A 57,671-nucleotide genomic window follows, 5' to 3' on the forward strand; every position below is an offset into this window, starting at 1 on the left:
GCTTGGTCGGTCAGTGAACCATCGGTAACGGTGTAAGTGATTTCAGCATCACCATGGAAGTTCTCAGTTGGCGTGAACACCAATTTGCCGTCAATAATTTCGACTGTACCTTGTGTTTCAGGCACAGACGCTGATTGGATAGACAGCGTATCACCATCAATATCGGTGTCGTTTGGCAGGACATCAATCGTGACTGGCGTGTCTTCGTCAGTAATCGCCGTGTCATTGGTCGCCACTGGCGCATCGTTCACTGGCGTGACATCGACGTTCACTGTGGTGGACTCCGATACCCCACCGGAGGTAACGATGTAGGTAAAGCTGTCTGTTCCGTGGTAGTTGTCGTTTGGCGTGTAAGTGACGCTGCCGTCCAGGTTGACCGAGACCGTGCCGTTAGCTGGTCCATTGTTGGTATCCAGCGACACCACTTTGTCGTCGCCTTCGAACGTGTCGTTACCTAAAACCTTAATGATGGTTGGTGTGTCTTCCACAACCGTCGCGCGGTCAGATTCAATATCTGCCACAGGCGCTACCGTGAAGTTCACCGTTTGGCTAACGCTTTCACCGCTTGGATCGGTGGCGGTAAAGGTTAGGGTTTCTGAGCCATTCCAGTCTGCGGTTGGAGTGAACGTAGCAATGCCATTGACGATCGCCACTTGAATGTTGCTGTTGCCAGAGACACTAAACGTTAACTCACCATCGGCGTTATCCACATCGCTGAAAGCGGTATTCAGATTGATGGTGTATGGCGTAAAATCTTCCGCCAAGGTTTGGTCTGCAATGTTGCTTTCAACCACAGGCGTGTCGTTCACCGCATTCACGGTGACGTTGACCGTCGCTTGGTCGGTCAGCGAACCATCGGTGACGGTGTAAGAGATTTCAGCGTCACCATGGAAGTTCTCAGCCGGTGTGAAGACCAACTTGCCGTCAACAATTTCAACTGTACCTTGGTCACTCGGCACAGATGCCGATTGGATAGACAGCGTATCACCATCAATGTCGGTGTCGTTTGGCAGGACATCAATCGTTACTGAGCTATCTTCCTCTGTAATTGTTGTATCATTAGAGGCAATAGGCGCATCGTTAACTGAGTTTACTGTTACCGAAACTTGGGCTTCATCCTCTAACTCACCATCTGAGATGGTGTAGCTAATCGTTGCATTACCGTTGAAATTTTCAGCCGGAGTGAAAACAAGCTTACCATCGATAATCTCAACGATACCTTGCTCTTCTGGTACAGAAGCAGAGGTAATGATTAAATCATCACCTTCAATATCACTGTCGTTAGCGAGCACATCAATTACAACCTGGGAATCCTCGTCAGTTTGAATCGCATCATTAGTTGCTATTGGCGCGTCATTAACAGGCGTAATATCTAAGTTAGCAGTGCCATTAATAACACCGCCATCGTTATCAATAATGTCATAGGAGAATGACACTTCAGTGTCATCATCAGCCTCTGGAATGTAAGTCCAAGATCCATCGCTGTTATCAATTAAGGTGCCATTCCCACTCTCAATAGTGACGTTTGTAATGACAAGAGTATCGGCATCATCAATATTGACATTAGATAGTAATTCTTCAGTAGTTATCGTGATTGGATCGCTATCTTCCTCAACAGCGCTTAATGTCACTGGAGAATTAGTAAGTGGCTTACTTGAGCCATCCCCACTTGTCTCGATACCTGTTGTGAAGAAGTCATTTAAGGTCAACGCTTGTGTTTCAGATAAGCCGAGGGATTCTAGGCCAATAGTTTCAAAGTTTGTTGAGGCTAGCACTTCAGTACCATCTCGTACAATCGTGGCACTATTTTGCAAACTGGAGCCACTATTTTCACCCGCTGCAGGTGCGAGTTCTTCATCAATAGCAGAAGGGTCTTGACCTTGCTCAATAGCACTAATAATCTGTGCTACATCGTCTGAAATATCTTTTAAACCTTGCTCTTGAGCAAGCTGAATTTTCAGGTCTTGAGGCGCAGCATCTGTCATTGCCACTATCACTTCACCTGGTAGAGGCTGCTGTCCTTCTGCAAGGACTCTCAGCTGCCCATCCAAACCTATTACGACGACTTGATTACCGAGTGGCACTAATGCTGTACGATCCATATAAACCTTAACCCTAAATAACTGTCAAGTTTTTGACTAACAATACTAATTTGCTATATATTGCCCGAATATATAGTGCAATAACAGCAATTTGATGCTCAATAAAGTAATTATGTGTCATACATCAATAAGAACCCAGATGCATAAGTGTTTTATTTTATTAAAATCTGGACACTCGTTTCTAGCCATTACCTCCATCTTTAATTTGAGATCTTAATTCAAGTTTTAGGCAGATTTAGTAGGTTGATTTATCAAAATTGAAACAAATGAACAGCGAATCAACAGGTTACTTCATCGCATATTAATGTTATTGTGCGCTAAATTATTGACGCCCTTATAAGTATTCCACTTATAAGCCCTATCACCTCGAGAATTTTTACCATTATCTAGGAGAATCACAGTGAAGTGGACTCGTGCCAACGCCTTTTGTATTGGTATGTTCACCGCTAGTCATGCTTTTGGGCAAACGCTAGAGCAAGCGGTTGAAAACACATTAAAAACCAATCCTGACATCAAAAGTGCGTTCAATGAATTCGTTAGCAAGCAGTATGTGAATGAAGCATCTGGTGGTGCTTACCTCCCATCCGTAGACTTAGATGCCGGTATCGGTTACGAAGGAATCAAACCTGCAGAGTCAGGGCGAGATTCAACCGATCTGACAAGAAAAGAAGCCACCGTGACACTAACCCAGCTAATATGGGATGGCTCAGCGACACTTAATGATATGGATCGAACAGCAGCTGATGCTGAATCGGTCCGTTATCAACTTCTAGCTGATGCCCAAGACACCGCTTTAGAGGTCGCGAAAGTTTATTTAGACTCAGTAAAAGCTTATGAAATTCTTACACTTTCCGAGAATAACTTGAAAGTGCATAAGAAGATCTATGAAGACATTAAAAAGCGAGTTAACTCAGGTATCGGTTCTACAGCAGACCTAACCCAGGTAGAGGCTCGTTTAGCAAAGGCTCACGGTAACTTGGTGGCAGCTCAGAACAACTTATATGACAGCCACACCACCTTTACACGCCTTGTCGGACAGTCACCACAAGGATTGATTTTCCCAAGAGCGGACCAAAACTTTATTCCCTACACCATCGATGAAGCGATTGACTTGGCATTCGAGTCACATCCAGTAATCAAAATTTCGGTAGCTGATGTGGACTCTGCAAAGTTCCAATACAAGCAATCTAAGGGAACTTACTACCCAACGATATCGGTAGAAGCGGCTCAAACATGGCGTGATGATGCAAGCGGTATCGAAGGAAGCAGCGAAGAGACAACAGCAATGTTACGTATGCGTTACAACCTCTTTAACGGTGGTAGTGACGTAGCCAACGCTGAAAGTTTTGCCTACCAACTAAATAAAGCAAAAGACCTAAGAGAACGTGCATACCGCCAAGTAGAAGAAGGTCTTCGTCTATCTTGGAGTGCGTTAGATTTAACACTTCAACAAAAAGAGTTCCTAGCGGATCACGTAGATTCGGCCTCTGAAACTGTCATCGCCTACGAAAAGCAGTATCGCATTGGAAAACGCACTCTGCTGGACTTGTTAAATACTGAAAACGAACTTTTCGAAGCGAGAAAGAACTACTTGGATGCTCGATACTCAGAGCAGTACGCCAAGTACCGCGTTATGAACGCGACTGGCCAATTGTTAAATGCCTTGCGTGTCGATGTACCTACAGAATGGAATGAAAAGGTGGAGTACTGATCATGAAACCAGTGAAGATTCTATTTGCATTGGGTATGCTCGCCATCACTCAACACGTTGTTGCTGAAGACGAATATGAGTATCGTCCTGTACCAAATGCAGAACAAATAGCAGATTTGCAAGATGACGACAACGATGGTGTCATCAATGCTCGAGATATGTGTCCAGGCACACCTGAAGGCTCAGAGGTCGACAACGACGGTTGTGGAGAATACATTAAAGCATCAGATAACATGCAAGTGCGGATACTTTTTGCTAACGACTCTGATGAGATCAATCCAGTCTTCAGAAGACAAGTTCGAGAGCTTTCCGACTTTTTAAAAGAGTACCCTACTACTTCGATAGAGCTGCACGGCTATGCTAGTAAAGTTGGTGGTTCAAAGCATAACCAAGATCTTTCTGAAAGACGAGCACGCAATGTCCGTGAAGCCCTACTAAGCTACGACATCGAACCGAGTAGAGTCCGCATTGTTGGTTTTGGTGACACTCACTTAGCACAGCAAGGGACCGATGAAGTCAGCCATGCTTTAAATCGTCGAGTAACCGCATCAGTCGTTGGTTACAAAGGCGAGATAAAAAGAGAGTGGACAATATTCACAACTCTTCCAGAAAGGTAAAGTACCTGTTTTTGTTTGCTCTGTGAGCATAAAGCAAACAAAAACGAGTGAATACTTAACCTCAGAAAAGGAGCTTCGGCTCCTTTATTTTTACTCATTTCGACAACCGTATTATGCTTTAGGAATCGGCACTTTAGTGTTACTCTAGCCACGTCATAACAACGAGAGTTTTGAAATGAGCAAACTTACATCAGATATCCAAGCGAACCTTGACCTTTTTGTTGCAGAAACGAAAGAAAACCAATTGGTTTGGGGTTTACGCAATGAAGAAGGTTGGCTATCTTGCGATTCAACTGAATTCGAAAACAGCGAAGTCATGCCTTTCTGGTCTTCTAAAGAAGATGCAGAAGCACATAATGTTGAAGAATGGGCAGATTTTACTGTACTAGAAATCCCATTAGATATCTTTGTTGAAGATTGGCTTTTGACTCTTGCTGAAGATGGTGTTCTTGTTGGAACTAACTGGAACGATCAGTTAGAAGGCAAAGAAATGGAGCCTCAAGATCTAGCAAAGCTTTACATTGATTAAAGATTTCTGACCTCAACTTTATGTTGAGGTCTTTCTTTTTATGCCTCTTCTTTCAATATCTCGACCAAGTGCATAGTTTCACTACTCTTTTTCTTAGTACACCCAACTTAATCACAACGCTGATGCGTTAAAAGCGCTATGATAACTCAACTTTAAAGGCACCTTAAATTAAAGGCTCGTTTAAACATGCGCGTGCTCTATCCCTTGCTTGCGTCACTTTTGCTCACTCCAGTATATGCAAGCGACACTCAAGATATTGAACCAAACCAAAATATCACACAGTGGCACTCTGTCTACCAAACCACACTACGAAGCAACCCTGAGTCGGCATTGAGCATGCTTCAAGATCGCTACCATACAGCGAAATCGGACAGCGAAAAGCTCTACGTAAGTGGATTGATTTATGAATATATGTCAAACATAAATCAGCCTTACTACGGCAGCAGTCAAGTCTTAGACAACCGTTTTTCTCAATTAGAATCAGAATATATTCTTGCCTTAAAGGAACGTAAGCATGGTAGTTACGAGGCCTCAGTAGATAGCTTTTCTTCTTTGCGACAGACAATGAAGAAAATATCCGATTCCGAAGGCAAGGCTCTGATGAACTATCAACTTTGTTATACGCTGAATCAACAAGGTCGTTATCACAAAGCAAACTTTTATTGCTCATCCTTAGAGAGCCACTTAAATCATAAGCATCAAGAAAACTTCCCTGTTGATCTTGCTTTGCGCGTAATAGCAAATAACTACAATTACCGCGGTGACTATGAAAAAGCCTTAAGTTTGTATCGACAGTTGATGGCCAACATGTCGACGCAAAGCGATCCTTCAGGGATTTACAATGACGTCGGCAATTTACTTGCAGAGCTGGGGCAATTTGAACAATCAGAGCAATATCTCATTCAAGCCCTACTGGTTCGCCAAGATGAAGGGACACCTCTTGAAGCTGCACAAGTCGAACATAGTCTAGGAGCGATGTACAGAAAATCCAAAGAACTCGATAAGTCCATCAGCCACTACAAAAATGCATTGACGATTCTCGAACAACTTCATTACCCATACGGGCAAGGGTTGACCTATTTAGGGTTATCTGCTGCTTTGGCCGATTCTGGGCAATTAGATACCGCGGTAGATTACATTGGAAGAGCATTAAACATTGCCCAAACTTATGAGAATACGCACCTTGAAACAGAGGGTCATTTGGCTGCTGGATTGGCATATTTAAAGAACCATACACCCGAAAAATCGATTGAACACAATACAATAGCGTTAAGATTAGCGGTAAAAAACGCTAGGCCCTTATTGCAAGCGCAAGCCCAATTACTCCTCTCAAAAGCATACCAAGCTCAAAATGATTACAAAAAGGCGCTGGAGCATCACAAGGCCTACTCGACGATTGAACTAACGAACCGAGACGCGAGTAATATCAAGGCGTTAGAGGCACTAGATCTCACTAAAAAAGAGTATGAATATGATCTACAAGTCGCGCAGTTGAACAACGAAACTCTTCTAAGTCAGTACCAGTTTGAAAAACTCACAGATCAACAACGCACTTATAATTTTGTTGTTTTCTGTTTATTGGTTCTCCTCGCTCTGGCATTGATGGTTCAGCGACAAACACGCTTAAAAGCCAAAATAGACAGCTTAACGTGTGCATTAAACAGAGCGGCAATTATAGAGACGATTAAAAGCCAAACCTCCAAAGCGGAAGGAGACTTCCGCTACGTTCTAGCATTAATCGATCTAGATGACTTTAAGGCGATTAATGATCAGTATGGTCATCCGACTGGCGACTTAGTACTACAACAGGTATGCAAAGCGCTTAAAGCTAAACTTAATAAGGGAGATTACTTGGGTCGTTTAGGTGGAGAAGAGTTTATCTTGCTATTGAAAAACGTCGATGAGATTGACGTTCCCTTTAGAATACAAAGTCTGCATAAAACAATTTCAGAAAAGAGTGTACATTCGCTTAATAACCATCAATTGAATATATCTGCGAGTCTGGCCTATCTATCAACCTCAATGCCACTCACCAACTTTGATGAGCTCTATTCGATATTAGACCAAGCGTTATACAATGCTAAGAAGCAAGGAAAAAACTCCCTTGTGGACGCATACAACGAGCCGATCAGTTTAAGTGCTGAGTATATTCTCTAATAAAACCAAACCACCAGCGTAGTGGTTTGTTATAGGTGGAAGCATCAGTAAGCCATTCAGATGCAACATCATCATCAAGGAGTCTTTGTGCCCAAGGCAAGAAAAAACATTCAGTCTCTAGAGCGAGGTTTTCTAATCCTCGAGTTGCTCTCGATGAGTGAATCTCCCCTATCATTACAGACTATCAGTAATGCGATCCAGTTAAATAAGACGACTGTTCACGGGTTACTTGCGACTCTACACTCTCTTGGATATGTATCCAAACACAACCATAGCTACAGCCTAGGGTTTAGATGCTATGAACTGTCTAAGCCGATTGAACAAAAAAACGAAGCTATCCGACAACATTTTGTTCCATTGCTGAAAAAAATGGCCCAAATGACTAACAACACAGCTTACCTCGCTGTACAAAGTGGCGCTAAAGAGTACTTGTATATCGATGCTATAGAGCAGGATAACCCTCTTACTATCCGTAGCCCGAGAGGGAAACGAGAAGGACTCACAACATCTGCGATCGGCAAAGTTTTTCTTAGTTTTGATGATGAGCTTCGTCGAACATTACGCCTTGAAAACCAAATATCCCCCACGTTAGAAACTGAACTTAATCAGGTTATATTATCAGGTTACGCACTCGATTTAGAAGAGGCAGAGCCAAACCTCAATTGCTTAGCGATCCCCCTTTACTTGGATGGTAAAGTCGTTGCTGTTGCAGGTGTTAGCGGTGCTGCCTCCGAACTGACGGTCACTAGGCTAAAACACTTTGCAAGAATCTTTCTCAAATTTTAAGATTTGACAATGTCGAATCCTAGGCCATTTTTATACTGTTTTGATTACATGCTTATACGTCGCCTCTAATATGGTCGTTGTTCAACTCAACAACGTAGGAGAAGCGATGTCTACTGTATTAATCACTGGCGCTAACCGTGGCTTAGGCTTGCAATTTGTCCGCCACTACCTTGGAAAAGGTTGGCAAGTTATCGCAACTTGTCGTTCACCAGAAAATGCTAAGCAGCTCAATGAACTAGTAACCCAATCCAATCAACTTCAACTGATGGCTCTAGACGTCACTAACCAACAAGATATCGATCAGTTAGCCACTCAATTAGCGGATCGTCCGCTCGATCATTTAGTTCTTAATGCAGGTGTATTAGGCGAAGAGTGTGCAAAGCTTGGCGAAATGACCCAGAAAAAATGGCTAGAAGTACTAAACATAAATACCGTCGCACCTGCCCTGCTAATTCAAGCCCTACAAGACAACGTTGCGAAAAGTCAGCACAAAACCATCGTGGGAATCTCAACCCGAGTTGCGAGTTTAAGCGATAACAGTTCAGGTAACATGTACAGTTATCGAGCATCTAAAGCAGCGCTTAATCAGGTTCTAGTATCAGCAGCACGCAATCTCGAATCACGAGGAGTAAAAACTGTCGCAGTTCATCCCGGCTGGGTAAAAACCGATATGGGCGGTGAGGACGCAACCTTTTCTGCCGAGGAAAGTGTTGCTGGTATTGTTTCGGTCGCAGAACAGCTAACACTTGAGCAATCCGGAAGCTTCCGCGTATTTGATGGCTCTACAATCGAATGGTAAATGATCTCTAAATGACGTCTCCCGGCCAAATTGAAGGCCGGGAGAATACAATAAACCAATAGGCCAAAAAGATAAAAGCACGCGCTATCGTCAGACAAGCTAGCCGTTATCGTCTATGGTGTTGTACCACCGTCAAGCGCTGAGGAAGTCAGCGATTGCAGCGGCATCATTTAGGCAATGATTTCCCGTGAAACTCACTCAATCGTCCCACTCAGGCGCTAGCCCTTCAGGGTTTACTTCGCGGCCATTTCTTTCCAGCGCATCTATCTTAGCGATCGCCTCTTCACTCAGATTAAGTTCAAGTGCTTTCAGGTTACTTGCCAAATTCTCTCGTTTAGTTGAAGACGGGATCACCGCGTAACCTTTTGACAAAGCCCAAGCAAGTGCGACTTGAGCTGGCGTGGCCTGATAGTCCTCAGCAATACCTGCAATAGTTGGGTCCCTAAGTACTTTCCCATATGCCAAGGTCATGTAAGACGTTACCTGAATATCGTTTTCCTGCATGAAGCTGACCAACTTACGATTTTGCAAATAAGGGCTAAGCTCGATTTGGTTAGTAACAATATTCTCTTTACCGACCACTTCTATCGCTTGTTGCAACAAGTCAATATTAAAGTTGGATACGCCAATATTACGGGTTAACCCTTGCGATTTAGCTTCAAGTAATGAAGCCATGTATTCGTTCAAGTTATTATTATTGCCAGGCCAATGGATCAAGGTCAAATCCACATAATCTGTATTTAGCTTTTCTAAGCTCTCTTTTAGACTTGGAATGAGTTGTTCCGTGTTCATGTTATCAACCCAGATCTTGGTCGTAATGAATAGCTCATCACGTGCAATACCGGACTGTGTCAATACTTCACCGATTTCTGCCTCATTACCGTAAATCTGTGCAGTATCAATTACGCGGTAACCCACTTCTAACGCATTACGGACTGAATCCTTAACTACTTCACCCTCTAAACGAAACGTGCCGACGCCAAATGATGGTACTTTCATCTAAATCTCCTGAATTATCGATTTTATAGTTGATTCGAAGCAAAACTTTACGCCGCAAGAAACTTTCCGTAAAGTTAACAATACTCAAATCTAATTTGAAATATATTCAACAATGAAAGCTACTCTAGATGAAATGCGCACCTTTATGGCCGTGGTCGATACGGGTTCAATCAGCTCTGCGGCTGAACTGTTATCGATGACCGTCTCGGCGGTGAGTCGATCGGTATCTCGGCTAGAAGCCAAACTCGAAACGACTTTGTTAAATCGCACAACCCGTAAGTTAGATGTTACTAATGAAGGAACGATATACCTCGATAAAGTCAGACATATTGTAGAAGCAGTAGAGAATGCCGAAGCACAACTGAAAAGCCAGAAATATAAGCCTTCTGGCCTCCTACGAATAAACGCAGCTACCCCCTTCTTACTGCACGTACTAACGCCGCACATTGCTAAATATCAGAGCTTGTATCCAGAAGTCGAAATCGATCTCAATTCCAATGAGGAAAATATTAGCCTTTTGGGAACAAAAACCGATATTGCTTTTCGTATCGGTGAGCTACAAAACTCAACCATGCGCGCGATATTTCTTGGTAAAAGTCGGATTCGAATCGTCGCGAGTCCAGAGTATTTAAGACAACATGGTACTCCAACCTCAATAGATCAGTTACTCAATCACAAGCTACTTGGATTCAACAAGCCGGAGTATCTTAAGGAATGGCCGATCATGGATGATAAGAACAAACTTCTGCGTATTATGAGTAGCCTAAGATCTGATAATGGCGAGACGCTAAGATGTTTAGCCTTACATGGTGCGGGGATAGCTTGCCTGTCTGACTTTATGACCTACTCTGACCGACAAGCTGGTCGCTTAGTGGGCGTGCTTAGTGAACACACGCATAATGTCGAACAGCCCGTTCATGCGGTGTATTACAAAAATGCCAGTACCTCACGCCGGATCAGCTCTTTTATTGACTTCATCAAGCAAGAAATCAAGGTAGAGAACCACCAGTTCCTTTAAAGACCACCGCTGTTTGTGGCAAAACACTTTTGTCTTTTTGCCGCTTTTTCTCACAACAAAAATCTCATAGTGTCCTGAATATCAGGGAGGCACCTTGCCTCCTAGTACTCACAGTAATAGTCAGGCTTCATAATGCATAAAGATTTAAGTAACAGATTCACCATCGGGGTTGAGCTCCCCCTAGATAATGACTGGACCCAAGAAGGCCAGAAAAAACGCCTGCTCCAACGAAAACCGTTCGGCGTACCAGACATGAGTGTACATAAACAGCGTATTATGTTAGCCGATAAGTTAGGCTTTAACGTAGCGTGGGTGAGAGATGTCCCGTTGTACGACCCTAACTTTGGAGACGCGGCACAAATTTATGAACCGTTCAGTTATCTTGGCTATCTCTCTGCGTGCACTGACAACATTCTACTAGGGACAGCAGCGATAGTATTACCGTTAAGACAACCTTGGCTAGTAAAAAAAGCCGCTGCGACCATCAACGAGTTAAGTGGTGACCGCCTGATACTCGGTGTGGCTAGTGGAGACCGTCCTAGTGAATATCCCGTTTTTAACGCTAACTTTGACAGCCGTGGCTCAGCTTTTCGAGAAAGTGTAGAGATTTTGAAAGATACGCAAAATGATAAGCTGGGTAACGATCTACAGTTATTACCCGAGTTTGCTGATATTCCTATCTATGTCGCAGGGTTAGCGCAGCAAAGTCCACAATGGATAGGAGAAAACCTAGACGGCTGGCTCGCCTACCCAGGCACACCTGATGATCATGAACACCGCGTTGCACTTTGGCGCTCCGTAGCGGGAAACAAACCCTACGCCAGCTTTATTCATCTTGATTTAGTCGATAACCCAAATGCACCAGTCGTTCGGCATCATTTTGGTATCCAGGCCGGAGTCAATGGCTTGAGCGATGAGCTAGAAAAAATGCAAGAAGCAGGAGTCAATCACATCGGGTTGCATTTCCGTCGTAATAGCCAACCAATTGATAAATCAATGGAACAGATCGCTCAGTACGTGTTGCCACGCTTTAACTAAGAGCAAATAAAAATATGTGCCACCTTACTAAGGGGTGGCACGCTAGGCTTGGCAGTTGGAAAAACAAAAGCTGCAATAACGACAAAACTCTTTTGTTAAAACAACAATAATAGTGTTATTTTAAAGTAAGTCTTGGTTGAATAAAGTCGATGAACGCGGAAATACGCTTAGAGACTGAAGAAGATTTGTAGAACACAGCATTGACCTGTTCTCGTCCAGTATTTGTGATTTTTTCCGATTCAAACAATGCCACTAACCGTCCAGAATCAAGATCATCTTTCACCATAAAGCCAGATAAACATGCAATGCCGTTCCCTGCCAGCACTAACTGTCTAACCGTTTCACCACTGCTGGATAGGATATCAGGCTCTATCATCTCAAACCCTCGTAATGGCCACTGATTTAACACTTTAGCGCCAGAAAAACCGATCAAGTTATGACTGCGCAAATCGCTCACCGCTTCAGGGAAACCTCGTTTAGATAAATAACCAGGCGTGGCAACGATAAATAGTGGGCTTGTTCCTAAAGGTTTAGCATGCAGTGTTGAATCCGATAATCGTCCAATACGTATCGCCACATCGGTTCTTTTTTCCAATAGATCCACAAAACCCTCATTAGAGGTAAGATCGAGCTGAATATCAGGATAAGCCTCTTTAAATGGCTGAATTAACGGCACGAGTTGATGTAAAACAAATGGGCTAGCGGCATCAACTCTTAAGCGCCCCTTGGGTAATTCACCTCGTGTGATGATCTCTTCTTCAGCTTGCTGTATTTGTAGTAAACCTAAGCGAACCGCTTCAACAAACTGATGCCCTTCCTCAGTAACTTCCACTCTGCGTGTCGTGCGATTCAGCAAGGTTACCCCCAACTGTGATTCAACTTTACTAACCGCACGAGATACCCTAGCGACTTGGATACCTAGTGCATCAGCAGCGGAAGAAAATCCACCACTATCCACAACTGCCATAAGAATCTCTAATTCATCTGATCGGGTTAACATTTCATCCCCTTCCCTAACTGCGCATTTCCTTCACTTATAACAAAAGTATTTTGTAATAAACACCATTTTTCGCAACGAATAACTCTTTAATAATACACGACATGGAGACGGGCTATTCGTTTATCCATTCATATTCAATGATTATAAGAGAGAGTTGTTATGCCTTTAGCTTTACTTGCATTGACGCTTAGCGCCTTTGCTATTGGAACCACGGAGTTTGTAATTGTCGGTCTGATACCGACTATGGCCTCCGACCTCAACGTATCATTACCTTCAGCGGGTCTTTTAGTTAGCCTGTACGCACTTGGTGTCGCGGTTGGTGCTCCCGTTTTAACAGCGCTGACTGGTAACTGGAAAAGAAAGTACGTTCTGCTTTCTGTGATGGCACTGTTTGTTCTTGGCAATCTGTTAGCCTGGCAAGCACCTGGATACAACACACTAGTTACAGCAAGGATACTGACCGGGCTTGCACACGGTGTGTTCTTTTCGATCGGCTCGACTATCGCCACTGGCCTAGTGTCAAAAGAAAAAGCCGCTAGCGCAATTGCTATTATGTTTACCGGTCTCACCGTAGCTCTAGTGACGGGCGTGCCACTTGGCACCTGGATTGGCCAGACATTTGGTTGGCAGGCAACCTTCCTAATCGTCGCGATCCTTGGAATCATCGCACTGATAGGAAGCGCTCTGCTAGTGCCGAGTAATCTGAAACAACCACCAGCAACCAAGCTGTCATCGCAAGTGAAAGTCTTGACTCAGCCTCGTCTACTTTTGGTGTACGCAATCACCGCGCTAGGTTACGGTGGTACGTTCACAGCCTTCACTTACTTGGCTCCTATTTTGGAAGAAGTATCGGGGTTTGGCTCTAGCGCTATCAGCCTAATTATGTTGGTTTATGGTGTATCGGTCGCATTCGGCAACATCTGGGGAGGAAAGATGGCCGACTCTATGGGGCCAATCAAAGCTCTGACAGCGATTTTCTCGGGCCTAATTGTGGTATTGCTCGTGTTTAGTGTCACAGCATTTAATCCAATTTCTGCAGTAGTGACCATTCTTGTCTGGGGTGCCTTTGCCTTTGGTAACGTTCCAGGACTTCAAGTTTATGTTGTCAAACTAGCAGAGAAATATTCACCTGATGCAGTCGACGTCGCTTCTGGTCTCAACATTGCTGCATTTAACGTAGGTATTGCACTGGGTTCTTGGGGCGGTGGCCTTATCGTGGCCAATGCTGGGCTGATGCACACACCTTGGATTGGCGCGATCGTAGTATTAGGTGCTCTACTACTAACCCGTTTCAGCGGAATGCTAGACAAGCGTGGAGAGCAGCACGCAACGGCACACTGATTCACGTTCCGAATCGATAAAAATCACTTAAGTTAGCCCGGCATTACGTCGGGCTTTCAATACAGAGTTTAAATACACCATTGACTGAGGTAGAAAGTTTATTCTACCCTTAGGTAAAACAAACGTTCTACCTGGTATGTCAAATAGTGAAAGAAAAAATCGCAGCAAGCCTAGAAAAAGCATTCAGTCAGTATGGCTTCGCCGAGCCGAGCGTACCCCAACTCAAAAACGCCTGCGAAGTCAGCCTGAGAACCCTGTACAAATACTACCCCTCCAAGGAAGCGATGATTGTTGCAGCTCTCGAGCATCGCCATCAAAGGTATTTGAGTTTTTTGCTCGAAGACGCCCCTGCCAATGGAACACCGGCTGTATTACACCTATTCACTCGCCTCGAGGATTGGATGAAGGAGTTTGCACCGAATGGCTGCATGTCCATCAATGCATTAGCAGCCTATCCAGAAAATCTATCGATTAATCAAGCAGTAAAACAACACAAATTGGCGGTCCGTCAGCTTATGCTCCAACTAAGTCAGCGAGAAGACCTCGCAACCACACTCTTCTTGTTACATGAAGGTTTATCCAACGCATGGCCGGTTCTCGGTCACGCTGCCTTTGCATCCGCTGAACACACTCTGCTAGAACTAATGAAGGAGAACAATCAATGACCACAATCCCGAAAGTAATGAAAGGCGTCCAACTTATCGGTCATGGTGGGCCAGATATGCTTCGTTACCGCGATGATATACCTGTGCCAGTCCCCTCGCCTGATGATGTATTGATCCAAGTAGCCGCCGCCGGAGTCAATAACACCGACATCAATACCCGAACAGCATGGTATTCTAAAAACGACGCCAATAGCATGGATGCAAGTTGGTCAGGAGACGCGCTATCTCTCCCTCGAATCCAAGGTGCCGATGTATGCGGTACCATCGTCGCTGTTGGTGAGAATATCTGCCCATCACGAGTCGGCCAGCGCGTGCTCATCGAACCATGTATTACGCGCTTCAACAGTCAAGCACTTAGCTTGCCTTGGTACTTCGGTTCAGAATGTGATGGTGGCTTTGCTCAGTTCACTGTTGTTGACAGTAAACATGCATATGCAGTGAATAGTAGTTTATCGGATATCGACTTGGCCTCCTTCCCTTGTTCTTATTCAACTGCAGAGAACATGCTTGTCCGCTCTAATGTCACAGCGAGCGATACCGTACTGATTTCAGGGGCATCCGGTGGTGTTGGCTCTGCCGCAATCCAACTGGCGAAGGCGCGTGGAGCATACGTCATTGCTATCGCCAGCCCAGAAAAGAAAGAACAGATCACGGCATTAGGAGCAAACCAAGTTATCCCTCGCGATGCAAATTTAACAGCGACTCTCGGAGAAAACAGCGTTGACGTAGTGATTGATTTGGTCGCAGGAGAGCAGTGGCCACAATTTCTTCAGGTACTAAAGCCAGGATCAAGATACGCTGTTTCCGGCGCCATAGGCGGCCCAATTGTCGAGCTGGATGTAAGAACTCTTTACCTTAAAGACCTAGCGTTATTTGGTTGTACCGTTTTGGCACCAGAAGTATTCGGTAACTTAGTTCGCTATATCGAACAGAACGCAATTCGTCCCTTAGTCGCGGAGTCATTTCCCTTGAACCAGATAGGTCAAGCGCAAGAAGTATTTTCACGCAAGCAACATATTGGGAAACTGGTTTTGGAAATCACATAGCTTTTGTGATTAACAACGACCTATACAAGTCATTGTAATTTGAGAACCCTTTAAGCATTCTACAAAATGTTCAGTAATTAGGAGTGCGCTACGGTTGGCTTAGCTTGTTATCCCTTTTCATCACGCTAAGCCAGCTTGTAAAAATATGCGGTGTTTGCTTCTGAGTTATAAATGTTTAATACCAACATTATCTTACTTCTGGCGTTCATGAACAGAACCGAGATCTGAACGACTTCGGTGTTAAACCTACGATTCTATTAAATATTTTCCTGAACGCGCTCACATCTTGGTAACCCACTCTAAATGATATTGCGTCAAATGTTAGGGTTGTCGACTCAAGTAAATCACAAGCTTTTTGTACTCTTAAGCTTTGTATGTATTGGTTAACATTGAAACCTGTCGCCTTTTTAAAGCGTCGCTGCAATGTCCTTTCTGTTAAACAACTCAACTCTGCAAGCTCTTTATTGCTCAGTTTTCCTTGATAATGATCGTTTATATAGTGCTGTATTTGAACAATTACCTCATCACCATGTTGGAAGTTTGGAGTAAACTGTTGATAAAAGCGTTGCTCTCTCGGACCAGTATCAATAACCAACATTTTTCCTAACAGGCGCATTACTGCCGGTGACGCAAATAAGGAAACCAACTCCAAACCTAAATCCACCCATGACATCATACCCCCAGCCGTAATGATCGTTCCTTCGTTAATAAGGATGGCTTCTTGTCTTACGTGGATATCGGGAAACTGACTCGCTAATGAAGGAGCCAAGCCCCAGTGTGTCGTACAAGACTTATTGGTCAACAACTGGGTTTGAGCAAGAATAAAAGTACCAGCGCAGGCGGAGGCTAAAATCGCACCTTTACTATATTGGACATTTAACCAGTCGAGTAGCTCTGGCTCTGGTTCTAAGTAGTATTGACCAGTGCCGCTAGGCGGAATCATTACCGCTGTTTTCACATCGAAGTGCGTGTTTGACCAGTGATCCAATATCTCTACTTCAAAGTGCACATCAACGCCCAATTTAGCCGCCGCACGGTTTGCCATCTCGAAGAGCTCGCTTAAACCGTATACGGACGCTTGCGAGCTATCTGGGTAATTAACGAGTGCTATTTTCATTTATCTTCAAGTGTCGCTTTTTGACTCTTTTGTGTCATTTTAGACTCTAAAGAAGGTGGCTAAAAGTCTTTATATTATTCGTACCGCACTGATCCTCAATAAAAGGAAAATAAAATGACTCAAAAAGCCCTACTTGTAATTGATTTGCAAAACGACTATTTCCCAGAAGGAAAGTTTCCTTTATGGAATACAGAATCGACTTTAGACAATGTTAAGAGAGCAATAACTAAAGCCAATGAGCAAGACATTCCTGTGATTCATATTCAGCATATTGCCGACCCTGCCATGGGTATTGCCCCATTCTTCAATGAAGGCAGCGACGGTGCCAATATTCACCCAGAAGTTCTTGCTTTAGCGCCGAATTCCGAAATCGTGGTAAAGCACTTCGCAGATAGCTTTGAAGGAACACGTTTAGAAGAAGTATTGGCAAGCAAAAATGTAACGGAGTTACTTGTATGCGGAATGATGACACAAAACTGCGTGACACATACTGCTATTTCAAAATCTGCGGACAAGTATGATGTTTCGATCTTAATGGATAGCTGTACCACGGTCGATGAAATGATTCACAACATTGCACTTCACGCTGTCTCAACGAGAGTTCCCCTCGTAACTATTGAAGATAAGCTGTAATACACGCAAAACCTTTCGCTCACACAATGCGGGCGAAAGGTCACACATATATGCACTTTCATTGATATTTGCTTACTTTGTGTTAAACATTGGTTTCCAAACAGTTACAAGGAAACGTTTATGAAATGGATAGTCGTATTGTTTATTAGCTTATTTTCAGTTTTCAGCCATGCGAAAGAGTGGAAACAAATTCGCTTCACTGTTGAAGGGGCTTACCCCCCATTTAGCTGGACGACAAAAGAGGGAAAGCTAGAAGGGTTTGAAGTCGACCTCGCTAACGCGTTATGCAAAGAGTTAGAAGTAAAGTGCGTTATCTCAAAAATGGATTGGGATGGCATCATCCCTTCTCTCCTTAGTCGCAAGAACGATGCGATTATTGCTGCAATGACAATCACAGAAGAACGAGAAAAGAAAGTCGATTTCACCGTCCCTTATGCAAAAGTACCGACTCGTTTTATAATGAAAAATGATAGAGAAATCAACATGGATGACGGCAGCCTAAATCGTTTATCTATTGGAGTTCAAAGAGCCACAATTGGTGATAAGTACCTTTCTGCCTTGTATCCAGATATTGATATTCGTCGTTATGGTACGTTCGATGAGGCATTTACCGATCTACTCAATGGACGGTTAGATGCTGTATTTGGCGGCTCAATCGGTTTAAGTGCTGGTTTTCTTGAAACTGCACAAGGTAAAGGCTATCACTTTACTGGACCAGCGTTTACAGAGGAAAAGTGGTTCGGCCGTGGCATTGGCGTAGCAGTGAGAAAACAAGACAAAGAATTAAAAGCATTACTCGATAGCGGAATACAAAAATTGATCCAGAGCGGTAAGCATAAAACCATCGCCAGCAAGTATTTCTCCTATAGTATTTACGAGTAACCTCGTTATTTTTTTATAGTCTGCGCGGTATAGGAAACTTCCCTTTCCCTATATGGCGACAAAAACAGAGCCCTCGAGCAATCGCCCGAGGGTTATTTTTATAAAAAAGCCCAGCTATATAAGTAACCCGCTCCCATGGCCATCGTTAAGATAACGATTAGGAAGGCAGCGATCATTTGGTTCTTAAAAATTGATTTCAACAAAATCACTTCTGTAAGACTTGCGCCAGCACTACCAATAATAAGCGCCATAACAGATCCAAGAGCCATACCTTTTTGTACTAGTGCCGCGCTAAGTGGAATGACCGCCTCTGCACGGATGTACAATGGAATACCAATGATTGCTGCGACCGGAATCGCGTACCACTTCGCTTCACCAGCGAACTCCGCAATGAACTCCGTCGGGATGAAGCCATAGATAAATGAACCAATCGCAATGCCCATCATGAGATAAGGGAACACTTGCTTAAAGTCTTTCCAAGTTGATTGCCAAATACGTACCCAGCGGCTAGGCTCTTTCTCTTCCACGACTGTCGCTGTTGCACTACCGTCTGATGAACAGCAAGATACTTCCACTTTAGGTTCAGGTTTTGGTACATCACCACAACAAGATGTTTTCGCCGCAACTGGCGTAGGTTCATTGCAGGCGCTGGTATCACAGCTTGATGCTGGTCTCGCTTCTTCTTTTTTCTTGCTTGAATCTCCACAAGAAGTACCGCACGAAGAAGAACCTACCGCTTGATATGCTTCTGGTTTGACGTAACGTTCAAACCCTAGTTTTTCAAGTACATAGCCTGCTACCACTGATACTGACATCGCAATAGCAAAGTAAAATACCGCAACTTTCCAACCAAAAGTCACCACAAACAAGCCAATAATCACTGGGTTAAGCAACGGGCTTGCAAATAGGAACACCATCATAGGTCCAAAACCTGCTCTTGCACGCAACAAGCCTTTTAAGAAAGGAATGGTCGAACACGAACAGAAAGGCGTAATCGAACCTAGCAACGCAGCAATGAAGTAACCTTTACCCTTTTTCGAGCTGAGAATAGATTGAATTTTTTCTGGCGTTAGAAAATCTTGCAACACACCGACAATGTAGCTAATTGCCAGAAATAAGATGATAAGTTCGGTTGCTAGAAACGCAAACATATCCAGCGCTTCTTTAGCCATAGTTATAATTTCTGTATTCACATTTACTCTCCTCGTCATTTTTCGCTAACAAGCTTACCTGATAGACAAGCCTTTATTTCGACATTTTTGGAATTATAGAATCACAAAACAAAAGATCAATAAAATATTTCCATAAAAATGGAATAATAAAACTAGTCATTACTTATCATAAAGTTACATGTCGTTAGCTATGCAGACTGGTTGTCGATGATAATTTCAGAGCATCTCGAATCCTTTTTATCAAACATAACCTAAAATTATCAAAATAAGAAAAAACCATAATTATTGCAGCAGCACCCTCTGAGTTAGTATGACTTTCGACCATTCTTAATAATAAGGAAAACCTATGAGAGCGATAACTTACCAACGAGATAACGATACTTTCTCTTTATCCGAATTACCTACACCAAAACTAGAAACCCAATTTGATGTATTGGTTAAAGTTAACGCTGTTGGTTTGAACCCTGTCGATGCAAAAATTCATTATTGGTCAGACATGGTCACTAACATGGATAACAATTTTGTTGGCGGGTTAGACGTATCAGGAGAAATAGTCTCTGTAGGCGATGCGGTCGTTGATTGGAAGGTTGGCGATAAAGTGTTGTATCACGGAAACATGAGACGCCATCACGGTGGATTCGCTGAATTTGCTATCCATGATTCAAGAACGCTCATAAAGCACCCTCAGGTTCCGGTTGAAGTAGCAGCATCTACACCTTGTGCAGCCTGGACCGCATATCGCGCTTTGGTAGACAAGCTCGATATTTCAAATCGAAGCAGCATTTTTATCGCCGGAGGTGCTGGCGGCGTTGGAAGCTTTGCTATTCAGTTAGCAAAGACATTTGGTGTTGAACAGATCATTGCTACTAGTTCAGAAGCTAATCACGCATATTTGTCCTCGTTAGGAGCAACCCATATGATTGATTATCATCATGAAGATGTAGTTCAGCGAGTAATGGACATTACCGGAAATCATGGCGTTGAGGTTGCACTCGATTGTGTAGGCGGTGATAACGACCGAATTGCAACCTCGGTGTTAACCTTTGAGGGCGAAATGGTGGAGCTCGTCAAGACTGTCGACCCTTCTCAATATCCAGATGCCTTCTTAAAAGGCTTGGGCTTCCACCAAATAAGTTTGGGCTCTGGTCATGTCTTTGGCGAGAGAGGGTTTGCAAGTATCGTTAATGCCGGAAAGGAAGTGTCTGAGCTATTAGAAAATGGAGAATTGGAAGTACCGAAACTGAAGATCATCGGCTTAGAGGATGTAGGTAACGCACTCTTGGACATGCGAAATCAGAGAACAGTTGGAAAGATTGTCGTTAATCTGAACCAAAAATAATTAATAAAGATCTCGAGGCAAACTGGCAAAGTAATGAGCAAGTTAAAGCATCTTGTTACTTTGCCAGATATGAAAGACCTTTATTTTGTCTATAACGATGAATGAAAAACAAAACCTCTTGCCATACTTCCCTGCGCTTCACCAAAATTAGGCGTTTTCGAGAGTGTCTCTCCAAGTCGCTAGCAATTTAATATGACGTGGTTCAATCCCACAGCAACCACCAATAATGCTTGCTCCCTGCGCATGCCACTTTTTAGCATACTCAAGATATTCAGTCGGAGAGAAATGGCGAACTTCCTGAATGGTCTCGTTGGCTTGGTGCGCTTGCTTTATCGGAGCAAAGCTATTTGCGAAAACACCTATCGTCAATTCTCTACCTGACTCACTCAATACTGCTTGTGTATCTATGATCGCTTGCTCGACAACTTCAGGAATAGAGCAATTGAAAAAGATACCTGAAACATTTGTTTTCAACAGCGTATTAACCGCGACTTTAAGAGATTCCCCTGAGCGAAGGCGAGGCAAAGAGTTAGGCTCATCCATTAAGGTGAAAGCAATATAATTGGGCTTATCTGTTTTGGCTAAAATTATTGATAGAACTTCAACTTCAGCGAGGCTAGACACGGTCTCAGCTAACCAAATATCAACATATTGATCTTGAGCTTCAAATAACTCAGAAGCCACTTCCAGTGCCCTTTTCGGCTCGAATAATTCAGGCCTGTAAGACCCCATTACAGGAGGAAGAGAGCCCGCAACGAGCACTCTATCGTTAGAGCTGGTGACTACATCTCTGGCAATTTTAGCTGCAGATTTTGCTAACTCAGTCCCCCGTTTTGCATAGAGTTCCTCGCCTAAGTGAAATGGGACACATGCATAACTGTTAACAGTGATAATCTCTGCGCCAGCGTCTATGAAATTCTCATGGGCCATTTTTACATGTTGTGGTGATTCAATTAGCGCTTGTGCACTCCAAAGCGGCTGAGAAAAAGGGGCGCCAATACGTTTCAACTCTCGCCCCATGCCACCATCTAAAATTGTTACTTTCTTCATTTAGACATCCATACCGCCAAACATCCATAAGCTCTATTCAAACACAATTTTTATCAATTCAAAATGAAATTGTTATGTTTAAAGTGAACAAAGACTTAATGGCTGATTAAACACTTTAGTATTTACCAGACCTTTCATTCGGACCAAGCTAATGTTATCGCCATTAACTTCGAGTAAAAAGCCCATTATCTATGTCTCTCGGCGAGGCGAACGTTACGAGCCACAATAGTGCATGAAGTGATTGAGGGGCTAACCCTCAATCAAATTTTCTTTTTATTATAAGACCTTAGATAAAAATTTCTGCAATCTAGGATTGGAGGGGTTATCAAAAAATCGCTCAGGAGAGTCAGAAACCAAAAGCTCACCATCTTCCATAAACAACACCCTATCAGCGACCTCTTTTGCGAAACCCATTTCATGAGTAACCACGACCATGGTCATTCCGTCCTTGGCCAAATCTTTCATCACATCAAGAACTTCTCCAACCATTTCAGGGTCTAGTGCTGATGTGGGTTCATCAAACAACATAATGTTGGGCTTCATTGCTAACGCACGAGCGATTGCGACGCGCTGCTGCTGTCCACCTGATAAATGATTAGGATAATTATCCATTCTCTCCGACAGACCGACTTTATAAAGCAAATCTTTTGCTTCTTTCTTCACCGATTCAGGGTCACGTTTAGAAACCTTTAAAGGTGCTAACATGACGTTCTCTATCGCCGTTTTATGTGGAAAAAGGTTGAAGCCTTGAAATACCATGCCCACATCAGCGCGTAGTTTATTGATATCCGTAGATTTGTGGTACATATCGATACCATCTACGATAATAGACCCACTATTTATTGTCTCTAATTGATTAATCGTCCGTAAGAATGTTGACTTACCAGAACCTGACGGTCCTACGATGACAATCACTTCCCCTTTTTCTACATTTACCGATACGTCCTTGAGCGCATGGCAGCCATTAGGGTAAATTTTATTAATTGTTTTTGCTGAAATAATGTATTCCATTAATGACTCCACCATTAATCACTTGCTGCCAATTTCTTTTCTAACGTTTGTATTGCCCAAGATAAGGTACTAGTTAGAAGCAAATAAAGGGCCGCAACGGTAAACCAAACTTCAAATGGGGCAAAACTACCACTTACGACTTCCCTGCCCGCTTTTGTCAGATCAGTAATCGAGATCACGGAGACGAGTGAGGAATCTTTTATCAGGTTGATAAACTGCCCGGCTAAGGGAGGTAATGTCTGCTTAAACGCTTGAGGTAAAATGACATAAATCATCGCTTTGGGATAATTCATTCCTAGTGAACGCGCCGCTTCCATTTGTCCTCTTGGGATTGACTGGATTCCTGACCGCACAATTTCTGCGACATAAGCAGCGGTAAACACGGAGAGCGCTATCACTCCCGCAGTAAAACGCTCAAGGTCAAGCACAGTACCAATAAAGAAGTAAACGATAAAAATCTGTACTAAAAGAGGCGTTCCACGAATAACCTCGACATACACAAGCGCCAGCTTTTTTAATGCCGGATTGCTGGATATGCGCATTAGTCCGACAACTAAGCCCAACGCTAGAGCAATGATAAGTGACCAGAGTGAGATTTTAATGGTCGTCACAACACCATCTAAAATTGGGCCAGAGCGCCACTCTTTTATAGTTGCTAAGGTATCTCCTTCAAAAATAAGATCACCTTCATAGACGTCGACAGACTTATATTGGCTTAGTTCAAGAACAATATCACCATGAATACTTTCCAGAGCCAGTTGGTTATTCTCGTCGAGAATGATGTTCCCATCGACAGGCGCGGTAATGGATGAAGCAGCGTTAGTGGCAATATAAGGAAGGACACGCTCCCAATTCCAGCTGTAATCGATTCGCTTACCTGACAGATAGACAAGACCGCAAATTGATAGCAAAACAAGAACAAAAACAGCGTTCCACAATAGGGATTTAAAGTTATTTTGCATGTGATTCCGAGAATGACTTTGATTAAAGTTGGTTGGGTATTTGAATAAAGAAAAGCGTTAGCTTCACAGCGCGAACCGTTTGGTTGGCGATGAACCAAGCCAGAAGCTAACCGCTCCTCTACAATAACAATATGATTACTTGACTTGCTTTAACCATTTATCGTCGTTAAACCACTTATCGTAAATGCGATCGTAAGTTCCATCGCCCTTAATTTGACGTAAATAGTTGTTTAAGAAGTTGAGCGTATCTGGATTTCCTTGCGGCACAGCCCAACCCAAAGGCTCGTAAGTAAACGGTTTAGCCAAGTGCATTAACTGCCCTTTGTTTTCCGCCACATAAATAGAGTTGTAAGGAAAGTCATAAACAAACGCATCTACCTTTCCGTTGGCAACCTCAAGTACCGCTTCAGACTGAGTTTCGTATAGATTTATCTTAGCTTTCGGAAGGTATCGTTTTACCGCTTGCTCACCCGTTGTCCCAAGCTTAGTTGCAACAACATATTCTGGACTATTGAGATCACGGTAACTAGACACTTTACCTTCATGTTTGAGATCTACGAGAATGGATTGGCCAATAACCACATAGGGATCAGCGAAATTCACCTGAGTATTTCGCATAGGTGTGATAGTCATCCCGCCCATAATCATGTGACACTTACCAGTCAACAGTGTTGGGATAATGCCATCCCATGAAGTGTTTACCGGCACAAACTTAACATCCATGGCACGCGCCATTTGCTTACCCAAATCGATATCAAACCCGATGTACTGCCCATTTTTTGCTGTCATTTCAAAAGGCATATACCCAGAATCAAAGCAGACTTTTAGCTCCCCTGTACTTTTGATGTCGTCTAAAATTGGGTCTGCATTAACCGTCGTCGAAACAGCTAACCCCAGTGCAGCAAAACACAATAACTTTTTCATGGATATTCCTTTATCATTTGTTGTAAAGTTTTTTTATACACGACAATAGAATAAAAAACCACAAATAATGACTTTTTAATCACTAGAATTTGTAGGATCGTTACTACGCTGGAAGATCTGAATGAAAATCTATACCAAGCCATTGCAATTGAATTGCATGCATTAAGTGATTAAGTTGTAGGCAGGTCACTATAACGACAAGAAACATACGCTTTGACTGAATAGTCAGCGTTTCCGAGAGTGGTTTAATTATTAACGAAACCATACAGATATTCGCTTTTTCACATTGACCGTAATGTCAAAAGTGCTTGAGTTTTATTGTTGACAATTCTTCCATAGTCAATGGTCACAAATGTGATGTACAGCACATTTCTATAATGGCACTATCACCTTTGTCGAGAGATATTAACAAGGATTCGTTGGACATCTTGACTTTGTAATACAAATAAAAAGGTGACTATATGAAAAAACTAATGACGCTCTCATCACTATTATTATTCAGTTTATCTGCTACTGCTGGTATTCATGTCGAACACTCTACAAACAAAGTTGTTCTCAATGACTTTACGACAAAAGATGCCGCTTATAGCTCTGCGTTTGATCTTGTCGATGAATACCAAACGCTATCAAAACATGAACTTAGAAATCGTCTAAACATCATTGGAAGCGGTTTCCCTCGTGATATTGCAATCGATGATAGTAAGGTGAGAGTTGAAGAATACGCACTTAACCGTGATGAAGTTAAATATCGTGCAATCATAAACTTCGATTATCACTTCAGAACAAGTGACGGCGGTAAAAACTAAAAAATCATCTGCACCTTTACTTTCTTAGAGCCCTTCCTATTTTAAGAAAGTAAAGGTGTCTAATCACATTGAAACGACTGCTTTTCATAAATCGCTCTCTCCTTACGTAAACAGTATCAATCCCTACCTCTATCGTTTTACATAAAAATCATTTTTCCAATCTTCATTGAGATACATTTCGTCGTTTGGCGCTTTGTCATTCGCTTGGTTCGCCATATGGATTCCACATCACTTAAATGAAAAAGACACTTGAAATTGAGTTTAATTTTCTATGAAGATTAACTAAATCTAAGATCGACAATTGTCGTTACATTTTTCTCGTTTATAGCAATATATAAAGCTACTCTTTTCTTTTTAATTAACCATAAAGCGTGAAAATAAAAAAGGCAACAAGATACTTCTTGTTGCCAAAGAAAAAATCATCATTCAAAAAATATGAAAATGAAAACTAGCAGTGGACTAGCTAACAAAACAATTATATTCAAAACACTTAAACAAGTAACGATCAATATAATCCATTATATATGGATGAAAATCAGCACTTATGAAATTACACCGATAAATAAAAAAGCCTGAAAATAGTTTCAGGCTTTTTAGCTTTATTAATTTTTTAGAATGAATATCTCGCAGCTATTGCAAGAATATCGTCTTCATTGTCTACATCTGTAATTCTGTATTCTGCTAGTGCTTTAAAATTAGAAGTCAAATCGTACTCTGCACCTAGTGAGTAGTAATCGACGACATCTTCATCATCACGCTCTAGATTGTTATAGCCAACTAGTGCCCAAAGCTTATCTGTTACTTCATAAGTGGCAACTGCTTCAATACCGGTGTAATCAATATTACTTTCAGAACCATCTTTAGCCCAGTTTTCACCATCACTGTATAAAACAGAGGCATAAAACTTGTCGTATTCAAATGCAATAGCACCCGTTAGCAGCTCTGCATCTTCTGCACCCGATTGCCCTTCACCTTCGTTGTAACCAAGCGCAACTTTGAAGCCATATGGCAACTTGTAGTCAGCCGCCGCACCATAAGAGGCTGCATCTGTTGACACTTCATCGTTTTCAGCCTGATAGCTAACATGAATATTCAAACCTTCATAGCTTGTCGTTAGCTTAAATACTGAATCGGAGCGACCGGTACCATATAGATCCGCACTTACGCCAGCAGCTTCATTACCAAACTCCGGGAAAATATCCGTGTAGTCAGATACTAAAGTGACCGCACCGTATTGACGTCCATAACTTACTGTTCCGTAATCTGCACCAACTCCTACATAGCCTTTTCGGATATCAAATTCATCATCTTCAATCCCATCAGCATCTCTGCGATTAGACTTAAATTCCAACTCATATAAGCCGAAGGCATAAAGATCTTCATTTATTTTAGACTCACCTGAAAGTCCTACACGAATGTAGCTATTATCTCCGTCAGCATTTTTATCATCAGAGAAATAATACATCCCTTGCGCTCGTCCATGAATATTTAACACTGATTCTTGATCTTCATAAACTATGGCTGAATTTGCAGCACTTGCAGAGAAAAGTGCAGCGATTGCGATCGACGTTCTTGTCATTTTCATTTAATTACCACTACTTGTGTTGTTTGAATCGAGTGAAATTATGAACAGTGGCAATTATTTTTAAAGTGCAAATTCAACCATATTCTATGGATAAATATAAACAAGCCCTCAATCTAAAACATTATGTCCTAGTACTCATATTAGTTGAGATAATCCATCCAAACAGGAGGTGTCCCTATTATTTTTTGAACAGTATCAATGAACAGTTTGGCTAATGGTTGTTGATTTCGGTGAGTATACATTGCATATATTTCTCCTATTGCGGGAAGATTATAATCAGGAAGCAACTGGACAAGATCTTGTTTACTCAAACTCTCCTGAAGAAAGAACTGCCCTATTAAAGCATACCCTAGATCAGATTTTACGGCATCGAGCATTAACTCAGTTTCATTCACGAAGTACTGCCCGTTGATATTATACGTTCTAACGTCGCTTGATGACTGGCTTGGCGCTATACGTAGCTTATCCGCCTTAAAGTTAGCATTAGAGTATATTACTGCTGGCATTTTTATAAGCTCTTCTGGAGAGCTCGGGGCTCCATACTTGTCAATAAAACTCTTCGATGCAACCAGTGCCATATTATTGCTTGCCAACTTACGCACTATCATGTTGGACTCTCGGATTGGTCCGATACGAAACACAACATCAAAACCTTCGTGGATAACGTCGACTCGATTATCATCGAGCAGCAGCTCTACAGTAATGTTTGGGTACTGTTTTATAAACTCTTTAACTGCCTGATTTAAGTATGCTCTGCCAAAGAAAGTGGAGCTTGATATTTTCAAGTTACCCTTCGGTTCATCCTGAAATGTAGCAGCAATACTACGAGTTTCGGTTAGAACCTCTCTTACTTTCTTGGCTTGCGCCACCATCTCAACACCTGCATTGGTCAGGGATAGCGAACGCGTGGAACGGTTTAACAGCCGTAAGCCCAATTCATCCTCTAGCTTTTTGATCTGTTTTGACAAAGCTGAACGATCTATATGATTTCTGTCAGCAGCCTTAGCAAAAGTTCCGTATTCAGAGACATCCAGTAGTAATTCAAGTTGGCTTGCGAGATCCACTGCACAATTCCTTATTTAGTTTTTATTCTTTATGTGATGGGAAATGGATTTTACAAAATTAATTTCAATTTTTTATGGTTCAAATTGCATCAGTGAATTGCAAATAATGCACGAATTAAAAACGCTTTAATTTTCGTCGCTATCTTTAGCTTCTGTTTAGTTATTCCTATCTATTATGGCTTATTACATTTAACAATACTCCACGTCTTTAAAACCCTAAACTGATCTTTTTCAAACCAAAAAATGAGCATTTTGACCAATATTTAATCGTGCATTTTTATCACTACTCTATGTTCGCTGAGGGCCTATTTACCCATAGGTACAATGAATACAATGCCGTTCCTTTTAGTATGAACAGAATCATTTAGGGCGCGACAAATGTTAAAGAAAGTTTTCGGCATTGGCCTTTTATCCGTTTTAGCTGCTTGTGCAGACGAAGAGATAACCAAACAACCTAATACTCCCTTACCTACGATAGACGTCTCCAAAGTCATCTATGAGCCCGTTCAATCGTGGTTCACCTTTACAACAAGGCTCCAAGCCCCAGAGAAAGTTTCTTTAATGCCACGCGTTTCCGGTGTTATTGAAACGGTAGAGTTCAAAGACGGACAGAGTGTCAACAAAGGCGACTTACTCGTCACTCTTGATGATCGAACCTTCAAAGCTCAGGTCTCACGACTTGAAGCGCAAGTTAAGAGTGCTCGAGCTGCGCTAGAGCAAGCAGCAAACGAACAAAAGAGAGCCGCTCAACTTGTTAAGCGAAAGGCCATCTCAGCGGAACAAGCAGAGGCCCGAGATACCGCAGTAAAACAACGCTCTGCAGAACTAATGGCTTTGCGTGCTCAGTTAGAATCCGCAAAGTTAGATCTTGAGTTTACGAAGATATATGCCCCTATTAGCGGCACTATTTCAAGAGCATTCATTACTAAAGGAAACAATGTAAACGCAAATCAAAGCGTTATATCAAACATTGTCTCTAACGATCAGGTATATGCATACTTTGATGTCGATGAGCGAACTTGGAACCGTTACTTCTCGACAATCAATGCCGACTCTAACTTACCTACTCGTCTTGAACTATCTGGACAAAATGGGCAAGAGTTTTTTGGACGCGTTGACTTTGTCGACAACTCCATCAACGAAAACACCGGTACTTTGCAGGTTCGAGCGGTATTCGATGCAACAAAATCAAACTTAAAAGTGGGATCGTTTGGCCGAGTTCAGATATCAACAACCAAACCAGTTGAACGAGTTCTCGTTCCAGAGCGTTCTATTGGCACAGATCTAGAAAACCGCTTTGTATTAACACTCAATGAAGAGAATACGTTGCAATACAGCATCGTAACCTTAGGCGAACGTTACGGAACATTTCGTGCCATCGAGAATGGCTTGAACGCCGACTCAATTATTGCGGTAAATGGCCCAGCAAAAGTTGGCCCAAATAGCAAAGTCACACCAAAAAATGTCACGCTAGATATTAGCAACACTTCATTGATTATGGCTTCAAACTCAACATCGTTGCCAAACAAACGTTTAGCTCAAGACTAAGAAGACAACCGAATGAAATTTGCACACTTTTTTATTCAAAGACCCATATTTGCCTCTATGTTATCGCTATTGATATTAATAGTAGGCGCAATTTCACTTTTACAGTTGCCTGTGAGTGAATATCCAGAGGTTGTCCCTCCTACAGTGGTAGTTACAGCAAACTATCCTGGTGCGAACCCAAAAGTAATCGCAGAAACAGTTGCTACGCCTCTGGAGCAAGAAATTAATGGTACAGAAAACATGTTATATATGTTTTCGCAGGCAACCAGTGACGGCAGAATGACATTGACCGTAACCTTTGCTTTAGGTACGGACTTGGACAAAGCTCAGGTTCAAATTCAAAACCGCGTCACTACAGCTTTGCCCCGATTACCAGAAGCCGTCCAACGGTTAGGAGTTGTTGCCGAAAAAGCCTCTCCTGATCTCACTATGGTTGTGCATATATATTCTCCAGATTCTAGCCGTGAAGTCAGTTATTTAGCTAACTACGCTAATTTAAACTTGAAAGATGAGATAGCTCGGCTCGGAGGCGTCGGTGATGTGCGCCTTTTCGGTGGTGACGAGTACTCAATGCGCTTGTGGTTAAATCCAGATGAGCTCGCTTCTAGAAATCTAACCGTAATGGACGTTGTCTCCGCCGTCCGATCTCAAAACCAACAGGTGGCAGCAGGCTCATTAGGTGCGCAACCAGCCGCTAATGAAAACCAATTCCAAGTTTTGTTGAACGTAAAAGGCCGCTTGGAGAATATTGATGAATTCAACGACATTGTAGTAAAAGTTGACGAAACAGGGGCTTTGACACGTCTTAAAGACGTTGCACGCGTAGAGCTAGGTCAAAACTCTTATGCACTGCGCGCCTTGTTAAATGGTAAACCAGCGGTGGCGATGCCCGTATTCCAGCGCCCTGGTGCTAATGCTATTGAGCTATCTAATCAGGTTCGTTCAACCATGGACCGTTTACAAACAGCCTTTCCAGCTGGAGTTTCATATGAAATAGCCTACGACCCGACCGTCTTTGTTCGTGGTTCGATAGACGCGGTGGTTCATACTCTGCTAGAGGCAATTGTACTTGTTGTTGTCGTAGTCATTTTGTTTTTGCAAACATGGCGCGCGTCTATCATCCCTATCATTGCGGTGCCTGTTTCATTAATCGGTACGTTCGCCGTAATGCAAATGCTTGGAGTATCGATTAACACGCTTTCGTTGTTTGGGCTTGTTCTCGCCATAGGCATCGTCGTCGATGACGCCATTGTCGTCGTCGAAAACGTGGAACGGAACATCCATAATGGACTTGCACCACTAGAAGCAACGAAACAAGCAATGACCGAAGTTACCGGGCCAATTATTGCAATTGCTTTAGTGTTATGTGCGGTGTTCATCCCGACGACCTTTATTACAGGGTTATCCGGTCAGTTTTATAAGCAGTTCGCACTAACAATTACGATCTCGACGATTATTTCAGCAATTAACTCGTTGACGTTATCGCCTGCTTTATCAGCACTGCTATTACAAGATAAGAACGCAAAACCCGATCGGCTAACCAAGCTCTTGGATGCGGTTTTTGGTAAGTATGTTTTTGCGCTATTCAATAGAATTTTTGAGTATAGCTCGAACCAATATCAAGCTCTGGTCAAGAAGCTGATTCGCTATAGCCTTGTTGTTGTGGTGGTATACATTGCGTTACTCGGGGGAACGGTTTCTCTATTCAAAACTGTTCCTGGAGGATTCATTCCTCAACAAGATAAGCAGTATTTAGTTGCGATCGCCCAACTTCCAGATGCAGCAAGTTTAGATCGAACAGAGTCCGTTATTAAAGAAATGGAAAACCTCGCGCTGGCAACACCTGGCGTAGCACAAGCCATTTCTTTCCCAGGCTTATCGGTCAATGGTTTTACTAACAGTCCGAATAGTGGCATCGTTTTTGTTACGCTTGAGGACTTCGATAAACGAAATGATCCAACTCTCGGAGCAAATGCGATTGTTGCATCTTTGAATAAGAGCTTTTCAATCATTGATGAAGCCTTCGTTGCGATTTTTCCACCACCACCAATCCAAGGACTTGGCTCTACTGGCGGCTTTAAACTTCAAATCGAAGACCGTGCGAACAAAGGGTTTGATGAGCTCTTCAAGCAATTGAACTTGATAATAAGTGAGGCATCAACAAGACCCGAGCTGATGGGATTATATTCTACATTTCGCATACAAGTGCCGCAGATGGACATCCAAATAGATCGTGAACAAGCGATGCTGCAAGGTGTTCCTCTAGAGCAGGTTTTTGATGCGCTTCAAGTTTATTTAGGATCGTTATACGTCAATGACTTCAATATGTTTGGTAGAACATACAAAGTGAATGCCCAGGCAGACATGAACTATCGTCTCGAACCTGACCAAATACTTAATTACAAAGTAAGAAATGCTGCCGGAAAAATGGTTCCTCTCGGCGCTGTACTGGAGATCATACCCACGATTGGGCCTGACCGCGTGATGCACTATAACGGCTACCCTAGTGCAGAACTAAACGGCAGTCCTGCTTTTGGTTACAGCTCTGACCAAGCCCAAACGGCTATTGAGGAAGTACTGGATCAAAACCTAGCAGAGGGAATGGTTTATGAATGGACTGATGTAACCTACCAGCAGATTTTGGCTGGTAACACGATGGTGTATATATTCCCACTTGTTGTTTTGTTAGTTTTCATGGTGCTAGCTTCGCAGTACGAGAGTTTAAAACTGCCATTCGCTATCATTTTGATCGTTCCTATGACCATTTTTTCTGCACTAGCAGGTGTTTGGTTCATTGGTGGTGACAACAATATATTCACACAAATTGCTTTGATTGTCCTTGTGGCTCTAGCGTGTAAAAATGCCATCTTGATGGTGGAGTTCGCTAAAGAACTTAAAGACAATGGCCAAGATACCTTATCAGCGATTTTGGAAGCATGTCGTTTACGTCTTCGACCGATTCTAATGACATCAATTGCATTTACCGCTGGTGTTATTCCATTAATGATTGGTACAGGGGCCGGAGCGGAAATGCGACAAGCAATGGGTATTGCCGTATTCTCGGGTATGGTAGGCGTAACGGTATTTGGATTACTACTCACACCTGTTTTTTATATGTTAGTCAGTCGAAACAAAAAACGTCAAACACTATAACCATAATATAAATACTCATTTAAATTCATACTAAAGGGAGCTATTGCTCCCTTTTCTTTTGGTTATTAAGTATATTAATAATTTCTAGACAGAGCAGCAGTTATACATGAAACTAATACGCTAATATCTAACTTGGATAAACATTGTGGATTTAGCAAATAAACTACACCTGCTTTTAGAAGTCTCTAAAGCTGGATCTTTTGCAAAAGCAGCAGATGGGATGAATATCGACCGCTCTGTTTTATCTAAACACATCAAGCAGTTAGAAGAGCACTTAGGCGTTAGGCTATTAAACAGAACGACTCGCTCTCTTTCATTAACACAAGTCGGCAAGCAAATAGTAGAAAAAGCAGACCAAATATCTCAACTCCTTGATGATACTCAACAAATAGCGGAGAACTTTCAGACTGAGCCTTCAGGGAAAGTACGAATTTCAAGCTCAACATTATTTGGAAAACTCTATCTACAACCTTCGATAGAGAAGTTTTTACATAAGTACCCAAAAGCAAGTGTTGAACTAATGCTAGATGATCTTCATGTAGACGTGATTAGAAGTAATTTTGATATTGCTTTTCGAATCGGACCTATGAGGGATTCATCAATGGTAGCAAGAAAATTAGCAAAAAATACGACTGCAATCATTGCTTCTCGAAATTTAATTGAAAAACATGGTAACCCAGAAACGCCTGATGAGTTAGTTAAGCTACCTTTTATTATTTATTCAAATGGTAATTTTATTGTCGATAAACTTAAATTCTACGACAAAGCAAAATCAGATGGTTTAGATACATACCCAATATCAGGGTCATACATGGTAAATGAAGCTGAGCTAATAATTGAAAGCGTAAAGTCAGGTCTGGGCGCAGCACTTATAGGTCAATTTATGCTTCCTAACAACCTAGAGTCTTCTAATTTAGTTCAACTTTTACCAGAATATGAAACTCAAGATTTTGGTGATATTTATGCCATGTACTCACACCGTCAGCAATCACCACTGGTTAGGGCATTCATTGATATCGTTCAAGAAGAAATTGGCATACCACCAATATGGGAAAAGCATTTCAATAAAAGCTAGGTAATTCTATTTAACCAAAATTAACAGCAAATAAAACATCAAATAAAATCAATAAGTTAAACTAGAAATATTTAATGTTCATCGAAATTTAATGTTAGGTGAATTAAGTTCCATTCTAAATGGCGATTAATTCACTAAATATAAAACACTCTTGATTTATAATACTAACAAATCCATCACTTATACAAGTTACGATGTATATTAAAGAAAAACACACCTCGATCACTAGTTTGTTAGTATATAAAATATCTTATCTTATTTTTTTGGTTATTTATACGTTAGCAACGATTTATTTTAGCGTACAAATGGACAAAAGCACATCGGAGAACTCTCTTATAGAAATGACTCAAATAGCATTTGTGCTTTTTTCATCGTTAATGTGTTTGTATAAATCTAAGGAATATCTTGAACTCAAACACATATTAGTAATAATGTCTTCATTTTTTATGGTTATATTCGTTAGAGAAATGGACTACCACATAGAGCAGTATTTCCCTCACGGTTCATGGAAGTATCCTGCTTGGATTATAATAGTCTCGGTCTGTTATTTTTGTTTTAATAACATAGTTAACATAAAAAATGAGGTAAAACTTTTCATTTCTCATTCTAGCTTCACGACATTAACGATTGGCTTTTTTATTGTTTTCTTATTCTCACGCTTTGCAGGGTATGGTGATTTTTGGGTCGAGTTCATGGGGAACTCATACAATAGAGACGTGAAAAACTTGGTCGAAGAAAGCTTAGAGTTACTAGGTTACGCGATACTTTTAAACGGTGTTTTACTTATTAAAGTAGAAAACCACTAAGTATAAACAAAAGTTCAGAGCTTGTAGTTCAAGCTTTGAACTTTTTTAACCAAAAAAAGCAGCAAATTATATTTGCTGCAAATGATGAAAAAAACAATATGCGTAAGTTAACTTCCTAGCAATGGATGCGTTAACGAGTTAATAATAACGAACCGTAACAATTAAGTCTCGTTGAAAATAATCCATAAAGAATGGAATTTATTACACTGTTAATTATGTAACCTTATCTAATCTAGTTATCACACGCCGTCGTTTTGATATCTTATCTCTTTCCGTCAATAAATAGCTCTTCACATCAGATCCCATTTATCATCCCACAACAGTCGGATTCACAACAAAGCAATAAAAATCAATAAATTAGAAGTGGTCACTTAAAAAATAAAAAGGAGTAAAAACGAAGCTATGTCAGATAGAACATATTAAAGATCACCGACTCTGAGTAGAAAACCGTTCATACTCGTTACGCATACAATCAATAAAGACTTCCATCGCCGGCGTCACACACTTCCCAGCATGATAAGCACAGAGTGGCTTGATCATCTGTGAAAACTCGGTGAATTCAAGCTCTTGTAAACTGCCCTCTTGCAACTCTTTTTCAACCGTAAAACGAGGTAAGTAAGAGATACCAATATTACTCTCAACGCAATTTTTGATCGTATTAATACTGCTAAGTTCGATCATGTTGTCGATGCTAATATCACGCTCTTGAATAATGCTCTCAAATATCTGTCGAAAAAGGCACTTAGGGCCATTGCTTATAAACCCTAAATCAATATGTTGCTCTCTCTTCTTTAAATCTAGCCCTTTTAAAAGCGGTGAAGCAACCAATACCAGTGGCTCGTGCTCAAACTCGTGGACCTTGAGCGTATCGTCATTACCTACTCGATAAAACACACCTAAATCAGCTTTATCCGCTATCAACTCATCTCGAATCTGATAGCAATTTTGTGATTGCAGAGAGAGTCGAACATTGGGCGCTCTGATCCTGAACTCTTTTAAAACATTAGCCATCTTATAAGCAAGTTGAGTCTCAGCAACCAGCACTTTCAATTCACCGGTCGGCTCCGAGTTTTCTTGCTGTGCTGTTCCCTCAATATTTTCCATCACTCGCGCCAGTTCATAGACGTAAGGCAGTATCTTTTCTCCTGCTTGAGTCAAAACCATCTTACGCCCTATTTTTTCGAACAGCTGCAAAGACAGATCTTGTTCCAACTGCTTGATTTGAAAGGTGACGGTTGATTGCGTGCAATAAAGCTTCTGTGACGCTTTTAGAAACGATCCTTCTTCAACAATAGCTTTAAAAGTAAGAAAGCGTTTTAGATTCATGACTAGACTCCACAACCAACAGTTCAATAAATTAAAAGTCTAAGTTTTAATTTATTCAATTTTTTAATCAATTGTAGCGAAGTATAGTGCAGTAAAAACAGGAGAGATAGAGATGACCGCCATCTACACCGCATTTTTTACTTACGTAATCATTACTTCAATTACACCAGGGCCAAACAACATTTTATCGCTCAGCATCGCGACGCAATATGGACTAAAACGCTCAACAAAAGTGATTTCGGGGATGTTTTGTGGCTATGTTGTTTTGATGCTACTTTGTGGCGCTTTCACGTATAACATGATCAGCCTCTTGCCCGTGATTACACCTTGGCTAACATGGATTGGAGCAGCTTATATTGTTTGGTTGGCTTGGGGGCTTGCTACGAGTGAGATCAAAACTTCACCGGATAATTCTAAAGGTATCAGTTTCTTAACAGGTTTCGGTTTGCAGTTCGTTAATGTGAAAATCATTCTTTATGGAATTACCTCTATCTCTACGTTCGTACTGCCCCACACTCAGAATATCTACTGGATCTTAGCGACTAGCCTCATTCTTGCTTTGATCGCACTTCTTAGCAACGTAGTCTGGGCCGTTGCAGGAAAGCTACTTCAATCGCAATTCCAAAGATATGGCAAAGTCATCAATATGAGCTTAGCAGCAGCTCTGATCTATTGTGCGACACAGTTATTTACTTAAGTATATAGTTGATCATCAAGAACAATATTGCTCTTCAACTTAGACGACTACGTTTATGTGAAGAGCAAATTCTGCTCTACAAATCGCTGCGGTTTCTCGTGCCCTTACTCGCTCCTCCCACTCCTTCATACGGCAGTTTTTGAAGAAGTAGATTCAACGTCACTTAATCAACCTAAAGATACGAAATCTTGTTTAGCTATACATACACGGCCTTGGCGACCTCGGTAATAACTAAGTATTACTTAGTATACACAAATCAGAAAAACTAAGATAATCTTAGTCATCCAAGTCCTTCGTATGAACTTTAAGTGTTGTTTAATAACCCACTCCCAGCCCGCCTTAAGCATGCGCGTAAACAAGCGAATCTGTCCCAAAAAGCACTGGGCATCCGTATCGGCATGGATGATAGTTCTGCAAGTGCAAGGATGAATCAATACGAAAGGGAGCGCCATACTCCCGACGTAAAAACGCTCAAACTTATCGCAGATGAGCTAAACGTGCCTCTAAACTATTTTTTTTGTGAAGATAAAATCACCGCTGAACTTGCTGTGAATCTCCACAAGCTGTCAAATGATGACAAGCAAAGAGTGCTTGAGAGCACAGCCCAGCTGATTGCGGACGCAATCGCCACGAAGTCGAGTACGTAATTGGGATTAAACGCCTAAGAATACGTATCAATACCAAAGAATCAAAGAGCATAACTAAGGGTTCAACATGGCTACAACAAAAGCACTTGTGGTTTTTTCCGGTGGGCAGGACTCTACGACCTGCTTAATCGATGCATTAAATACATATGATGAAGTTCATGCTATAACGTTTGATTATGACCAGCGTCATTCAGATGAAATAGATATCGCTATCGAATTAGGTAAGCAACTTAACATCAAAAGCCACAAAGTCCTGGATGTAAAATCAATTAATGAGTTAGCGATAAGCTCGCTGACAAGAGACAACATTCCGGTATCTAATGACTTAAGCGACGCTAACGTACCCAATACATTCGTTCCAGGGAGAAACATTCTCTTTCTTACTTACGCATGTATCCATGCTTACCAGCTTGGCATTCAAGACATCATTACGGGAGTCTGCGAAACAGACTTTAGTGGTTACCCTGACTGCCGAGACAACTTTATTCGCTCTCTAAATCTCTCTTGCAATTTAGGTATAGATAAAGCCTTCAACATTAAGACTCCTTTAATGTGGCTTACTAAAGCCGAGACCTGGGCTCTAGCTGATAAGCACAATATGTTGGAGTTTGTCCAAAACAATACTTTAACATGTTACAACGGAATCGTTGGTAAAGGCTGTGGTGAATGCCCAGCGTGCCTACTGCGACAAAGCGGCTTAGAAGAATACTTAGCGAGCAAATAGTCTTTGTTAGCGGTAATAGCGCTGGGATAAAACCTTTTGCGTTAGCTTCTAAACGTTTTATCTCAGCGTGAAACTCCAGCCAACAGAGCTTCATTTTGATGCCGCCAGATTGGTGGCATCAATTAAATGCGAAACGATTGTCGAACCAAAGATAGCACCACACCACAGCAGCCAACACTGCTTAGCTTTTACAACGCTATAAATTGTTTAGATATATCGACAATGTTTCGATAGCAAAGCTACCAACGGCATTACTCGCGAAACCGGAATTAGATAGAAAAGCTACCTCGAATGATGACGAGTCTCTCGTCTAAGCAATACTCAAATATTTATGAGTTTGAACAGACAAACGCCAATTGCGGGCAATGCACGTATCAATACACAATTGCGTAGCACGAGGCTTCTGGCTAATTGGTTGTAGTGCAATGATAGTCTCGGCCGCTACGTTCGCATTTGCTAAAAGGTCATCAAGGTGGTCGATGTCTTTCTGGGTGCCGACTGGATGCTTAATCTCATTTGCTCGCTCTAACGCGCTATTAAGCACTGGCAATTTACCTTTCATTGCCACTTTTGGTGACACTGTCACCCACGTATTTTCTGAAGTAATCACTTCTGATGTGCCACTGGTTTCAATTTGGCATTGGCACCCCATATCTTCAAACGCCTTTGTTAAAGGGCGCAGATCATAAATACAAGGCTCTCCACCAGTAATCACGATATGCTTAGCATTAAAGCCTTGCTGTTGATATTGCTCTACGATGTTCTCGGCAGATGCAACACACCACGTCGGAGAGTCTTCCGTTTTCACCAGAATATCGCCTATTTGACGTTGATCATTCTCATCTGCATACCACGTTTGTTTGGTATCGCACCATGAGCAACCAACCGGACACTCTTGAAGCCGAACAAAAACAGCAGGGACTCCAGTAAAAACCCCTTCCCCTTGGATGGTTTCAAACATCTCATTTAGCTTATACAACGCAGAACTCACTCAACTCATAACATTTCGAGGCGAAGACCATAATGGACACGCGTGCCTAGGTCAATTTAAACCAAAAATTAATTGTTAAAATAGACCATTTTGTAGTTTCATAGCGTAATGAATATAGGTTTCTGGTTAACGTTAAACCAAGCCTTATTCACTGACAGCTCCCAAAAAACTTTAAGGTAAGAAATGATGTATAAACTGATCGCACTAGATATGGATGGCACGCTACTCAATAGTGATAAAGCCATTTCTGAAGAAAACAAACAAGCGATCGCAAAAGCTCGAGAAGCAGGCGTTACTGTCGTTCTCGCTTCTGGTCGCCCATTAGAAGGAATGCAAGACAAGCTCGACGAACTGAATATCCATTCCGATCGAGATTTTGTTCTTTACTATAACGGTTCGATGGTCAAGAACGTAGGCACAAACGACATCATCCACCAGCAAATCATAGATGGTAAAGCTGCAAAATTGGTGGCGCGAAAAGCCGAAGAGCTAGGTGCGTACGTCCATGCTTTTAGTCAAGTTCATGGTTTAATCACCAACGAGCACAACTCTTACACCGATATTGAAGCAAAGATAAATGGCTTAAATGTCACCGAGATGAACTTCGAATCACTAGAAGACGATCATCCAATCATCAAAGCTATGATGGTTGCAGAGCCAAGCAAACTAACAGAAGTTATAGCAGCACTGCCAGCTGAAATGCGCGAAGCGTTTACGGTTGTTCAAAGCGCTCCGTTTTTCCTTGAGTTTCTTAACCCTGCGAGCAACAAAGGTATTGGTGTTGCCGCAATTGCCGAGTATCTGGGAATTAAACCGGAAGAAGTTATCTGTATGGGTGACGCAGAAAATGACCACCACATGCTGAAATACGCTGGCCTTGGTATCGCGATGGCAAATGCAATGGAAGAAACCAAGCAAATCGCTGACTACATTACGGCAAGTAATGATGAGCACGGTGTCGCTAAAGCTATAGAAAAGTTCGTGCTCAATGCATAGCCCTTTCCGCCATGTCTGTTGCGTTAAGCTTCTTACGTTTAACACCCCTAGCCGTCCAAGATAGGCAAGCGGCGTTTTTCGTGGACTAAACGTGTAAAAGCCTTGCTGTAATGCAAGGCTTTGTTTTTACTCAAATACTAATAGATAACAAATACAGCCATCAATCTAGCAACGTTTTGCTCGGTTGGTTTTCACAAGTCAGCTTCCTTGCAAGCAGCATAAATAACAACATTAATAATGGATAATGTAACGTCGACAAGACTAATGACCACAAACCGCTAAACGATACGATAATAGCCGAGTACAAATAGAGTTGATCAACAAGCAACAATGCCAGCGTTACAAAGATCATCTGCCGAGTATCTAAATGTGCTTTCGACTCTTTAAATGTCATGACCAACGCTGATGCAGTGATTAAAATTGCTAGCCAGCGACCAAACACAGGTAATGGCCAGATGACGGAGATGACCGCTGTTGCCGCAGTCATAATGAACCAGACGCCTTTTGAGCTTAGAACTTGATCAACGTTCACATCTTGATTTGTTTCCAGTCGAAGAACATGCCAAGCCACCAAGCTGCCTAACAGCGCGCCAAATAACATATCTAAAATAAAGGCACTGCCGAGGAAAAACTTACCTAACACCACTGTAAGAGTGATGAACACGAAGACTGCCGTTGTTCCATTCAAACCGAAATACTGGGTTCTATGAAACAAGAACGTCAGAACACAAAACCACACAGCGATAGGCAAGCTAGGAAAACTAAAGCCAAAGCTGTGCGTTAACTCCATCATTGGTATATAGACATGTGGGCGCGGTAACGAAAAGCCTTGTTGAGCGACAAGCACCATAAGCGACGTTGCACTAATTGCAAAAAAGAGTCGGTACACAAACCGGCTACCAAAGCGCATCATGGCAAAAGGAAATAGAAAGAGTAGTACCGTCGGTTCTGTCAGGTCTATAACCAGTTTCGAGATCTGACTAGCTACCTCGTAACTCGTTTCTGACAACGCCCCTATCCAACTCTGTAAATCTATCAGCCACGCCAATTCAACCTGACGAAATGAAGGCGCGGATTCGATCAACTGAGTCACATAAGATACTGATTGCTTGGTAGCTTGATCAAAAAACTGAGTGGCTTGTGGCCATTGCTCAGGATAACGATATAAAGATGATGGTAATTCAGATGGGCTAAGCAGCATAGCTGACGCAACTTCTACTCCATAATGAGGGGCAAACCAAATAGGCAGTTCATTTCCACCTAAAGAATTATTCATAGAAAAAGCGATAATGTCAGAGTCTGATATACAGTCGTAAAAAACCGCAGTGTCCGTTCTGCCAAGCTCCTCTCCAACCGTAACCACTATACCGGTTTCTTCCCACGTTTCTCGTTGAGCAGCAACTTGTGGAGACTCACCATCAATGATGGTTCCGCCAGGTAGAGAAATCTTATCCGTTAATACTTCATGAACTAGCACTAACTTGTCATCAGCGCGAACAATACAGAGCGCTCCTTTAACTTCGCTCGCAGTGGCTTTAGCCGTAGAGATCGGTGAAACAGGTAACAAAATAAAACAAAGGATGAGTAATAACAGCTGTCTCAACACAAAATATGACCTTAAATAAACATAATGATAACCAATGAATCATGGCAGTTAATCTTATCTTTTTCGACAAAAATTAAGTAACGAGTTATGCCAAACTGAGTTGATCGCGTAAAACCCGATCTCAACGCTCACTGGAGAATAATTTAATGCAAACCTGACAAAAATCAGACAAAACATAAAATGTTGATCGCAATTCTGCCAGTTATATAAAGATAACGTCAGGACAAAGTCATACACATTTTGTGGGTTCTCATAGTTGACACAATAAAAAAGGGCTTATTATTCGCAAACAATAAACCCCAGTTATAATAACTATGTACTGATCGTTGAAACCAAGAATGAATCTTATCTCATGGTCAACGAATCAAATTCACTGGCCCGATCGTTAGTTAGACTTGCAATTCGCATCGCCTACTTTTTGCCAAACACCCCAAGGCCCTGAGTCTGCTGGATTATCACCTTGAGTCCACCACTGCGCTTGCCAAACTTTACCATTCCAAGTAACCGTATCTCCTTTGAGATACACTAAGCTGGCTTGCCATACAGTTGTACAGCTATCTGTGGGAGGCGTTGTCACCGTTTTCGCTTGAGCAGATACTAACGCTTGGTATTGTGTGCTGGTCTTATCAACGTTGAAGTTCAAAGCCACTCTTGCTTCTCCGCTCTGAGTAGCACCAAATTCAACATCAACACGACAACTTGCATTCATTGCTAACGTCGCCTGAGAGCACTGATCATTGGCAATAACAGCTGCATCAGTAACACCCGAAGCAAACGCGCGAACATTTTCCACAGTGAAGGTGGTGTTCCCTGAATTCTGGATAACAAAGCTATGTTGCTGTAACTCCCCAACATTAAATGATGCCAGTGTCTGTTCGGCGGTGTATCCAACAGAAACATTCTCTTTTGGTGGTGTTACTGTTCCGATAACACCATCGACAAAATTGCGCATAGCAGCGATATCGCTATAAACCCCATACATACCAGGACGAGCACAACCTATTCCCCAACTGACCACACCAAGTTGAGTAATTACACCACTGCGATTAATGACGATTGGACCACCACTATCTCCCTGACAAGAATCTATCCCACCTTGAGGAATACCCGCACAGAATGACACTTCTCCAACCGTTGTGTAGTTGCCACCGGCTTGACGGCAAGTCATATCCGACACAAGTGGGACGTCAACCTCTTGCAATCGAGACGGAGAGCTTCCTCCTTCAGAAGTTCGCCCTAAGCCAGCAACACTAAGCCAATCTCCGATGCTCGCGTATTGCGTTAGACTGCCATTCGCAATCTCAACTGAAGAAACACCTTGAGGCACAGAGTCGAGCTTCAATACCGCGAGGTCATGAGAAAGCGTCGCGCGGCGATATGCCGGGTGCATATGGATCTCACTGACGTTTGCACGAACACCGTCACTACCGTTATAAACAACGCCACCGATTTTAACCGCTATCTGATTCGGAGAATCACCCTCAACACAATGCGCAGCAGTCAGGACGTAACCATTCCCGATATAACTGGCCCCACAATATGATCGGTTACCATAACGACTAACAATTTGGGTGTAGAATTTCCAGTCACGTGGGTCGGCAGTTACTCCGCCTACGATCTGGGGTTGGATAGTATGATTTTGCGTCTGTGACAAATCATCAGCACTTGCGAACATTGGCAAAACGGCTAAAGCAAGTAACGATTTTGTTAGTTTCAAAATATTGTCCTCTTGTTTTTGTAAGCACGATCCTCGTGCTACTAATAAACAAGCAGACAAAAACGCCGATACCAATGTGGGTGCATATCAATTTATTAACATTGCGAGCAACTTATAGAGAAAAGTCTATTGACGAACTGAATGATTTCAATTCGATAGAACCTAAATCACAATATTAAAGTTAAATACGATTATTCGTTCAGCGGTTTTCTTAAATAGTGGATATGATGTGCAAATCCTTGTTTTTCATACAAATATATTGCGCCCTGGTTAAAATGCCATACTTCAACAAACATCTGTTTTGCACCGTAATCAGAGAACGTTGACTCAATTTTATTAATCAATGCCTGCGCCGTACCTTGTTTTCGATATTCAGGCAGCACATAGAGCTCATCCACACTTCCCATCATAACTGGCTGGCTGACGGTAGAAATAAGTTCACAGAAGTGACCAGAGATAAAGCCAATAATTTCATCTCCTTGTTTTGCTACGTAAACAAGGCACTCAGGGTCGTCAATATATCGAGCAATGCTTTTTTCTTGTTCTATCTCCTCTGCCGTTTTGAAAAGCTCAGGAGATTGAAGATGATGCTCATCATGAAGCTCGAACATAAGATCGTTGAGCAACTCTAGGTCGCTAAAACACGCAGGTTTAATCGCAAACGCGGTCATACAAAGGGTCACTAAAAATGGAATGGCTGTAGTTTGTGAGGAAAACGTCGTATTGGCAAGTCACAAATGCTTTCACGATACGTTTGTACTGTTTGAGCAACAAAAAGGCCCCTGTACTTAATAAACGTACAGAGGCAGAACCAACCTACAGAGTTCGAGGATCAGGGGTTAGTTAGAATGAGTTTTTCTCAGCGTCGTAGCACTCGCTCAATTTCGTTCAAGCTACTTGGGTCATCAATCGTTGACGGAACGGTGTATTTTTCACCATCAGCTATTTGACGTATAGTTCGACGCAAAATTTTACCTGAACGTGTTTTCGGTAAACGGTCTACAACCAACGCATGCTTGAAGCAAGCAACTGCACCTATCTCACTACGCACTTTGCCAACAAGCTCACCTTCAAGGTCTAGCTCATCCACTTTAACACCGTCTTTTAGTACCACAAAACCAAGTGGAAGCTGACCTTTTAGATCATCGTGAATACCAACCACCGCACATTCTGCAATCGCTGGGTGGCCTCCTACTATTTCTTCCATTTCACCTGTCGACAATCGGTGTCCCGCGACATTAATCACGTCATCAATACGTCCCATAATAAACAGGTAACCGTCTTCATCCAGATAGCCACCATCACCTGACACGTAGTAGCCTGGGAATTGGCTAAGATAACCAGTTTCAAAACGGTCATGATTACGCCAAACCGTTGGCAGACAGCTTGGTGGCAGTGGACGTTTTAATGCGACAAAGCCTTGTTGGTTAGGCCCGACAACCTCTCCAAGTTCATTCAGAATCTCGACCTGATAACCCGGAATGGGCTTCGTCGAAGAACCAGCTTTAACTGGCATCATTTCGACACCAGTCGGGTTGCCCGCGATGGCCCAGCCCGTCTCGGTTTGCCACCAGTGGTCAATAACGGGCTTGTCCGCTTTGCTCTGAACCCACTCCAGTGTCGGAGGGTCGAGGCGTTCTCCCGCCATAAAGATGGTTTTCAGATTCGACAAGTCGTACTGTTTTAAGTGCTCACCTTCCGGGTCCTCTTTCTTAATCGCACGAAACGCCGTTGGTGCAGAGAACAACGCATCTACTTTATATTCATCACACACTCGCCAAAATGCGCCAGGATCCGGTGTTCGAACAGGCTTGCCTTCGAATAGGATAGTAGTGCAACCGTGAATCAGTGGAGCGTAAACAATGTAAGAGTGCCCTACTACCCAGCCCACATCAGATGCCGCCCAAAAGACGCCATCTTGAGGAATGTTATAGATTGCGCTCATGGAGTACTTCATCGCGACAGCATGGCCACCGTTATCACGCACAACGCCTTTCGGCTTACCTGTCGTGCCCGATGTATAAAGTATGTAGAGCGGATCGGTTGCTAACACCGGAACACAACCATGTGGCAGCGCTTGTTTGTACTCTCGCTGCCAATCTAAGTCTCTTTCTTGGTTTAGCTCAGCGTCGCACTCTGGACGTTGGAAAACAAACACTTTCTCAGGCTTCCAACGGCTGTCCATAATGGCTTTGTCTACCATTGGTTTGTATGGAATGACTTTGTTGATCTCAATCCCGCACGACGCCGTCATGATCACTTTCGGCTCTGCATCTTCAATTCGTACAGCAAGCTCATTAGGAGCAAAACCGCCGAATACTACGGAATGAATCGCCCCCAAACGCGCGCAGGCAAGCATCGCCATTGCGGCTTCTGGGATCATCGGCATGTAAATAACGACTCGGTCGCCTTTTTCAACACCTTGAGCAGACAGCATGCCAGCAGTTTTTGCTACTTGGTCACGTAGGTCGCTATAGGTGTACGTGGCTTTACGACCTGTCACTGGCGAGTCATAAATGAGTGAAGTATTATCACCGCGTCCTTGCTCGCAATGGTAATCTAATGCTAACCAGCACGTATTCATTACACCATCTGGAAACCAACGTTCTATGCCGTTTTCATCAGATTTCAAGATAGTTTTAGGAGATTCAAACCAATCGAGATTCTCCGCTTGAGCGCGCCAAAAACTCTCCGGTTCATTCTTCGCCCATAAGTATTCTTTTTCGTATGAAGACATATTGCTTCCTCCAGTATGTCCTGACATTGCTCTCGTTCTACTCAAAGATCGCTCTTTTAATCCAAAGATCGTCTCTTTTAATCGAAGACATAGAAGGGTACACGCACAAATCCCTCCATCAGTATTCTCGCACTTCGGCTCATAATGGCTTTTTGCACCACCCAGCCCTGCTCAGTTTGCTTCGCTTGTGCCCCAACTTTTAACGTTCCTGACGGGTGACCAAAAGTCACGGACTCTTTTTCACCGCCACCAGCGGCTAAATTCACTAACGTTCCGGGCACACACGCAGCAGAAGCAATAGCAACGGCTGCTGTTCCCATCATTGCATGATGTAGCTTGCCCATCGACAGCGCGCGAACGAGCACATCAATATCCGACTCATTAACGGCTTTACCACTTGAAGACAGGTAACTTTTCGGTTTAGAAACAAACGCTATTTTCGGCGTATGTTGGCGTGTTTGAGCTTCTTCTAAATCAGAAATCAGGCCCATTTTTAACGCGCCATATGCGCGGATGGATTCGAACATCGCTAATGCTGTGTCATCGTTGTTGATATCGTCTTGCAGCTCGGTGCCCTGATATCCTATCGATTCAGCATCAATAAAAATGGTTGGTATGCCCGCGTTAATAAAGGTCGCGTTGAACGTACCCACATCCGGCACCACCAAATCATCAACTAAGTTGCCCGTTGGGAACATACTTCCTTCGCCATCGGAAGGATCAACAAAATCCACTTGAATCTCTGCCGCTGGAAACGTGACACCATCGAGTTCAAACTCTCCGGTTTCTTGGACGAAACCATTGACGATTAGCACGTGAATCAAGATGGTTTTGCTGATGTTCACCTGCCAAACACGCACCGTCACAATGCCATTTTCTGGAATGCGATCTTGTGGGATCAGACCAGCATGAATGGCGAAAGGACCGACAGCGGCAGACAAGTTGCCGCAGTTACCGCTCCAATCGACGAATGGTTTGTCGATCGACACTTGGCCAAATAAGTAGTCAACATCGTGATCGGCTCTGCTGCTGCGCGAAACAATCACTGTTTTACTGGTGCTTGACGTCGCGCCCCCCATACCATCAATTTGCTTCGCGTACGGATCAGGGCTGCCAATAACGCGTAACAACAGTTTGTCACGTGCGGCTCCAGCCACTTGCGCTTCTTGAGGCAAATCCTCTAGGTTGAAAAAGACACCTTTACTCGTGCCGCCACGCATGTACGTCGCGGGCACTTTTATTTGGCTTGTTTGATTCGGAGTATTATTTGACATACGCACTCCTTATTGTGCCAAGAAATCTTGCGCGAAACGCTGCAGAACACCGCCCGCGTTGTACACGTGAACTTCGTCAGCGGTATCTAAGCGACAAGTAACCGGAACATCGACTTTATCGCCGTTGCTGCGTGTGATAACCAGCGCTAAATCAGCGCCCGGCTTGATTTCTCCAACCACGTCGTAAAGTTCCGTACCATCCAGCTCTAGCGTATTGCGGTTAACGCCCGACTTAAATTGCAGTGGTAGTACGCCCATGCCAACCAAGTTAGTACGGTGAATACGCTCAAAGCCTTCAGCAACAATGGCTTCTACGCCCGCCAGTCGAACGCCTTTTGCTGCCCAGTCACGGGATGACCCCTGACCGTAATCCGCGCCAGCCACCACGATCAATGGTTGTTTACGATTCATGTAGGTTTCAATCGCTTCCCACATACGAACCACCTGTCCTTCTGGCTCTACACGCGCCAGAGATCCCTGCACGACTTCGCCGTTTTCCTTCACCATTTCATTGAACAACTTTGGGTTAGCGAAGGTCGCGCGTTGCGCCGTTAAGTGGTCACCACGGTGAGTCGCGTAAGAGTTGAAATCTTCTTCTGGCACACCCATTTTCGCTAAGTATTCACCTGCTGCGCTGCTTGCGAGAATCGCGTTGGATGGTGATAAGTGATCAGTGGTGATGTTGTCGCCCAGAATCGCCAATGGACGCATACCAGACAATGTTCTTTCTCCCGCTAGCGCACCTTCCCAGTACGGTGGTCGGCGGATGTAGGTACTCATCGGACGCCAGTCGTACAGCGGGTTGGGATTTTGCTCTTGATCATTCAGCTTAAACATCTGAATGTAAACTTGCTTAAACTGCTCAGGTTTAACATGAGTACCGACAACTGCATCGATCTCTTCATCGCTTGGCCACAAATCATTGAGATAAATTGGTTTGCCGTTTTGGTCCGTGCCAAGCGCATCGCGCTCGATATCAAAACGAATTGTACCGGCTAGTGCATAAGCGACAACCAATGGTGGTGAAGCCAAGAAAGCTTGTTTGGCGTACGGATGGATTCGACCATCAAAGTTACGGTTACCAGAAAGCACCGCTGTTGCATATAAATCACGGTCGATGATCTCTTGTTGGATTTTTGGATCCAGCGCACCACTCATACCGTTACAAGTTGTACATGCGTAACCAACAATGCCAAAGCCAAGCTTCTCTAGCTCTGGTAATAAGCCCGCTTCTTCCAGATACAAGCGTGCAACTTTAGAACCCGGAGCAAAAGACGATTTCACCCAAGGTTTACGTACAAGACCAAGTTCGTTGGCTTTCTTCGCGACAAGGCCAGCAGCAACCACGTTTCTTGGGTTACTGGTATTCGTACATGAGGTAATAGCAGCGATGATCACTGCACCATCTGGCAACTCGCCTTCTTTCTCTTCCCACGCTCCAGAAATACCGCGCTGTGCCAACTCAGAAGTTGGTAAACGACGATGAGGGTTTGACGGACCAGCCAAGTTACGGCTAACTGATGATAAATCGAACTCAAGTACGCGCTCGTAAACGGCGCTATCAAGATCGTCTGCCCAAAGACCGGTTTGTTTTGCGTAATTTTCTACTAGAGCAACTTGTTCTTCATCTCGACCAGTTAGTTTCAAGTAATTGATGGTCTGCTCATCAATATAAAACATGCCAGCTGTTGCGCCGTATTCTGGTGTCATGTTTGAAATCGTTGCGCGGTCTCCGATCGTTAGATCACGTGCGCCTTCTCCGAAGAATTCAAGATATGAAGATACCACACGCTCATTACGCAGAAACTCAGTAATCGCGAGGACAATATCCGTTGCCGTAATGCCCGGTTGACGTTTACCCGTCAGTTTGACACCGACAATATCTGGTAGACGCATCATTGATGGTCGGCCAAGCATGACGGTTTCTGCTTCCAGACCACCGACACCTATCGCAATAACACCAAGAGCGTCTACGTGAGGCGTGTGACTGTCCGTACCCACACAGGTGTCTGGGTAGGCAATGCCCTGCTTTGCTTGTACCACAGGAGACATTTTTTCCAAGTTGATTTGGTGCATGATGCCATTCCCAGCTGGAATCACGCTGACGTTTTCAAACGCTGTTTTACACCACTCAATAAAGTGGAATCGGTCTTCATTACGGCGCTCTTCAATCGCGCGGTTTTTGTCGAAGGCATCAGGGTCAAAGCCCGCATGTTCAACCGCTAAAGAGTGGTCAACGATCAATTGTGTCTCAACCACTGGGTTCACTTTTGCAGGATCACCGCCCTGATCTGAAATGGCATCGCGCAGACCCGCTAAATCGACTAGAGCGGTCTGACCAAGAATGTCATGACAAACAACGCGTGCTGGATACCAAGGAAAATCAAGATCGCGTTTGCGTTCAATTAACTGTTTCAGGCTATCTGTCAATGTGTTCGGGTCACAGCGGCGGACCAGTTGCTCAGCTAGCACGCGAGAGGTATAAGGGAGTGTTTCATAGGCTCCAGGAGAAATGGCATTGACGGCTTCGCGTGCATCAAAATAATCCAGTTGAGTTCCCGGAAGCGGCTTACGATATTGAGTATTAATATTTGTGTTCATGGTTTGCTTCCATTCAGTCTTTACATCTTGCCTTCATCAAGGTTTTCCATTGCTCCAGAAACACAGTGATGAGAGGATCTCCTTCCTCTGTTAGAGATAATGACAAAGGAAGGAGGTGGTCAACCAAAGCATATAATGCCCTCGTTGACCTTCGCGCTAGCGATTCTCGATAGGCACCCATTCTTGATGATCTGGGCCCGTATAATCGGCACTTGGGCGAATAATACGGTTATTGGCACGCTGTTCATAAACGTGTGCAGCCCAGCCCGTTAAACGACTCATCACAAAGATTGGGGTAAATAGTTTGGTTGGAATGTCCATGAAGTGGTAAGCCGATGCATGGAAGAAGTCCGCATTACAGAACAGACCTTTCTCTCGCTTCATCACTGATTCAACACGCTCAGAAACCGCATATAGATGAGTATCACCAACTTGTTTCGATAGCTCTTTGGACCATCGTTTTATTAAGGCGTTGCGAGGGTCACTTTCACGATAAATCGCGTGACCGAAGCCCATGATCTTGTCTTTATTGGCTAGCATTTTCATGATGTTCGCTTCCGCCTCGTCGGGCGTTTGCCAATCTTCAATCATTTCCATCGCCGCTTCGTTCGCACCACCGTGAAGTGGCCCACGAAGCGTACCGATTGCTGCCGTGATACAAGAATGGATGTCTGACAACGTTGATGCACAAACGCGTGCTGCGAATGTAGAAGCATTAAACTCATGTTCAGCATAAAGAATGAGCGAGCAATGCATCACTTGTTTGTGCAGCGCAGCTGGCGCTTTGTCTGTAAGTAATCGCAAAAAGTAACCACCGATGCAATCTTCAGTCTGATCCTCGGTGTTGATACGCACGCCATCATGACTAAAGCGGTACCAGTAACAGATGATGGCAGGGAACAAGGCTAGCATACGTTCGGTTGCTTTCAGTTGCTCCTCGAAGCTCATTTCCTGCTCTAGGTTACCCAATACAGAACAACCCGTGCGCATTACGTCCATTGGGTGTGCGCTTGCAGGAATCAACTCTAAAGCTTGTTTTAGCTCGGCTGGCAAACCTCTAAGGCTGAGTAGATGTGTCTTGTACGCATCAAGTTCTTGTTGATTCGGCAAGTGACCGCGTAACAGAAGGTGAGCCACTTCTTCAAACTGTGCGTTGTTCGCAAGATCAGTAATATCGTATCCACGATAAGTTAAACCAGTTCCCGTTTTTCCGACAGTACATAAAGCTGTGCTTCCTGCGCTTTGACCACGAAGGCCTGCGCCACCTAATTCTGCTTTCTTTTCTGCAGTTTGAGACATTGTTTGAACTCCTTTTCTGTCTGACTTTTCCCTCTCTGGGGTGTTTTTAGCCAAACGAATTTCACGTTATTAGATGAGATAAATTCCGATTATCTTTTTCTTGGGCTTCCGTTTATTTTTGCTTTTCCCCGCTATTTCCCTTCAGAGAATAACTGGTCAAGTTTGTCTTCATAGTCGTGGTAATTTAGGTGCTGATACAACTCTTTACGTGTTTGCATCGAATCAACCAGTGCTTCCTGATTACCCACTTCTAGCAAATGTTTGTAGACCGTTTCAGCAGCTTTGTTCATGGCACGGAACGCACTTAATGGATAAAGCACCATGTCCACTTTTGCTTTCGCTAGCTCATCACAGCCATACAGCGGTGTCGCGCCAAATTCTGTAATATTCGCCAGAATAGGAACGTGCTTTCCGGTCGCTTGCTCAAGCGCATTTGAAAACTGAAGGTACTGGTCCAGCTTGTTCATCGCTTCTGGGAAGATCATGTCTGCGCCAGCTTCCACACACGCAATCGCGCGCTCGATTGCGCTGTCCATGCCTTCAACAGCTAACGCGTCAGTACGAGCCATAATCACGAAACTTTCATCATTGCGTGCATCAACCGCGGCTTTTACACGATCAACCATCTCTTGCTGGCTGACTATTGCTTTGTTCGGACGATGACCACAACGTTTCTGTGCGACTTGGTCTTCCATGTGCACCGCTGCCGCGCCCGCTTTTTCCATCGCTTTGATCGTGCGAGCAATGTTAAATGCACCGCCAAAGCCCGTGTCGATATCAACCAAAAGAGGCAAATCACATGCGTTAGTAATACGGTCAACATCAACCAAAACGTCGTTTAATGTTGTGATACCGAGATCCGGCAATCCGTATGACGCATTTGCGATACCGCCACCAGACAAGTAAATCGCTTGGTGACCCAAGTTTTTTGCCATCATGGCGCAATACGGGTTTATAGTGCCGACAATTTGTAGTGGATTATTTTGTTCAATGGCGAGTCTGAACTTCGCTCCCGGTGTTAAGCTCATGACGAATTCCTTCTAGTCTTTGTCTAAACTTTCTGTATGTATAATTTGAGATTGGATGAGCTTTCGACTTCCTGATATGTGTCTTCTCATCAACATTTCTGCAAGCTCTTCATCGCGATTGCGAATGGCTTCCAAAATGAATTTGTGTTCGGTGAGCGCCTCATTCGGGCGAGATTGCGCACGTGGCGACTGGTAACGATACATCCGTAATAAGTGATAGAGTTCATCACACAGCAGAGATATTAACTTACTGTTTCTGCTCGCTTGGATGATGCGATAGTGAAAATCAAAGTCACCATGTTGATGGAAGTAAGACGCGCCTTCCATTTGGTCTATATGCTTGGAATGTGTCGACAATAGCATTTCCAAGCTTAAGAGCTCTTCTTGCGTAATGTGTCGCGCAGCTAACCTTGCCGCCATGCCTTCCAATGCTTCTCGAACGGCATAAAGTTCTATCAGCTTTTCCGGAGAAAAAGTGGTCACTCTAGCCCCAACATGAGGAATTCGCTCGATGAGCCCTAGCCCCTCTAAGCGCATCAATGCTTCACGCAAAGGCCCACGACTGACTTGATATTTCTTTGCTAGCTCAGGCTCTGATATCTTATGGCCAGGCTTCACGTCGCCATTAACAATGACTTCAATGAGTGTTTCGGTCAGCGTTTCGGATTTGGTGTGTTCTTTCTCAGAACCCAGCACTTTATAACGAGCTTTCAACTCAGAGTTCATATTCAGATACTCTTGTTACCGACATCGAAATGTCTACAATTTCTTAACCTGAATATAAAGTAGTCGATCAAAGTGTCGACAATCAAGTAAATTGTCGACAATTTAGACTAAGGTCGTAATTTAAATGGGCCTAAAATGCCCGTTAAGTGCCTTTTTTAGCAGAAATAAAGAATGGTGAGTTCACATTGTCGACAACTTATAAACCTTTAAGCTTATGATCTAAAAACTAAAAGCTCAGCTGTCGAACAATAATCGGATAAAAAACTATTCTTTAGGTACAAATTGATCAAAGACTTGTTGCGAAGTCATCTTTTGTGAAGCGGAATTGAGGTCATAATAAGCTGGCTTTTCATCGGTAAAAATCTCTAAAGTGAGTTTGAAATCTGGGTTATCGAACAAACCAGCGGAAAGAATGTACTCACCTGTCGGCAACAAATGATAGAAAAGGTTTGTGCCGCATTCGCCACAAAAACCTCTCACCGCCCAGTCAGACGATTGATAACGCTTTGGCTCGGCCCCCTTAAACGTCACGTTAGACCCACAATGCACCGCATGAAGTGCGCCACTCGACCATTTTCGACACATAGAGCAATGGCACAGGCTAACCTCATTTTTAACCTCAGCGATGACTTCAATTGCGCCGCACAAACACGTCCCTTTCATTCTCTTTTCCTCGTTCATTTTCCGTCATTTAATTATGGCCTACCAAAGCGTAAAGCCGCGTGACCTAACACCAACTTCTCGCCGTGAACTTTATGAACAAAATAACCGAAATGCTCAATATTCTCTTTATATCTCTTTTACAGACAGATATTTAACACTTAATTAACCTTTACACCAAGTTCAGCTTTAACGCTTACAAGGCATGACAACTGAGCAAAAACAATAAGGCTCAACTAAATAGAGTCGCTAACATAAGGAACGTGAACATGTTAAAGGTACTCAAACCAACGCTCGCCGCTTCAATCATCGCAGCTTCATTTTCATTCAACGCTCTTGCTGCAGATATTGAAAAAATGCACTTTCTTATCCCTGGAGGTGCCGGTGGCGGTTGGGACATGACCGCCCGAGGTACTGGTGATGTATTAATAAAATCAGACATCGTCGAAACCGTATCATTTCAAAACCTATCTGGTGGTGGCGGTGGCAAAGCAATCGCACATTTGATTGAAACGGCTGATCGTCAAGAAGATACACTCATGGTGAACTCAACACCGATCGTCGTTCGCTCGCTCAGTGGGATCTTCCCACAATCTTTCCGCGACTTGACTCCTGTTGCCGCAACGGTTGCCGATTATGGCGCCATTGTTACATCAGCCGATTCTCCTTATAGCTCTTGGGAAGATGTCGTTAAAGCTTTTAAAGAAAACCCACGTAAGGTGAAGGTTGCTGGTGGCTCTGCTCGTGGTTCTATGGATCATTTGGTTATAGCAGCAGCTTTCAAAGGTGAAGGTTTTGATGCGCGTAAAGTTCGTTACATTGCCTATGATGCAGGTGGAAAAGCCATGGCAGCCCTACTTTCAGGCGAAACACAACTGCTCTCTACAGGGCTAGGTGAAGTACTCGAAATGTCTAAGTCTGGGCAAGTGAAAGTGTTAGCGATTACAGCACCAAAACGTTTAGAAGCTGCGCCTAATATTCCAACTCTCACCGAATATGGTAATGAAACTGTCTTTGCTAACTGGCGTGGATTCTTTGCAGCACCAGGCACAAGCCAAGAAAAGCTAGATGAATGGAATGCCGCATTTACTAAAATGTATAACACCGACGAATGGCAAGTCGTTCGAGACCGCAATGGTTGGATCGACAACTATAAAGCGGATAAAGCATTCTTCGCGTTTCTTGAAGATCAAGAGCAACAGATGGGTGACTTAATGCGCGAGTTAGGCTTCCTGAAGTAACAATCGAATTGGGGTCCCTCAGATACCAACCTCAATGAATAACGTAAGTTGGTATTTCCCCATTGTATTTGCACTCTAAGTTTCACCGCATATGGACATTGTCGACAATCGGCATGCACACTCCTTTGTTTATATACCCAAAGCGGCTCGACTAGCAGCGAAATGCTTAATTGTTAATGGTTTAGTTTATTCATTGACGTCCATATGCGGTCTTTTTTACTTTTGTTAGGAGTTGAATATGCCTCGTTCAACCAACTTTTTCACCAAAGAGTATTTGCTCTGTCGTGACCGCGTCGGCGCAATGATCTTTCTACTCTTCTGTCTTTGCTACGGTTATCAAACCTCGCAGATTCCATTATTTCCAGGTGATGAGTATGAACCATTCACCGCACGTACTCTGCCAACCATCTTGACTTACGTTGGTGTCGGCCTTTCTTTGCTATTGCTGGTGACAGGACAACCAGATAAACAAAGTGGCGCAGTGCTGACCTTCAATTGGAAGTTACTGATTGCCTTTTTAATTTTAATGGCGCTCTACGGCGTGGGCCTGACTTACTTAGGTTTTGTGATAGCTACTGGCTTCTTTTTATTGGCTGGCTTTTATCTGCTCGGGGAAAGACGTAAACCCGTTCTGTTTGGCGCGTCGTTTCCATTCGTGATCGCGTTCTACTTATTACTCACTCAAGGTTTGGACATCTATCTCGAACCGGGTTTGATTTTCACCATCTGGTAGTCAAAGAAAGGACTGAATTATGTTAGATGGAATTCTACAAGGTTTATCCACCGCAGTAATGCCAATGAACATTATGATGGTGATCGTTGGTTGCTTCGTCGGTACATTTATCGGCATGTTACCTGGACTTGGGCCGATCTCAGCCATTGCTTTGATGATCCCAATTACTTATGGCCTAGAGCCCTCCTCTGGCCTTATTTTAATGGCGGGTGTTTATTACGGTGCGGTATTTGGTGGCTCTACATCGTCGATTTTAATTAACGCGCCGGGTTGTTCTTCAACCGTGGTCACAGCATTCGACGGCTACCCAATGGCTCAAAAAGGCCAGGCAGGTAAAGCATTAGCTTTGGCAGCTTATTCGTCTTTCACTGGCGGTACGCTATCTGCCATTATGTTGCTTGTTGCCGCACCAGCATTGGCTAGCGTCTCCCTTAGCTTCCAATCGTCGGACTATTTTGCGTTGATGCTACTTGGGTTATCAGCAGTCGCGGCTTTTGCGGGGAAAGGTCAGGTAATCAAAGCGTGGATGATGACCATTCTTGGTTTGATGCTATCTACAGTTGGAATCGATAAAGGCGTAGGCGTTGAACGCTTTACCTTCGGTTTAACGGATTTAATGGATGGCTTTAGCTTCTTGTTGCTTGCAATGGCGACATTCGCACTGGGTGAGACACTGATGGGCATCCTTAAACCATCAAAAGACACCAGCGATGAAGAACAAGAAAAGCTGAGCAACATTGGCTCAATGAAAGTGACCAAGGAAGAAATCAAAGATGTTGCGCCTGTTTCAATTCGCTCTTCAATATTAGGTTTCTTCACTGGCGTTCTTCCTGGCGCAGGGGCAACCATTGCTGCTTTTTTAAGCTACGGTATGGAGCGCAACCTCGCACCTAAAGAGAAAAAGGATGAGTTCGGTAAAGGCAGTATCCGTGGTTTGGTTGCGCCAGAGTCTGCGAACAATGCAGCATCTAGTGGTTCATTTGTACCGCTATTAACGCTTGGTATTCCGGGCTCTGGTACAACAGCAATAATGCTCGGTGCGCTGATCGCTTATGGTATTCAACCTGGCCCTCGCCTATTTGTTGAACACCCAGATGTGTTCTGGTCAGTGATCATTTCCATGTACTTCGGCAACATCGTACTTGTGATCCTGAACTTACCATTGATTCCGTACATTTCAAAGCTTTTGGCGGTTCCAAGAACGGTGCTTCTACCGATGATTTTATTCTTCTCAATCACCGGGGTTTATTTGGTCTCTTTTAACACTATGGATGTGTTCGTGATGCTGATTGTGGCTATGGCTGCCATTGCACTTCGGCTCGCTAACTTCCCGCTCGCACCTTTATTGCTGGGCTTCATCCTTGGAGGATTAATGGAAGAGAACTTACGCCGCGCATTAATGATTTCAGATGGAGAACTGAGTTTCCTATGGGAGCGTCCTATTACCCTTACCTTTACTGTTTTAGCTGTATTGGTATTGGCAAGTCCACTAATCGTAAAGCTGATTCAAAAGTTTAAAGCACAGCCAGTCAGCGTTGAGCAGTAATCGCTGTCTCTTTCAACCTAGATAAAGCCATCCATCGTGATGGCTTTATCTTCCCCCTTCCAAATCGTTCGCTTGTTGTACAGATGGTATTGACAAATCACTGTCGTTATATGAAGGTGATTGTATGAACACACACTTAGCGCAACTTAACCAACGAATTATCATCATTCCATAGGAATGGTGGGAT

General features: G+C 43.1%; 48 protein-coding genes. 25 read left to right on the top strand and 23 right to left on the bottom strand.

The genetic code is table 11. The features are described from left to right. Positions 1 to 2,102 (bottom strand): cadherin-like domain-containing protein (locus tag R7F67_RS13665; RefSeq protein ID WP_318057244.1); only part of this gene is annotated, 2,102 nt, incomplete at its 3' end. 400 nt (positions 2,103 to 2,502) lie between these two features. Between R7F67_RS13665 and R7F67_RS13670 the strand changes: the two genes are divergently transcribed. The 6 genes from R7F67_RS13670 (at position 2,503) to R7F67_RS13695 (ending at position 8,701) form a co-directional block, all read left to right on the top strand. Next, positions 2,503 to 3,813 (top strand): TolC family outer membrane protein, encoded by a 1,311-nt coding sequence (locus R7F67_RS13670; protein WP_017635971.1) that lies wholly within the window; start codon positions 2,503 to 2,505, stop codon positions 3,811 to 3,813. Between the two features lie 2 nt (positions 3,814 to 3,815). Continuing rightward, complete coding sequence (locus R7F67_RS13675; RefSeq protein WP_005377354.1) at positions 3,816 to 4,430, top strand: OmpA family protein; 615 nt, start codon at positions 3,816 to 3,818, stop codon at positions 4,428 to 4,430. 175 nt (positions 4,431 to 4,605) lie between these two features. Beyond that, on the top strand, positions 4,606 to 4,959 hold the full coding sequence (locus R7F67_RS13680; protein WP_005377352.1) for a DUF2750 domain-containing protein: 354 nt from the start codon (positions 4,606 to 4,608) through the stop codon (positions 4,957 to 4,959). A 186-nt stretch (positions 4,960 to 5,145) separates the two neighbouring features. Further along, on the top strand, positions 5,146 to 7,116 hold the full coding sequence (locus R7F67_RS13685) for a tetratricopeptide repeat-containing diguanylate cyclase (RefSeq protein WP_318057225.1): 1,971 nt from the start codon (positions 5,146 to 5,148) through the stop codon (positions 7,114 to 7,116). 87 nt (positions 7,117 to 7,203) lie between these two features. Next, positions 7,204 to 7,902: an IclR family transcriptional regulator gene (locus tag R7F67_RS13690; protein WP_258475503.1), complete on the top strand. Its 699-nt coding sequence runs from the start codon at positions 7,204 to 7,206 to the stop codon at positions 7,900 to 7,902. A 106-nt stretch (positions 7,903 to 8,008) separates the two neighbouring features. Further along, a complete protein-coding gene (locus tag R7F67_RS13695) occupies positions 8,009 to 8,701 on the top strand; it encodes an SDR family oxidoreductase (RefSeq protein ID WP_053304419.1) in 693 nt (230 codons plus the stop codon). A 198-nt stretch (positions 8,702 to 8,899) separates the two neighbouring features. On the opposite strand, the gene dkgB is transcribed toward R7F67_RS13695, so the two are convergent. After that, positions 8,900 to 9,700, bottom strand: a complete 801-nt coding sequence (gene dkgB / locus R7F67_RS13700) for a 2,5-didehydrogluconate reductase DkgB (protein ID WP_064368441.1) — start codon at positions 9,698 to 9,700, stop codon at positions 8,900 to 8,902. Between the two features lie 112 nt (positions 9,701 to 9,812). Here dkgB and R7F67_RS13705 point away from each other — a divergent pair, with 112 nt between their 5' ends. Together R7F67_RS13705 and R7F67_RS13710 are read left to right on the top strand one after the other, a co-directional pair. Next, positions 9,813 to 10,718: a LysR family transcriptional regulator gene (locus R7F67_RS13705; protein ID WP_005377343.1), complete on the top strand. Its 906-nt coding sequence runs from the start codon at positions 9,813 to 9,815 to the stop codon at positions 10,716 to 10,718. A gap of 132 nt (positions 10,719 to 10,850) precedes the next feature. Then, positions 10,851 to 11,756, top strand: a complete 906-nt coding sequence (locus R7F67_RS13710; RefSeq protein WP_170890255.1) for a TIGR03571 family LLM class oxidoreductase — start codon at positions 10,851 to 10,853, stop codon at positions 11,754 to 11,756. A 115-nt stretch (positions 11,757 to 11,871) separates the two neighbouring features. On the opposite strand, the gene R7F67_RS13715 is transcribed toward R7F67_RS13710, so the two are convergent. After that, a complete protein-coding gene (locus R7F67_RS13715; protein ID WP_005377338.1) occupies positions 11,872 to 12,756 on the bottom strand; it encodes a LysR family transcriptional regulator in 885 nt (294 codons plus the stop codon). Positions 12,757 to 12,915: 159 nt separating this feature from the next. On the opposite strand from R7F67_RS13715, the gene R7F67_RS13720 reads away from it, so the two are divergent. The 3 genes from R7F67_RS13720 (at position 12,916) to R7F67_RS13730 (ending at position 15,808) form a co-directional block, all read left to right on the top strand. Beyond that, complete coding sequence (locus R7F67_RS13720; protein WP_017635963.1) at positions 12,916 to 14,097, top strand: MFS transporter; 1,182 nt, start codon at positions 12,916 to 12,918, stop codon at positions 14,095 to 14,097. Between the two features lie 143 nt (positions 14,098 to 14,240). Beyond that, positions 14,241 to 14,762, top strand: a complete 522-nt coding sequence (locus R7F67_RS13725) for a TetR/AcrR family transcriptional regulator (protein ID WP_042523849.1) — start codon at positions 14,241 to 14,243, stop codon at positions 14,760 to 14,762. Further along, a complete protein-coding gene (locus tag R7F67_RS13730) occupies positions 14,759 to 15,808 on the top strand; it encodes an alcohol dehydrogenase family protein (protein WP_042523727.1) in 1,050 nt (349 codons plus the stop codon). The genes R7F67_RS13725 and R7F67_RS13730 overlap by 4 nt, the downstream gene beginning before the upstream one ends. A gap of 205 nt (positions 15,809 to 16,013) precedes the next feature. Here the strand turns inward: R7F67_RS13730 and R7F67_RS13735 are convergent, their stop codons facing one another. Beyond that, a complete protein-coding gene (locus R7F67_RS13735) occupies positions 16,014 to 16,925 on the bottom strand; it encodes a GlxA family transcriptional regulator (RefSeq protein WP_193843576.1) in 912 nt (303 codons plus the stop codon). Between the two features lie 114 nt (positions 16,926 to 17,039). On the opposite strand from R7F67_RS13735, the gene R7F67_RS13740 reads away from it, so the two are divergent. After that, entirely contained in the window at positions 17,040 to 17,558 is a 519-nt protein-coding gene (locus R7F67_RS13740) for a cysteine hydrolase family protein (protein ID WP_033906138.1), read from the top strand. A 120-nt stretch (positions 17,559 to 17,678) separates the two neighbouring features. Continuing rightward, on the top strand, positions 17,679 to 18,440 hold the full coding sequence (locus R7F67_RS13745; protein ID WP_238951938.1) for a transporter substrate-binding domain-containing protein: 762 nt from the start codon (positions 17,679 to 17,681) through the stop codon (positions 18,438 to 18,440). Between the two features lie 98 nt (positions 18,441 to 18,538). On the opposite strand, the gene R7F67_RS13750 is transcribed toward R7F67_RS13745, so the two are convergent. Continuing rightward, positions 18,539 to 19,612, bottom strand: a complete 1,074-nt coding sequence (locus tag R7F67_RS13750; RefSeq protein WP_306416663.1) for a permease — start codon at positions 19,610 to 19,612, stop codon at positions 18,539 to 18,541. A gap of 346 nt (positions 19,613 to 19,958) precedes the next feature. Here R7F67_RS13750 and R7F67_RS13755 point away from each other — a divergent pair, with 346 nt between their 5' ends. Then, positions 19,959 to 20,951, top strand: a complete 993-nt coding sequence (locus R7F67_RS13755; protein ID WP_225455482.1) for a zinc-binding dehydrogenase — start codon at positions 19,959 to 19,961, stop codon at positions 20,949 to 20,951. Between the two features lie 147 nt (positions 20,952 to 21,098). Here the strand turns inward: R7F67_RS13755 and R7F67_RS13760 are convergent, their stop codons facing one another. The 4 genes from R7F67_RS13760 to R7F67_RS13775 form a co-directional block, all read right to left on the bottom strand. After that, complete coding sequence (locus tag R7F67_RS13760) at positions 21,099 to 22,001, bottom strand: homocysteine S-methyltransferase family protein (RefSeq protein ID WP_053304412.1); 903 nt, start codon at positions 21,999 to 22,001, stop codon at positions 21,099 to 21,101. A gap of 276 nt (positions 22,002 to 22,277) precedes the next feature. Further along, positions 22,278 to 23,012: an amino acid ABC transporter ATP-binding protein gene (locus R7F67_RS13765; RefSeq protein WP_005377326.1), complete on the bottom strand. Its 735-nt coding sequence runs from the start codon at positions 23,010 to 23,012 to the stop codon at positions 22,278 to 22,280. 14 nt (positions 23,013 to 23,026) lie between these two features. Continuing rightward, entirely contained in the window at positions 23,027 to 23,974 is a 948-nt protein-coding gene (locus R7F67_RS13770) for an amino acid ABC transporter permease (protein WP_005377325.1), read from the bottom strand. 135 nt (positions 23,975 to 24,109) lie between these two features. Next, on the bottom strand, positions 24,110 to 24,898 hold the full coding sequence (locus tag R7F67_RS13775; protein WP_005377324.1) for a transporter substrate-binding domain-containing protein: 789 nt from the start codon (positions 24,896 to 24,898) through the stop codon (positions 24,110 to 24,112). Between the two features lie 461 nt (positions 24,899 to 25,359). Between R7F67_RS13775 and R7F67_RS13780 the strand changes: the two genes are divergently transcribed. After that, positions 25,360 to 25,704, top strand: a complete 345-nt coding sequence (locus R7F67_RS13780; protein ID WP_005377323.1) for a DUF3316 domain-containing protein — start codon at positions 25,360 to 25,362, stop codon at positions 25,702 to 25,704. 610 nt (positions 25,705 to 26,314) lie between these two features. Here R7F67_RS13780 and R7F67_RS13785 read toward each other — a convergent pair. Together R7F67_RS13785 and R7F67_RS13790 are read right to left on the bottom strand one after the other, a co-directional pair. After that, a complete protein-coding gene (locus R7F67_RS13785) occupies positions 26,315 to 27,289 on the bottom strand; it encodes a porin (RefSeq protein WP_053304411.1) in 975 nt (324 codons plus the stop codon). A 140-nt stretch (positions 27,290 to 27,429) separates the two neighbouring features. Beyond that, positions 27,430 to 28,353 (bottom strand): LysR family transcriptional regulator, encoded by a 924-nt coding sequence (locus tag R7F67_RS13790; RefSeq protein ID WP_085570005.1) that lies wholly within the window; start codon positions 28,351 to 28,353, stop codon positions 27,430 to 27,432. A gap of 378 nt (positions 28,354 to 28,731) precedes the next feature. Here R7F67_RS13790 and R7F67_RS13795 point away from each other — a divergent pair, with 378 nt between their 5' ends. The 3 genes from R7F67_RS13795 to R7F67_RS13805 all read left to right on the top strand — a co-directional run bounded on the left by R7F67_RS13795 (position 28,732) and on the right by R7F67_RS13805 (position 34,129). After that, positions 28,732 to 29,901 (top strand): efflux RND transporter periplasmic adaptor subunit, encoded by a 1,170-nt coding sequence (locus R7F67_RS13795; protein WP_053304410.1) that lies wholly within the window; start codon positions 28,732 to 28,734, stop codon positions 29,899 to 29,901. A 12-nt stretch (positions 29,902 to 29,913) separates the two neighbouring features. Then, the gene (locus R7F67_RS13800) at positions 29,914 to 33,054 is read left to right on the top strand and encodes a multidrug efflux RND transporter permease subunit (RefSeq protein ID WP_318057226.1); all 3,141 of its coding nucleotides are present in this window, start codon (positions 29,914 to 29,916) and stop codon (positions 33,052 to 33,054) included. A gap of 145 nt (positions 33,055 to 33,199) precedes the next feature. Continuing rightward, on the top strand, positions 33,200 to 34,129 hold the full coding sequence (locus R7F67_RS13805; RefSeq protein ID WP_025768139.1) for a LysR family transcriptional regulator: 930 nt from the start codon (positions 33,200 to 33,202) through the stop codon (positions 34,127 to 34,129). A gap of 1,232 nt (positions 34,130 to 35,361) precedes the next feature. Here R7F67_RS13805 and R7F67_RS13810 read toward each other — a convergent pair. Beyond that, positions 35,362 to 36,261, bottom strand: a complete 900-nt coding sequence (locus tag R7F67_RS13810; protein WP_258476088.1) for a LysR family transcriptional regulator — start codon at positions 36,259 to 36,261, stop codon at positions 35,362 to 35,364. Positions 36,262 to 36,373: 112 nt separating this feature from the next. Here R7F67_RS13810 and eamB point away from each other — a divergent pair, with 112 nt between their 5' ends. The 3 genes from eamB (at position 36,374) to queC (ending at position 38,329) form a co-directional block, all read left to right on the top strand. After that, a complete protein-coding gene (eamB, locus tag R7F67_RS13815; protein ID WP_047102681.1) occupies positions 36,374 to 36,958 on the top strand; it encodes a cysteine/O-acetylserine transporter in 585 nt (194 codons plus the stop codon). Positions 36,959 to 37,266: 308 nt separating this feature from the next. Continuing rightward, positions 37,267 to 37,605 (top strand): helix-turn-helix domain-containing protein, encoded by a 339-nt coding sequence (locus tag R7F67_RS13820; protein WP_149192497.1) that lies wholly within the window; start codon positions 37,267 to 37,269, stop codon positions 37,603 to 37,605. A gap of 67 nt (positions 37,606 to 37,672) precedes the next feature. Next, positions 37,673 to 38,329, top strand: a complete 657-nt coding sequence (queC, locus tag R7F67_RS13825; protein WP_258476087.1) for a 7-cyano-7-deazaguanine synthase QueC — start codon at positions 37,673 to 37,675, stop codon at positions 38,327 to 38,329. A 310-nt stretch (positions 38,330 to 38,639) separates the two neighbouring features. On the opposite strand, the gene queE is transcribed toward queC, so the two are convergent. After that, positions 38,640 to 39,290 (bottom strand): 7-carboxy-7-deazaguanine synthase QueE, encoded by a 651-nt coding sequence (queE, locus tag R7F67_RS13830; protein WP_005377296.1) that lies wholly within the window; start codon positions 39,288 to 39,290, stop codon positions 38,640 to 38,642. A gap of 216 nt (positions 39,291 to 39,506) precedes the next feature. On the opposite strand from queE, the gene R7F67_RS13835 reads away from it, so the two are divergent. After that, a complete protein-coding gene (locus tag R7F67_RS13835; RefSeq protein WP_258460821.1) occupies positions 39,507 to 40,316 on the top strand; it encodes a Cof-type HAD-IIB family hydrolase in 810 nt (269 codons plus the stop codon). A gap of 160 nt (positions 40,317 to 40,476) precedes the next feature. Here the strand turns inward: R7F67_RS13835 and R7F67_RS13840 are convergent, their stop codons facing one another. From R7F67_RS13840 to R7F67_RS13885, 10 genes are all read right to left on the bottom strand, one after another. Continuing rightward, the gene (locus R7F67_RS13840) at positions 40,477 to 41,922 is read right to left on the bottom strand and encodes a bifunctional NUDIX hydrolase/phosphatase PAP2 family protein (protein ID WP_318057227.1); all 1,446 of its coding nucleotides are present in this window, start codon (positions 41,920 to 41,922) and stop codon (positions 40,477 to 40,479) included. A 385-nt stretch (positions 41,923 to 42,307) separates the two neighbouring features. Further along, entirely contained in the window at positions 42,308 to 43,639 is a 1,332-nt protein-coding gene (locus tag R7F67_RS13845) for a trypsin-like serine protease (RefSeq protein WP_258476084.1), read from the bottom strand. A 191-nt stretch (positions 43,640 to 43,830) separates the two neighbouring features. Then, on the bottom strand, positions 43,831 to 44,310 hold the full coding sequence (locus R7F67_RS13850; RefSeq protein ID WP_054576996.1) for a GNAT family N-acetyltransferase: 480 nt from the start codon (positions 44,308 to 44,310) through the stop codon (positions 43,831 to 43,833). A gap of 188 nt (positions 44,311 to 44,498) precedes the next feature. Beyond that, complete coding sequence (locus R7F67_RS13855; RefSeq protein ID WP_054576995.1) at positions 44,499 to 46,376, bottom strand: propionyl-CoA synthetase; 1,878 nt, start codon at positions 46,374 to 46,376, stop codon at positions 44,499 to 44,501. A gap of 77 nt (positions 46,377 to 46,453) precedes the next feature. Continuing rightward, complete coding sequence (prpF, locus tag R7F67_RS13860) at positions 46,454 to 47,650, bottom strand: 2-methylaconitate cis-trans isomerase PrpF (RefSeq protein ID WP_054576994.1); 1,197 nt, start codon at positions 47,648 to 47,650, stop codon at positions 46,454 to 46,456. 9 nt (positions 47,651 to 47,659) lie between these two features. Next, the gene (acnD, locus tag R7F67_RS13865; protein WP_017633775.1) at positions 47,660 to 50,251 is read right to left on the bottom strand and encodes a Fe/S-dependent 2-methylisocitrate dehydratase AcnD; all 2,592 of its coding nucleotides are present in this window, start codon (positions 50,249 to 50,251) and stop codon (positions 47,660 to 47,662) included. 156 nt (positions 50,252 to 50,407) lie between these two features. Continuing rightward, positions 50,408 to 51,550: a 2-methylcitrate synthase gene (gene prpC, locus R7F67_RS13870; protein WP_053304400.1), complete on the bottom strand. Its 1,143-nt coding sequence runs from the start codon at positions 51,548 to 51,550 to the stop codon at positions 50,408 to 50,410. Positions 51,551 to 51,681: 131 nt separating this feature from the next. Continuing rightward, the gene (gene prpB / locus R7F67_RS13875; RefSeq protein ID WP_005388185.1) at positions 51,682 to 52,578 is read right to left on the bottom strand and encodes a methylisocitrate lyase; all 897 of its coding nucleotides are present in this window, start codon (positions 52,576 to 52,578) and stop codon (positions 51,682 to 51,684) included. 12 nt (positions 52,579 to 52,590) lie between these two features. Beyond that, positions 52,591 to 53,304, bottom strand: coding sequence for a GntR family transcriptional regulator (locus R7F67_RS13880; protein ID WP_005377279.1), 714 nt, complete (start codon positions 53,302 to 53,304; stop codon positions 52,591 to 52,593). 264 nt (positions 53,305 to 53,568) lie between these two features. Continuing rightward, positions 53,569 to 53,967, bottom strand: a complete 399-nt coding sequence (locus R7F67_RS13885; protein ID WP_054576992.1) for a GFA family protein — start codon at positions 53,965 to 53,967, stop codon at positions 53,569 to 53,571. Positions 53,968 to 54,233: 266 nt separating this feature from the next. Here R7F67_RS13885 and R7F67_RS13890 point away from each other — a divergent pair, with 266 nt between their 5' ends. From R7F67_RS13890 to R7F67_RS13900, 3 genes are all read left to right on the top strand, one after another. Continuing rightward, positions 54,234 to 55,205: a tripartite tricarboxylate transporter substrate binding protein gene (locus R7F67_RS13890; RefSeq protein ID WP_005388181.1), complete on the top strand. Its 972-nt coding sequence runs from the start codon at positions 54,234 to 54,236 to the stop codon at positions 55,203 to 55,205. A gap of 238 nt (positions 55,206 to 55,443) precedes the next feature. After that, positions 55,444 to 55,938, top strand: coding sequence for a tripartite tricarboxylate transporter TctB family protein (locus R7F67_RS13895; RefSeq protein ID WP_005388179.1), 495 nt, complete (start codon positions 55,444 to 55,446; stop codon positions 55,936 to 55,938). A gap of 19 nt (positions 55,939 to 55,957) precedes the next feature. Beyond that, entirely contained in the window at positions 55,958 to 57,484 is a 1,527-nt protein-coding gene (locus tag R7F67_RS13900; protein ID WP_005388177.1) for a tripartite tricarboxylate transporter permease, read from the top strand. The last annotated feature ends 187 nt before the right edge of the window (positions 57,485 to 57,671 follow it).

The sequence above is a fragment of the Vibrio sp. YT-17 genome (assembly GCF_033337375.1).
Classification (GTDB): Bacteria; Pseudomonadota; Gammaproteobacteria; order Enterobacterales; family Vibrionaceae; genus Vibrio; species Vibrio alginolyticus.

What these genes read in the sequence shown, in the direction of transcription:
- R7F67_RS13895 (WP_005388179.1), top strand. Translation starts at nt 55,444, where the DNA reads ATGCCTCGTTCAACCAACTTTTTCACCAAAGAGTATTTGCTCTGTCGT.
- R7F67_RS13850 (WP_054576996.1), bottom strand. Translation starts at nt 44,310, where the DNA reads ATGACCGCGTTTGCGATTAAACCTGCGTGTTTTAGCGACCTAGAGTTG.
- R7F67_RS13770 (WP_005377325.1), bottom strand. Translation starts at nt 23,974, where the DNA reads ATGCAAAATAACTTTAAATCCCTATTGTGGAACGCTGTTTTTGTTCTT.
- R7F67_RS13715 (WP_005377338.1), bottom strand. Translation starts at nt 12,756, where the DNA reads ATGTTAACCCGATCAGATGAATTAGAGATTCTTATGGCAGTTGTGGAT.
- R7F67_RS13890 (WP_005388181.1), top strand. Translation starts at nt 54,234, where the DNA reads ATGTTAAAGGTACTCAAACCAACGCTCGCCGCTTCAATCATCGCAGCT.
- R7F67_RS13685 (WP_318057225.1), top strand. Translation starts at nt 5,146, where the DNA reads ATGCGCGTGCTCTATCCCTTGCTTGCGTCACTTTTGCTCACTCCAGTA.
- R7F67_RS13675 (WP_005377354.1), top strand. Translation starts at nt 3,816, where the DNA reads ATGAAACCAGTGAAGATTCTATTTGCATTGGGTATGCTCGCCATCACT.
- dkgB (WP_064368441.1), bottom strand. Translation starts at nt 9,700, where the DNA reads ATGAAAGTACCATCATTTGGCGTCGGCACGTTTCGTTTAGAGGGTGAA.
- R7F67_RS13680 (WP_005377352.1), top strand. Translation starts at nt 4,606, where the DNA reads ATGAGCAAACTTACATCAGATATCCAAGCGAACCTTGACCTTTTTGTT.
- R7F67_RS13855 (WP_054576995.1), bottom strand. Translation starts at nt 46,376, where the DNA reads ATGTCTTCATACGAAAAAGAATACTTATGGGCGAAGAATGAACCGGAG.
- R7F67_RS13705 (WP_005377343.1), top strand. Translation starts at nt 9,813, where the DNA reads ATGAAAGCTACTCTAGATGAAATGCGCACCTTTATGGCCGTGGTCGAT.
- R7F67_RS13760 (WP_053304412.1), bottom strand. Translation starts at nt 22,001, where the DNA reads ATGAAGAAAGTAACAATTTTAGATGGTGGCATGGGGCGAGAGTTGAAA.
- R7F67_RS13880 (WP_005377279.1), bottom strand. Translation starts at nt 53,304, where the DNA reads ATGAACTCTGAGTTGAAAGCTCGTTATAAAGTGCTGGGTTCTGAGAAA.
- R7F67_RS13755 (WP_225455482.1), top strand. Translation starts at nt 19,959, where the DNA reads ATGAGAGCGATAACTTACCAACGAGATAACGATACTTTCTCTTTATCC.
- R7F67_RS13785 (WP_053304411.1), bottom strand. Translation starts at nt 27,289, where the DNA reads ATGAAAATGACAAGAACGTCGATCGCAATCGCTGCACTTTTCTCTGCA.
- queE (WP_005377296.1), bottom strand. Translation starts at nt 39,290, where the DNA reads ATGTTTGAAACCATCCAAGGGGAAGGGGTTTTTACTGGAGTCCCTGCT.
- R7F67_RS13800 (WP_318057226.1), top strand. Translation starts at nt 29,914, where the DNA reads ATGAAATTTGCACACTTTTTTATTCAAAGACCCATATTTGCCTCTATG.
- R7F67_RS13750 (WP_306416663.1), bottom strand. Translation starts at nt 19,612, where the DNA reads ATGGCTAAAGAAGCGCTGGATATGTTTGCGTTTCTAGCAACCGAACTT.
- R7F67_RS13765 (WP_005377326.1), bottom strand. Translation starts at nt 23,012, where the DNA reads ATGGAATACATTATTTCAGCAAAAACAATTAATAAAATTTACCCTAAT.
- R7F67_RS13885 (WP_054576992.1), bottom strand. Translation starts at nt 53,967, where the DNA reads ATGAAAGGGACGTGTTTGTGCGGCGCAATTGAAGTCATCGCTGAGGTT.
- R7F67_RS13720 (WP_017635963.1), top strand. Translation starts at nt 12,916, where the DNA reads ATGCCTTTAGCTTTACTTGCATTGACGCTTAGCGCCTTTGCTATTGGA.
- prpF (WP_054576994.1), bottom strand. Translation starts at nt 47,650, where the DNA reads ATGTCAAATAATACTCCGAATCAAACAAGCCAAATAAAAGTGCCCGCG.
- acnD (WP_017633775.1), bottom strand. Translation starts at nt 50,251, where the DNA reads ATGAACACAAATATTAATACTCAATATCGTAAGCCGCTTCCGGGAACT.
- prpB (WP_005388185.1), bottom strand. Translation starts at nt 52,578, where the DNA reads ATGAGCTTAACACCGGGAGCGAAGTTCAGACTCGCCATTGAACAAAAT.
- R7F67_RS13735 (WP_193843576.1), bottom strand. Translation starts at nt 16,925, where the DNA reads ATGAAAATAGCACTCGTTAATTACCCAGATAGCTCGCAAGCGTCCGTA.
- R7F67_RS13780 (WP_005377323.1), top strand. Translation starts at nt 25,360, where the DNA reads ATGAAAAAACTAATGACGCTCTCATCACTATTATTATTCAGTTTATCT.
- R7F67_RS13835 (WP_258460821.1), top strand. Translation starts at nt 39,507, where the DNA reads ATGTATAAACTGATCGCACTAGATATGGATGGCACGCTACTCAATAGT.
- eamB (WP_047102681.1), top strand. Translation starts at nt 36,374, where the DNA reads ATGACCGCCATCTACACCGCATTTTTTACTTACGTAATCATTACTTCA.
- R7F67_RS13810 (WP_258476088.1), bottom strand. Translation starts at nt 36,261, where the DNA reads ATGAATCTAAAACGCTTTCTTACTTTTAAAGCTATTGTTGAAGAAGGA.
- R7F67_RS13795 (WP_053304410.1), top strand. Translation starts at nt 28,732, where the DNA reads ATGTTAAAGAAAGTTTTCGGCATTGGCCTTTTATCCGTTTTAGCTGCT.
- R7F67_RS13695 (WP_053304419.1), top strand. Translation starts at nt 8,009, where the DNA reads ATGTCTACTGTATTAATCACTGGCGCTAACCGTGGCTTAGGCTTGCAA.
- R7F67_RS13775 (WP_005377324.1), bottom strand. Translation starts at nt 24,898, where the DNA reads ATGAAAAAGTTATTGTGTTTTGCTGCACTGGGGTTAGCTGTTTCGACG.
- R7F67_RS13745 (WP_238951938.1), top strand. Translation starts at nt 17,679, where the DNA reads ATGAAATGGATAGTCGTATTGTTTATTAGCTTATTTTCAGTTTTCAGC.
- R7F67_RS13710 (WP_170890255.1), top strand. Translation starts at nt 10,851, where the DNA reads ATGCATAAAGATTTAAGTAACAGATTCACCATCGGGGTTGAGCTCCCC.
- queC (WP_258476087.1), top strand. Translation starts at nt 37,673, where the DNA reads ATGGCTACAACAAAAGCACTTGTGGTTTTTTCCGGTGGGCAGGACTCT.
- R7F67_RS13730 (WP_042523727.1), top strand. Translation starts at nt 14,759, where the DNA reads ATGACCACAATCCCGAAAGTAATGAAAGGCGTCCAACTTATCGGTCAT.
- R7F67_RS13740 (WP_033906138.1), top strand. Translation starts at nt 17,040, where the DNA reads ATGACTCAAAAAGCCCTACTTGTAATTGATTTGCAAAACGACTATTTC.
- prpC (WP_053304400.1), bottom strand. Translation starts at nt 51,550, where the DNA reads ATGTCTCAAACTGCAGAAAAGAAAGCAGAATTAGGTGGCGCAGGCCTT.
- R7F67_RS13900 (WP_005388177.1), top strand. Translation starts at nt 55,958, where the DNA reads ATGTTAGATGGAATTCTACAAGGTTTATCCACCGCAGTAATGCCAATG.